At 48.1% G+C, this 57,671-nt stretch carries 55 protein-coding genes and 1 riboswitch (1 of these 56 running past the window's edge); of the genes, 20 read left to right on the top strand and 35 right to left on the bottom strand.

All coding sequences use genetic code 11. The features are described from left to right. A protein-coding gene (locus R3289_RS18355) for a serine/threonine protein kinase (RefSeq protein ID WP_318927237.1) crosses the window boundary here: on the top strand, positions 1–25 show its 3' end. 962 nt of this gene lie to the left of the window's left edge; the window shows 25 of its 987 coding nt (coding positions 963–987); the start codon falls outside the window, past its left edge; its stop codon occupies positions 23–25. An 85-nt stretch (positions 26–110) separates the two neighbouring features. Next, the gene (locus R3289_RS18350; protein WP_318927235.1) at positions 111–713 is read left to right on the top strand and encodes a thiol:disulfide interchange protein DsbA/DsbL; all 603 of its coding nucleotides are present in this window, start codon (positions 111–113) and stop codon (positions 711–713) included. Positions 714–759: 46 nt separating this feature from the next. Here R3289_RS18350 and R3289_RS18345 read toward each other — a convergent pair whose 3' ends face one another. Next, complete coding sequence (locus R3289_RS18345; protein WP_318927233.1) at positions 760–2,292, bottom strand: YifB family Mg chelatase-like AAA ATPase; 1,533 nt, start codon at positions 2,290–2,292, stop codon at positions 760–762. A 414-nt stretch (positions 2,293–2,706) separates the two neighbouring features. Between R3289_RS18345 and ilvG the strand changes: the two genes are divergently transcribed. Genes ilvG through ilvA form a run of 5 tightly spaced genes read left to right on the top strand, consistent with a single transcriptional unit; the run spans position 2,707 to position 8,982 of the window. Beyond that, positions 2,707–4,353 (top strand): acetolactate synthase 2 catalytic subunit, encoded by a 1,647-nt coding sequence (gene ilvG, locus R3289_RS18340; RefSeq protein ID WP_318927231.1) that lies wholly within the window; start codon positions 2,707–2,709, stop codon positions 4,351–4,353. After that, positions 4,353–4,601 carry an acetolactate synthase 2 small subunit gene (ilvM, locus tag R3289_RS18335; protein WP_318927229.1) on the top strand — a complete coding sequence of 83 codons (249 nt, stop codon included), beginning with the start codon at positions 4,353–4,355 and terminating at the stop codon, positions 4,599–4,601. The genes ilvG and ilvM overlap by 1 nt, the downstream gene beginning before the upstream one ends. 21 nt (positions 4,602–4,622) lie before the next feature. Beyond that, entirely contained in the window at positions 4,623–5,570 is a 948-nt protein-coding gene (locus tag R3289_RS18330; RefSeq protein WP_318927228.1) for a branched-chain amino acid transaminase, read from the top strand. Positions 5,571–5,581: 11 nt separating this feature from the next. Continuing rightward, positions 5,582–7,423 (top strand): dihydroxy-acid dehydratase, encoded by a 1,842-nt coding sequence (gene ilvD / locus R3289_RS18325; protein WP_318927227.1) that lies wholly within the window; start codon positions 5,582–5,584, stop codon positions 7,421–7,423. 5 nt (positions 7,424–7,428) lie between these two features. Further along, positions 7,429–8,982, top strand: a complete 1,554-nt coding sequence (gene ilvA / locus R3289_RS18320) for a threonine ammonia-lyase, biosynthetic (RefSeq protein WP_318927225.1) — start codon at positions 7,429–7,431, stop codon at positions 8,980–8,982. Positions 8,983–9,031: 49 nt separating this feature from the next. Here the strand turns inward: ilvA and R3289_RS18315 are convergent, their stop codons facing one another. The 27 genes from R3289_RS18315 to R3289_RS18185 form a co-directional block, all read right to left on the bottom strand. Continuing rightward, positions 9,032–9,397 carry a helix-turn-helix transcriptional regulator gene (locus R3289_RS18315; RefSeq protein WP_318927223.1) on the bottom strand — a complete coding sequence of 122 codons (366 nt, stop codon included), beginning with the start codon at positions 9,395–9,397 and terminating at the stop codon, positions 9,032–9,034. Positions 9,398–9,646: 249 nt separating this feature from the next. Next, on the bottom strand, positions 9,647–10,024 hold the full coding sequence (locus tag R3289_RS18310; RefSeq protein ID WP_318927221.1) for a helix-turn-helix transcriptional regulator: 378 nt from the start codon (positions 10,022–10,024) through the stop codon (positions 9,647–9,649). A 289-nt stretch (positions 10,025–10,313) separates the two neighbouring features. Beyond that, positions 10,314–12,149: a glutamine--fructose-6-phosphate transaminase (isomerizing) gene (glmS, locus tag R3289_RS18305; RefSeq protein WP_318927220.1), complete on the bottom strand. Its 1,836-nt coding sequence runs from the start codon at positions 12,147–12,149 to the stop codon at positions 10,314–10,316. Positions 12,150–12,167: 18 nt separating this feature from the next. After that, positions 12,168–12,938, bottom strand: a complete 771-nt coding sequence (locus tag R3289_RS18300; protein ID WP_318927218.1) for a DeoR/GlpR family DNA-binding transcription regulator — start codon at positions 12,936–12,938, stop codon at positions 12,168–12,170. 210 nt (positions 12,939–13,148) lie between these two features. Continuing rightward, the gene (gene glmU / locus R3289_RS18295) at positions 13,149–14,510 is read right to left on the bottom strand and encodes a bifunctional UDP-N-acetylglucosamine diphosphorylase/glucosamine-1-phosphate N-acetyltransferase GlmU (RefSeq protein WP_318927216.1); all 1,362 of its coding nucleotides are present in this window, start codon (positions 14,508–14,510) and stop codon (positions 13,149–13,151) included. Between the two features lie 192 nt (positions 14,511–14,702). After that, the gene (locus R3289_RS18290) at positions 14,703–15,125 is read right to left on the bottom strand and encodes a F0F1 ATP synthase subunit epsilon (RefSeq protein ID WP_318927214.1); all 423 of its coding nucleotides are present in this window, start codon (positions 15,123–15,125) and stop codon (positions 14,703–14,705) included. 17 nt (positions 15,126–15,142) lie between these two features. After that, complete coding sequence (gene atpD / locus R3289_RS18285) at positions 15,143–16,549, bottom strand: F0F1 ATP synthase subunit beta (RefSeq protein ID WP_318927211.1); 1,407 nt, start codon at positions 16,547–16,549, stop codon at positions 15,143–15,145. Between the two features lie 32 nt (positions 16,550–16,581). Continuing rightward, a complete protein-coding gene (gene atpG / locus R3289_RS18280) occupies positions 16,582–17,448 on the bottom strand; it encodes a F0F1 ATP synthase subunit gamma (RefSeq protein ID WP_318927209.1) in 867 nt (288 codons plus the stop codon). 44 nt (positions 17,449–17,492) lie between these two features. Continuing rightward, positions 17,493–19,034, bottom strand: coding sequence for a F0F1 ATP synthase subunit alpha (gene atpA, locus R3289_RS18275; RefSeq protein ID WP_318927206.1), 1,542 nt, complete (start codon positions 19,032–19,034; stop codon positions 17,493–17,495). Between the two features lie 16 nt (positions 19,035–19,050). Next, on the bottom strand, positions 19,051–19,584 hold the full coding sequence (gene atpH, locus R3289_RS18270) for a F0F1 ATP synthase subunit delta (RefSeq protein ID WP_318927204.1): 534 nt from the start codon (positions 19,582–19,584) through the stop codon (positions 19,051–19,053). A 16-nt stretch (positions 19,585–19,600) separates the two neighbouring features. Next, positions 19,601–20,071 carry a F0F1 ATP synthase subunit B gene (gene atpF / locus R3289_RS18265; protein ID WP_318927202.1) on the bottom strand — a complete coding sequence of 157 codons (471 nt, stop codon included), beginning with the start codon at positions 20,069–20,071 and terminating at the stop codon, positions 19,601–19,603. A gap of 68 nt (positions 20,072–20,139) precedes the next feature. Then, positions 20,140–20,397, bottom strand: a complete 258-nt coding sequence (gene atpE, locus R3289_RS18260; RefSeq protein ID WP_107285083.1) for a F0F1 ATP synthase subunit C — start codon at positions 20,395–20,397, stop codon at positions 20,140–20,142. 70 nt (positions 20,398–20,467) lie between these two features. Then, on the bottom strand, positions 20,468–21,256 hold the full coding sequence (gene atpB / locus R3289_RS18255) for a F0F1 ATP synthase subunit A (protein ID WP_318927198.1): 789 nt from the start codon (positions 21,254–21,256) through the stop codon (positions 20,468–20,470). A gap of 8 nt (positions 21,257–21,264) precedes the next feature. Next, positions 21,265–21,654 carry a F0F1 ATP synthase subunit I gene (locus tag R3289_RS18250; RefSeq protein WP_318927197.1) on the bottom strand — a complete coding sequence of 130 codons (390 nt, stop codon included), beginning with the start codon at positions 21,652–21,654 and terminating at the stop codon, positions 21,265–21,267. Positions 21,655–21,832: 178 nt separating this feature from the next. Next, a complete protein-coding gene (locus R3289_RS18245) occupies positions 21,833–22,720 on the bottom strand; it encodes a ParB/RepB/Spo0J family partition protein (protein ID WP_318927269.1) in 888 nt (295 codons plus the stop codon). A gap of 15 nt (positions 22,721–22,735) precedes the next feature. Further along, positions 22,736–23,530, bottom strand: a complete 795-nt coding sequence (locus R3289_RS18240; RefSeq protein WP_318927196.1) for a ParA family protein — start codon at positions 23,528–23,530, stop codon at positions 22,736–22,738. 16 nt (positions 23,531–23,546) lie between these two features. Then, positions 23,547–24,167, bottom strand: a complete 621-nt coding sequence (gene rsmG, locus R3289_RS18235) for a 16S rRNA (guanine(527)-N(7))-methyltransferase RsmG (protein WP_318927195.1) — start codon at positions 24,165–24,167, stop codon at positions 23,547–23,549. A 9-nt stretch (positions 24,168–24,176) separates the two neighbouring features. Next, positions 24,177–26,066 carry a tRNA uridine-5-carboxymethylaminomethyl(34) synthesis enzyme MnmG gene (gene mnmG / locus R3289_RS18230; protein WP_318927194.1) on the bottom strand — a complete coding sequence of 630 codons (1,890 nt, stop codon included), beginning with the start codon at positions 26,064–26,066 and terminating at the stop codon, positions 24,177–24,179. A gap of 427 nt (positions 26,067–26,493) precedes the next feature. Beyond that, the gene (gene mioC, locus R3289_RS18225; protein ID WP_318927193.1) at positions 26,494–26,940 is read right to left on the bottom strand and encodes an FMN-binding protein MioC; all 447 of its coding nucleotides are present in this window, start codon (positions 26,938–26,940) and stop codon (positions 26,494–26,496) included. A 155-nt stretch (positions 26,941–27,095) separates the two neighbouring features. Continuing rightward, positions 27,096–28,463: a tRNA uridine-5-carboxymethylaminomethyl(34) synthesis GTPase MnmE gene (gene mnmE / locus R3289_RS18220; RefSeq protein WP_318927191.1), complete on the bottom strand. Its 1,368-nt coding sequence runs from the start codon at positions 28,461–28,463 to the stop codon at positions 27,096–27,098. Between the two features lie 233 nt (positions 28,464–28,696). Then, entirely contained in the window at positions 28,697–30,313 is a 1,617-nt protein-coding gene (gene yidC, locus R3289_RS18215) for a membrane protein insertase YidC (RefSeq protein ID WP_318927189.1), read from the bottom strand. 2 nt (positions 30,314–30,315) lie between these two features. Beyond that, on the bottom strand, positions 30,316–30,573 hold the full coding sequence (gene yidD / locus R3289_RS18210) for a membrane protein insertion efficiency factor YidD (protein WP_318927187.1): 258 nt from the start codon (positions 30,571–30,573) through the stop codon (positions 30,316–30,318). Further along, on the bottom strand, positions 30,540–30,896 hold the full coding sequence (gene rnpA / locus R3289_RS18205) for a ribonuclease P protein component (protein WP_318927186.1): 357 nt from the start codon (positions 30,894–30,896) through the stop codon (positions 30,540–30,542). The genes yidD and rnpA overlap by 34 nt, the downstream gene beginning before the upstream one ends. A gap of 12 nt (positions 30,897–30,908) precedes the next feature. Continuing rightward, on the bottom strand, positions 30,909–31,043 hold the full coding sequence (rpmH, locus tag R3289_RS18200; protein WP_045037224.1) for a 50S ribosomal protein L34: 135 nt from the start codon (positions 31,041–31,043) through the stop codon (positions 30,909–30,911). A 150-nt stretch (positions 31,044–31,193) separates the two neighbouring features. Further along, positions 31,194–31,964, bottom strand: coding sequence for an amino acid ABC transporter ATP-binding protein (locus R3289_RS18195; protein WP_318927184.1), 771 nt, complete (start codon positions 31,962–31,964; stop codon positions 31,194–31,196). Continuing rightward, complete coding sequence (locus tag R3289_RS18190; protein WP_318927182.1) at positions 31,961–32,632, bottom strand: amino acid ABC transporter permease; 672 nt, start codon at positions 32,630–32,632, stop codon at positions 31,961–31,963. The genes R3289_RS18195 and R3289_RS18190 overlap by 4 nt, the downstream gene beginning before the upstream one ends. 119 nt (positions 32,633–32,751) lie before the next feature. After that, positions 32,752–33,507 carry an amino acid ABC transporter substrate-binding protein gene (locus R3289_RS18185; protein ID WP_318927181.1) on the bottom strand — a complete coding sequence of 252 codons (756 nt, stop codon included), beginning with the start codon at positions 33,505–33,507 and terminating at the stop codon, positions 32,752–32,754. 460 nt (positions 33,508–33,967) lie between these two features. Between R3289_RS18185 and dnaA the strand changes: the two genes are divergently transcribed. The 5 genes from dnaA to ibpA all read left to right on the top strand — a co-directional run bounded on the left by dnaA (position 33,968) and on the right by ibpA (position 40,679). Beyond that, a complete protein-coding gene (gene dnaA / locus R3289_RS18180) occupies positions 33,968–35,368 on the top strand; it encodes a chromosomal replication initiator protein DnaA (RefSeq protein ID WP_318927180.1) in 1,401 nt (466 codons plus the stop codon). A gap of 1 nt (position 35,369) precedes the next feature. Further along, a complete protein-coding gene (dnaN, locus tag R3289_RS18175) occupies positions 35,370–36,470 on the top strand; it encodes a DNA polymerase III subunit beta (protein WP_318927179.1) in 1,101 nt (366 codons plus the stop codon). A gap of 3 nt (positions 36,471–36,473) precedes the next feature. Next, positions 36,474–37,553, top strand: a complete 1,080-nt coding sequence (gene recF / locus R3289_RS18170; RefSeq protein ID WP_318927177.1) for a DNA replication/repair protein RecF — start codon at positions 36,474–36,476, stop codon at positions 37,551–37,553. A 19-nt stretch (positions 37,554–37,572) separates the two neighbouring features. Beyond that, positions 37,573–39,990 carry a DNA topoisomerase (ATP-hydrolyzing) subunit B gene (gene gyrB, locus R3289_RS18165; RefSeq protein ID WP_318927175.1) on the top strand — a complete coding sequence of 806 codons (2,418 nt, stop codon included), beginning with the start codon at positions 37,573–37,575 and terminating at the stop codon, positions 39,988–39,990. A 248-nt stretch (positions 39,991–40,238) separates the two neighbouring features. Next, positions 40,239–40,679 carry a small heat shock chaperone IbpA gene (gene ibpA / locus R3289_RS18160; protein ID WP_318927173.1) on the top strand — a complete coding sequence of 147 codons (441 nt, stop codon included), beginning with the start codon at positions 40,239–40,241 and terminating at the stop codon, positions 40,677–40,679. 258 nt (positions 40,680–40,937) lie between these two features. Here ibpA and R3289_RS18155 read toward each other — a convergent pair whose 3' ends face one another. From R3289_RS18155 to glyQ, 3 genes are all read right to left on the bottom strand, one after another. Beyond that, positions 40,938–42,188, bottom strand: coding sequence for a valine--pyruvate transaminase (locus R3289_RS18155; protein WP_318927172.1), 1,251 nt, complete (start codon positions 42,186–42,188; stop codon positions 40,938–40,940). Between the two features lie 334 nt (positions 42,189–42,522). Next, entirely contained in the window at positions 42,523–44,595 is a 2,073-nt protein-coding gene (glyS, locus tag R3289_RS18150) for a glycine--tRNA ligase subunit beta (RefSeq protein WP_318927170.1), read from the bottom strand. Positions 44,596–44,604: 9 nt separating this feature from the next. After that, the gene (gene glyQ, locus R3289_RS18145) at positions 44,605–45,516 is read right to left on the bottom strand and encodes a glycine--tRNA ligase subunit alpha (protein ID WP_107285061.1); all 912 of its coding nucleotides are present in this window, start codon (positions 45,514–45,516) and stop codon (positions 44,605–44,607) included. Between the two features lie 297 nt (positions 45,517–45,813). Here glyQ and R3289_RS18140 point away from each other — a divergent pair, with 297 nt between their 5' ends. The 3 genes from R3289_RS18140 (at position 45,814) to R3289_RS18130 (ending at position 47,795) form a co-directional block, all read left to right on the top strand. Next, positions 45,814–46,506 (top strand): OmpA family protein, encoded by a 693-nt coding sequence (locus R3289_RS18140; RefSeq protein WP_318927168.1) that lies wholly within the window; start codon positions 45,814–45,816, stop codon positions 46,504–46,506. 99 nt (positions 46,507–46,605) lie between these two features. Beyond that, a riboswitch (yybP-ykoY riboswitch) is annotated at positions 46,606–46,713 on the top strand. Between the two features lie 93 nt (positions 46,714–46,806). Continuing rightward, a complete protein-coding gene (locus tag R3289_RS18135; protein ID WP_318927166.1) occupies positions 46,807–47,364 on the top strand; it encodes a TMEM165/GDT1 family protein in 558 nt (185 codons plus the stop codon). A 179-nt stretch (positions 47,365–47,543) separates the two neighbouring features. After that, positions 47,544–47,795, top strand: coding sequence for a hypothetical protein (locus R3289_RS18130; protein ID WP_318927165.1), 252 nt, complete (start codon positions 47,544–47,546; stop codon positions 47,793–47,795). Between the two features lie 71 nt (positions 47,796–47,866). Here the strand turns inward: R3289_RS18130 and tusA are convergent, their stop codons facing one another. Next, positions 47,867–48,118, bottom strand: a complete 252-nt coding sequence (gene tusA / locus R3289_RS18125) for a sulfurtransferase TusA (RefSeq protein ID WP_318927163.1) — start codon at positions 48,116–48,118, stop codon at positions 47,867–47,869. A gap of 140 nt (positions 48,119–48,258) precedes the next feature. On the opposite strand from tusA, the gene R3289_RS18120 reads away from it, so the two are divergent. After that, a complete protein-coding gene (locus R3289_RS18120) occupies positions 48,259–48,441 on the top strand; it encodes a hypothetical protein (protein ID WP_318927161.1) in 183 nt (60 codons plus the stop codon). A gap of 149 nt (positions 48,442–48,590) precedes the next feature. Beyond that, positions 48,591–49,532, top strand: coding sequence for a LysR family transcriptional regulator (locus R3289_RS18115; RefSeq protein WP_318927267.1), 942 nt, complete (start codon positions 48,591–48,593; stop codon positions 49,530–49,532). Positions 49,533–49,633: 101 nt separating this feature from the next. On the opposite strand, the gene R3289_RS18110 is transcribed toward R3289_RS18115, so the two are convergent. The 3 genes from R3289_RS18110 to fadB form a co-directional block, all read right to left on the bottom strand. Continuing rightward, on the bottom strand, positions 49,634–50,614 hold the full coding sequence (locus R3289_RS18110; protein ID WP_318927159.1) for an MDR family oxidoreductase: 981 nt from the start codon (positions 50,612–50,614) through the stop codon (positions 49,634–49,636). 179 nt (positions 50,615–50,793) lie between these two features. Beyond that, positions 50,794–51,960: an acetyl-CoA C-acyltransferase FadA gene (fadA, locus tag R3289_RS18105; RefSeq protein ID WP_318927157.1), complete on the bottom strand. Its 1,167-nt coding sequence runs from the start codon at positions 51,958–51,960 to the stop codon at positions 50,794–50,796. 16 nt (positions 51,961–51,976) lie between these two features. Beyond that, positions 51,977–54,151 (bottom strand): fatty acid oxidation complex subunit alpha FadB, encoded by a 2,175-nt coding sequence (gene fadB / locus R3289_RS18100; RefSeq protein ID WP_318927155.1) that lies wholly within the window; start codon positions 54,149–54,151, stop codon positions 51,977–51,979. A 529-nt stretch (positions 54,152–54,680) separates the two neighbouring features. Here fadB and R3289_RS18095 point away from each other — a divergent pair. Genes R3289_RS18095 through hemG form a run of 3 tightly spaced genes read left to right on the top strand, consistent with a single transcriptional unit; the run spans position 54,681 to position 57,339 of the window. Further along, positions 54,681–55,304: a YigZ family protein gene (locus tag R3289_RS18095; protein WP_318927266.1), complete on the top strand. Its 624-nt coding sequence runs from the start codon at positions 54,681–54,683 to the stop codon at positions 55,302–55,304. A gap of 43 nt (positions 55,305–55,347) precedes the next feature. Next, positions 55,348–56,805, top strand: a complete 1,458-nt coding sequence (locus R3289_RS18090) for a TrkH family potassium uptake protein (protein WP_318927153.1) — start codon at positions 55,348–55,350, stop codon at positions 56,803–56,805. Between the two features lie 9 nt (positions 56,806–56,814). Further along, positions 56,815–57,339 (top strand): menaquinone-dependent protoporphyrinogen IX dehydrogenase, encoded by a 525-nt coding sequence (hemG, locus tag R3289_RS18085; RefSeq protein ID WP_318927151.1) that lies wholly within the window; start codon positions 56,815–56,817, stop codon positions 57,337–57,339. Positions 57,340–57,671: the final 332 nt, after the last annotated feature.

The raw sequence follows: 57,671 nt of genomic DNA, 5'->3' as shown, positions 1-57,671 counted from the left end.
ACTACAGCTGATGCCGCAGTGGTAAGATCCTCACAATAAACAGTTCCACCCATAACAAAAGAAATAGCCCGGTGCTATTTCTGTTAATACCTCAGGGAGTACACCTAAACATGATGAAGAAACTACTCGCTCTAGCCAGCGTAGCCTTATTGTCTTTTTCCGTTCACGCGGCCAAGTTTACGGAAGGCGATCATTACAAAGTGCTTGAACTGCCCCAATCAAGCAGCCCGATAGTGACAGAGTTCTTCTCTTTCTACTGCCCGCACTGTCATAGCTTTGAACCCATGATTCAGGCACTGAAAAAAACGTTGCCAGACAACGCTAAACTACAAAAAAACCATGTGTCGTTCATGGGCGGTCCAATGGGTAATTCCATGAGTAAAGCCTATTCGACGGCCGTGGTTATGGGGGTGGAGGACAAAATGACCCCAGTACTGTTTAACCGTATTCACACCATGAAAAAGCCCCCTCGCAACGATCAGGAACTTCGTCAAATCTTTATCGATGAAGGCATGAGTGCCGAGGATTTTGATGGTGCCTACAACAGCTTTGCCGTTAACTCTATGGTAAACCGCTCCAATAAAGCCTTCACGGACAGCGGCTTAACTGGTGTCCCTGCGGTGATTGTTAACAACAAGTACCTGGTACAAGCCGGTAAGATTAAATCGACTGAAGAGTATTTTGAACTGGTTAACTTCCTGTTGAAAAAGTAAGTTTCCGTCTTTGTTCAGAAAGGGCCAGAGGCCCTTTTTTTATCGGCTATATCACCTGTGCCGTCAGCCTTTTTAATAACCGATCCATCGAGCGGTAACCAAGCGCTTCCGCTAAATGCCCCCGCTCAATGTGTTCTTTACCCCCCAGATCGGCAATAGTCCTGGCCACCTTGATGATCCGGTGATAGGCACGAACCGACAACCCCAGCTGGTGCAACGCCGCTTCCAAAAATTGGGCATCCGCTTTCGCTAATTCGCAATGCTTATCCAGCTCTCGGATCGATAACAGGGCATTGACTTTCCCACCACGCGCCAACATCACTTGCCGGGCCTGAAGAACCCGCCGCTTTATCACCTCGCTGGGCTCACCACGATCACCGCCTTCGGCCAATGTGCCACGGGGCAGGGCGGGAATTTCAATCGACATATCAAACCTGTCAAGAAGCGGACCGGAAAGGCGGCCTAGATACCGCAATATGGCCTGCGGATTGGTCCGGGTTTGATTACCTTCGTAATAACCTGTCGGACTGGGATTAAGGGCGCCTATTAGTTGAAAGCGGGCCGGAAAACACGTTTTGCTGGTGGCACGCGAAATCACGATCTCCCCCGATTCTAAGGGTTCTCTCAACGAATCAAGGGCTTTTCGATCAAATTCCGGCATCTCATCAAGAAACAAAATACCGTTATGGGCCAGCGAGATCTCACCCGGTTTCGGGACAGATCCGCCACCCACGAGTGCAGCCATTGAACTAGAGTGATGCGGGGTACGAAAAGGGCGTTTTAACCAATTCCCTTCGTGCAGGGCTTGTTGCGTTAGCGAAGCAACCGCCGCGGTTTCCAGCGCCTCCTCGTGATCCATGTCAGGCAACAAATCACACAGCCGTGATGCCAGCATGGTTTTCCCCGTGCCGGGCGGCCCCAGAAACAGCAAATTATGGCTACCGGCAGCAGCAATTTCCAATGCCCGCTTACCTTGTTGCTGACCAATAATATCTTGCATATCACGGGTGAAATCCGGCCTTTCCAGTTCAATTTCAGCTTCACTCCGATAGTGCAACCGCAACTGTTGCTGACCACACAAATGGGCGCAAACCGTTAATAAACCTGCAGCCGACTTATGCTGTTCTTTACCCACCAGGGCAACCTGATCACCATTATCATCAGGCACGACCAAACAGCGCCGGGCTTTCATCGCCGCTAAAGCGGCAGGCAGCGCACCTTTAACCATTCGCAATTCACCAGACAACGCCAATTCACCTAAAAACTCATGATCTTTCAGCTTATTTGCTGGAATTTGACCTGATGCGGCAAGGATACCCAAGGCAATAGGCAGATCAAACCGTCCCCCTTCTTTGGGTAAATCTGCGGGTGCCAAATTCACGGTGATCCGCCGGGACGGGAATTCAAAATTGGTATTAACAATCGCACTTCTGACTCTATCACGGGCTTCTTTGACCGTTGTCTCTGGCAAGCCGACTAAATTAAAAGCTGGCATTCCGTTACTCAGATGCACTTCAACCGTGACGGCTGGCGCATCAACACCAACACAAGCTCTGCTATGAACAATGGCAAGCGGCATTTTTAATCATCCTGATGATATGGCAGACAAATAAGTTAATAAACGTCATCAACTCCGTTTCACAAATAGCCTATTTATGCAGATCATTTGCAAAGAAATCTTAAGTTTTTCCTTGTCATGCGAGCCATGTCTGTGTTACCAATTAAGAAGAGCAACAAATAAACAATAAAAACTGGACAGACAGTAGATGCCATTTAACGCCAAAGCCATTGCACTCATTATTAACGTCATCGTGGTGATTATTTTACCGCGAGAGGGGCTGGCAGGCGTAAGGTAACACCAAACACAACAAACGCAGAAAGCCCCCGCACCAAACCGGTTCGGGGGCTTTTTTTTAAACACTGGACGTAAATAGGCTGAAAGAACTAGCGATACGTCTTTCAGCAACTCGCAAGCAGGGAAAGGGGAGCAGCGATGACAGGGGCAGAGTTAGTTGTTACAGCGCTGCAACAACAGGGGATAGCCACGATATTTGGTTATCCAGGCGGCGCGATCATGCCAATCTATGACGCGCTATATGATGGTGGTGTCGAACACATTCTTTGCCGCCATGAACAAGGGGCAGCAATGGCTGCAATTGGTATGGCTCGAGCCACTCAGGATGTCGCGGTCTGCATGGCAACATCAGGCCCCGGGGCGACCAATCTCGTCACCGGTTTAGCCGATGCGTTTCTTGATTCGGTTCCGCTGGTCGCGATAACCGGACAGGTAGCCAGTTCGCATATCGGTACCGATGCCTTCCAGGAAATGGATGTGATAGGCATGTCATTATCCTGTACCAAACACAGCTATCTCGTCACGGATATCAACGACCTTGCCCCAACGTTAGCGGAGGCATTCATCGTTGCCAAAGCTGGCCGACCGGGTCCGGTTATTGTTGATATCGCCAAAGATGTGCAGCTTGCCCAAGCCCCCGTCGAAGTACTGCCACTTATTGAGCCTCCCGCCATGCCCGTGGCAACAACAGAGTCGATCGCTGCAGCACAGCGTCTTTTGTCTGAAAGTCAGCGCCCGGTGCTTTATGTCGGCGGAGGGGTGCAACTGGCCAAAGCAACCGAGACTGTCCGTTCGTTTCTACGCCTTAACCCAATGCCTTCCGTGAGTACGCTTAAAGGGTTGGGTACCGTGGAACGCCATGACCCGCACTACTTGGGGATGCTCGGTATGCACGGTACCAAGGCTGCTAACTTAGTGGTGCAAGAATCGGACTTATTGATTGTTGTCGGTGCCCGTTTTGATGATCGGGTGACGGGTAAACTGGATACCTTTGCCCCGCATGCCAAAGTGATTCACTTAGATATTGATGCCGCAGAGTTCAGCAAGCTGCGTCATGCCCATGCCCCCCTGCGTGGCGATGTTAATGTGATTTTGCCACAGTTAGAGCTATCACAAGACATCACGCCCTGGGTCCGGCACAGTGAAAGGGTACGGTCTGATTTCAAATGGCGCTATAACCACCCGGGCGATCTTATTTATGCGCCACTGTTGCTGAAGCAACTCTCAGACATGATGCCTGACAGCGCGATGATCTCAACCGACGTCGGCCAGCACCAAATGTGGGCAGCGCAACATACCCAGCCGCGCCAGCCGCAAAACTACATTACTTCTGCCGGCTTGGGTACGATGGGCTTTGGTTTGCCCGCGGCGATGGGGGCCAAAGTCGCCAGGCCAGATGATGAATCGATCCTGATCTCGGGAGATGGCTCATTCATGATGAATGTGCAAGAGCTGGGTACGCTAAAGCGTAAGCAAATTCCAGTGAAGATGGTGCTGATCAATAACCAGCGCCTGGGCATGGTAAGACAGTGGCAATCGCTGTTCTTTGATGGCCGCCACAGCGAAACGATCTTAGATGACAACCCTGATTTTGTCGTACTGGCGAGTGCTTTTGGTATTCCGGGAAAAACCATCACCAAGAAAGAAGACGTTGAACCGGCTTTAAAAGAGATGCTAGCCAGTAAAACGGCATACTTACTTCACGTACTGATCTCTGAAGAAGAAAATGTGTGGCCGTTAGTTCCGCCCGGCGCTGCCAACCAAGATATGCTGGAGAATACCTAATGGAAAGATATTTACTCGACATCAAAGCGGATGATAAACCAGTATTACTAGAACGCGTATTACGCGTTATCCGTCACCGCGGCTTTATTATAAAAAAAGTGGTGGCGACCCAAAATCATGAAAGCAAAATTGCGAGTGTCGAAATTATCGTCGACAGCGATCGCCCCATCAGTACGCTTATCAATCAGATAGAAAAGCTTTGGGATATTCGCACCGTCGATACAACAATATTGGAAAACCGAGATTAGTGTATAAGGAAGGAACACAACATGGCAAAAACAGCAGATTATATTTGGTTTAATGGTGAAATGGTTCCCTGGGCAGAGGCGAACGTTCACGTCCTAACCCATGCTATGCACTACGGCACGTCGGTTTTTGAAGGCATTCGATGCTACAACACGCCAAAAGGCCCGATTGTTTTCCGCCATAAGGAACACATGGATCGCCTCAAAAACTCGGCAAAAATTTACCGCTTTCCGATCCCATACTCCTCTGAAGAGCTAATGGAAATATGCCGCGAGACGATTCGCGCCAACAAACTAGAATCGGCTTACATTCGTCCACTGGGCTATGTCGGCAATGTTGGGCTAGGGGTCTGCCCGCCGGTTGATACCGAAATGGATCTGATTGTTGCAGCTTTCCCATGGGGGTCGTACCTTGGCGAAGAGGCTCTTGAAAATGGTGTCGATGCGATGATTTCCAGCTGGAACCGCGCCGCGCCAAATACCATTCCTACCGCTGCCAAAGCGGGGGGGAACTATCTGTCATCGCTGCTGGTTGGCAGTGAAGCGCGCCGCCACGGTTATGCCGAAGGGATCGCCCTCAGCGTTGACGGTTACCTTTCTGAAGGTGCCGGTGAAAATATTTTTGTGGTACGTAATGGGGTCCTCTCTACCCCCCCGGCCACCAGCGCTATCCTACCGGGCATCACCCGAGACTCAATCATGGTGCTGGCGAAAGAAATGGGCTACACGGTACGGGAAGAAAATATTGCCCGCGAAGCGCTATACCTTGCCGATGAAGTTTTCATGACCGGCACGGCAGCTGAGATCGTTCCAGTTCGCAGTGTAGACCAAATCACCGTGGGTGAAGGCCAGCGCGGTCCAATCACCAAAGACATCCAAGCGGCTTACTTCGGTCTGTTTAACGGCACCACAGAAGATAAGTGGGGCTGGTTAGATTACGTATATTCCGACCATGCACCATCTGCTAAATAAAGGACTTAACAATGCCTCAATATCGAAGTGCAACGACAACTCATGGACGAAATATGGCAGGTGCGCGCGCTTTATGGCGAGCAACCGGGGTTAAAGATGAAGATTTCGGTAAACCCATTATCGCCGTAGTGAACTCATTTACCCAGTTTGTACCCGGCCACGTCCACCTCAAAGACATGGGACAGTTGGTCGCAAGGGAAATCGAGAAAGCCGGCGGTATCGCCAAGGAATTTAATACCATTGCCGTTGATGACGGTATCGCCATGGGTCACGGCGGCATGTTGTATTCACTGCCATCACGCGAACTGATCGCCGATTCTGTCGAGTATATGGTCAATGCCCACTGCGCCGATGCCATGGTGTGCATCTCGAACTGTGACAAGATCACCCCGGGGATGCTGATGGCAGCACTGCGGATCAACATCCCGGTGATTTTTGTCTCGGGTGGCCCGATGGAAGCAGGGAAAACCAAATTATCCGATCAGATCCTCAAGCTGGATCTGGTTGATGCGATGATCCAAGGTGCCGATCCAAACGTCTCTGATGAGCAGAGCGAGCAAATAGAACGGTCTGCTTGCCCGACCTGCGGATCGTGTTCCGGTATGTTCACCGCCAACTCGATGAACTGCCTGACCGAAGCGCTCGGTTTAAGCCAGCCGGGTAACGGTTCAATGCTGGCTACCCATGCCGATCGTGAACAGCTGTTTCTTAATGCCGGCAAACGCATTGTTCAACTGACTAAGCGCTACTACGAGCAGGATGATGAAACCGCACTGCCACGCCATATCGCCAGCAAAAAAGCCTTTGAAAATGCCATGGCGCTGGATATTGCGATGGGCGGCTCAACCAATACCGTATTGCACCTGCTGGCCTCGGCACAAGAAGGCGAGATTGATTTCACCATGGAAGATATCGATCGGATGTCTCGCCGTGTTCCCCACCTGTGTAAAGTCGCACCGTCTACTCAGCAATATCATATGGAAGATGTCCACCGTGCGGGTGGCGTATACGGTATTTTAGGCGAACTCAACCGCGCCGGTTTATTCCATAGCGATTGTCATAACGTGCTGGGACAAACTTTTGCGGAATCTTTAGCGCAGTTTGATATTGCCGTAACGGACTCCCAGGAAGTCAAAGATTTCTTCCGCGCGGGCCCTGCGGGTATTCGTACCACCAAAGCCTTCTCGCAGGATTGTCGCTGGGACAGTGTCGACGATGACCGTGAAAATGGCTGTATTCGCAATAAAGCCCACGCCTTTAGCCAGGATGGCGGCCTTGCGGTGCTATCGGGCAACATGGCCCCGGATGGCTGTATTGTGAAAACCGCCGGGGTTGATGAAAGCTGCTTAACCTTCAGCGGCCCGGCCGTCGTATTTGAAAGCCAGGATTCTGCCGTGGAAGGCATTCTAGGCGGCAAAGTGAAAGCCGGTGATGTGGTTGTTATTCGCTATGAAGGCCCGAAAGGCGGCCCGGGCATGCAGGAAATGCTCTATCCGACCACTTATCTTAAGTCGATGGGTCTGGGCAAAGAGTGCGCCCTGATCACCGATGGCCGCTTCTCTGGCGGTACCAGCGGCCTCTCTATTGGGCATGTTTCACCGGAAGCTGCCAGCGGTGGCACTATTGGTTTGATCCGCAATGGTGATATCGTCGATATTGATATTCCCAATCGCAGTATTGAACTACGCGTCGATGAGGCGGAATTGGCACAACGCCGCGAAGCAACCAATCAAATCGGCTGGAAGCCCGCCGATCGCCAGCGTGACGTGTCGTATGCGCTGCGTGCGTACGCGCTTCTTGCCACCAGCGCCGACAAAGGCGCTATCCGCGATAAATCTAAACTCGAAGGGTAATGATGATGAGCGAAGTAAAACAGGCCGGAAGTACAGAGCTATTAAGCGGAGCCGATTACCTTCGCGATATTCTTCGGGCACCGGTCTACGAGGTGGCGCAAGTCACCCCGCTGCAAAGCATGAGTCGACTATCAGCCAGAATCGGTAATGACGTGCAACTGAAACGAGAAGACCGCCAGCCGGTCCACTCGTTCAAGCTACGTGGTGCCTATAACATGATGTCACAGCTAACTCAGGGTCAGCGACAAGCAGGCGTCATTGCCGCTTCTGCCGGTAACCATGCCCAGGGGTTGGCACTGTCAGGCCATAAGCTAAATGTACAGGCAACCATTGTCATGCCGCTTACTACACCGGATATCAAGGTCGAAGCGGTCAAAAGCTTTGGCGGCAAAGTAATACTGCATGGCAATAACTTTGACGAAGCAAAAAGCCACGCAGAAAACCTGGCTCGACAGCATGGGTATACCTTCATCCCGCCATTCGATCACCCATCGATCATTGCGGGTCAGGGCACCATCGGTATGGAGCTGGTTCAGCAAAATGGTCATCTCGACTATGTTTTTGTTCCGGTTGGCGGCGGTGGCCTTGCCGCAGGGGTATCGGTACTGCTCAAACAGCTGATGCCAGAGATCAAAGTCATTGGCGTCGAAGCAGAAGATTCGGCCTGTTTAAAGGCGGCACTGGATGCCGGAGAGCCTGTCACGCTAGATCAGGTGGGCATGTTTGCCGACGGTGTTGCGGTTAAGCGTATCGGCGAGGAAACGTTCCGTTTATGCCAACAGTACCTTGATGATGTCATTACCGTCAGCAGCGATGAAATATGCTCGGCAGTGAAAGATATCTTTGAAGATACCCGTGCTATCGCAGAGCCGTCAGGGGCGCTGTCTCTGGCAGGTTTAAAAAAATATACCGAAGTCCATGGTGTACAGAATAAGCAGCTGGCTGCCATTTTGTCTGGTGCCAATCTTAATTTCCATGGCTTACGTTATGTTTCGGAACGTTGCGAGTTAGGTGAGAAACGAGAAGGCTTGCTGGCCGTCACCATCCCTGAGCGCCAGGGCGCCTTTCTCGACTTCTGCCATATCTTAGGCGGCCGGGCGGTAACGGAGTTTAACTATCGTTATAACGATGACACGCTGGCGAATGTCTTTGTCGGGATCCGTTTAATGCGGGGGCAAGAAGAGCTTGATGGCATCATTCAGGATCTGCGTAAAGGCGGCTATCCCGTGGTCGACCTATCTGACGATGAAATGGCCAAGGTGCATGTTCGCTATATGATTGGCGGCCGCCCGTCAAAGCCATTACAGGAAAGGCTGTACAGTTTTGAATTCCCTGAATATCCCGGTGCGCTACTGAAATTTCTGACGACCTTGGGATCGCACTGGAATATCAGTCTGTTCAATTATCGTAATCACGGTGCCGATTACGGTCGGGTGCTGTGTGGCTTTGAGCTGGGAGAGCAAGATTTACTGTCTTTTACCAGCCATTTACGTGAGCTTGGCTACCAGTGGAAAGATGAAACCGGGAATCCGGCTTACCAGTTTTTCCTCGCCCAATAAACAATAATAGCCACGTCTTAACAACAAAAGCAGCCATCCGGCTGCTTTTTCACTTCCGCTTGAGATCAGCGACGTAATCCACCCAGCAAGAGACAAAGTTAATATTATGCTCTATCAGACGGGCTCTCATTGAACGGGGAACCTGAGCAAACAGAGCAAGTAATTGCTGGATATATTCTTGCTCATTTTGGGATACCGGCCCTTCACCATCATAAATAAACCAGGATAATGGCCGTCTGGTGATCTCGGCAACCCTGAGCAGGGTTGACACTCTCGGCTCGGTTTTACCTGACTCCAGATCCAAATACGTCTGCCGCGCAATACCTAATTGCTCAGCCATGCCAACTTGAGTGATTTTGTTCCACTCTCTGGCTTCCCGAATTTTCTCAGCGATCCGTGATTTTGAGTATTCCATCCACACACCATCTATTTAATATCACTACCTACAACACAATTAACGCCATTAAAATAGAATGGTTGTTACATAACTTGTCGGTATTAAAGATGAATTATGCCGCCGATAAACATAACATCACGTCACGAAAACTGAAAATGTGAAGCGAAACCTCCGATGTCAGGCCAACTGGGCAAACAAAAACAACCGTGCCCACCTTGGCATACACGCCATGTGCGCCACCGTGAATAGCGGTAGCAAAAAAGGAGATTATTTCTCTTTCAACGTTAATGCTTTGGTGTACTCCACAATAAAGCCAGCCAGGTTAATGCTTTGCTGTAAAATGACATTTCTCGCCGAGTGGGGTAAACAGCTAAAGGATTTTAACAAGCGATCTATCTCATCTTTATATTCGCTTTCTAAAATATCAATGCCTTCATCACCATAAACAAACCAGGTAAGAGGACGTTCGGTAATTTCCGCGATCTCAGATAACAGTCTGACTTTAGGCTCTGTCTTTCCGGTTTCCAAATCAAGATAAGTCTGACGGGCAACACGTAACTGCTGTGCCATGTGCACCTGAGTCAGCCCCTTCCATTCACGTGCTTCTTTAATACGTGCAGCAATTTGGGCTTTTGAATCTGTCATAAATAACCTCCAATACAGATCAAATGAAGACTACCTGGCTTTTGTAACCAGGTACGCACAACATCAGCCAACTCTGAATTAGAATTAATTCAATCAATAACTTAAATGTTATTTTTATTTTTTTAATTGCAAGATAATAAAAGCCATCAGTCTTTTTCTTATTTGCAACAAATTCGTCATTGATGTACTAAAGAATAGACGTTCACTTTTTTTGTTACAGGCTAAAACAAAAAAAAGCGCCACTATTGGCGCCTTTTCTCATTTTTAAGACATTTAACGGCGGATAAATTTATTCAACCGTTACGGCTTTGGCCAGATTTCGCGGTTGATCCACATCGGTCCCTTTGATCAAGGCAACATGATAAGACAGTAACTGCATCGGTACGGTATAGAAGATAGGCGCAATAATATCGTCTACTCGTGGCATCGTGATGATCTTCATTCCTTCACATGCTTCAAAGCCCGCTTCGCTATCGGCAAAGACATACAGCAACCCACCGCGGGCACGGACTTCTTCGATGTTAGACTTCAGCTTCTCTAACAGATCATTGGTTGGTGCCACCACGATAACCGGCATATCGGCATCAATCAGCGCCAATGGACCATGTTTCAGTTCACCCGCCGCATAAGCTTCAGCATGAATATAAGAGATCTCTTTCAGCTTCAGTGACGCTTCCATGGCTATTGGATAAAATTCACCACGACCCAGGAACAGGGCATGGTGCTTGTCGGCAAAGTCTTCAGCTAACTGTTCAATTGGCTTATCAAACGCCAGTGCTTTTTCAATTTGTGTCGGTAGCTGATGTAGAGAATTGACTATTTCTTTCTCTTTTGCGGTATCAATCAGCCCTTTTTCTTTGCCCAGCGCAGTGACAAACATTAGCAGGGTAACCAGCTGGGTCGTAAATGCTTTGGTCGATGCAACACCGATCTCTGTACCGGCACGGGTCATGAAAGCCAGATCTGATTCACGTACCAGAGAAGAGCCCGCAACATTACAGATCGTCATCGCTGACATGTAGCCTTTCTCTTTCGCCAGGCGCAGGGCAGCCAGTGTATCTGCTGTTTCACCTGACTGGGACAAGGTGATCAACAGGCTGTTAGGGCGGGTGACAAACTTACGGTAACGGAACTCCGAGGCAATTTCGACATCACAGCTCACTCCGGCCATCGCTTCAAACCAGTAACGGGCCACCATCCCGGCATTGTAAGAAGTGCCACAGGCAACAATCTGTACATGCTCAACATTTTCCAGAATATCTCTCGCACCATTACCGATGCTGTCAACAATCACCGAGTCGCTATTGATGCGACCTTCCATGGTATTGATCAGTGCGCTAGGCTGCTCGTAAATCTCTTTTTGCATGTAGTGACGGTACTGTCCTTTATCCGCCGCATCTTGCTGCAGGTTGGATTCGTGGATTTCACGTTCAACCGGTTGGCCATCAACATCAAAGATATTGACTTCACGGCGGGTAATTTCAGCCACATCGCCTTCTTCAAGGAACATGAAGCGACGGGTCACATTCAGTAAGGCTAGTTGATCTGAAGCCAGGAAGTTTTCGCCAATACCGAGACCGATCACCAGCGGGCTACCTGAACGCGCCACAACCACACGCTCAGGATCACGGCGATCCATCACCACGGTACCGTAGGCACCTTCCAGCTGCGCTGCTGTTTTCTGTACCGCTTTGAGCAGGGTAGATGCGGTACGCAGTTCCCATTCCACCAAGTGAGCAATCACTTCGGTATCGGTCTGCGAAACAAACGTATAACCACGTTCGGTCAGCAATCCACGCAGCTCTTCATGGTTTTCAATGATGCCGTTGTGTACCAGGGCAATATTATCACCAGACATATGGGGGTGGGCATTAACTTCAGACGGCTCACCGTGGGTCGCCCAACGGGTATGGGCAATACCTGTACCGCCACTCAGCGGCGAACTATCAACAGCGCTGGCCAGTTCCTGGACTTTACCTAAACGACGTACGCGTTTCAGGTTATTTTCACTATCGACAATCGCCACACCTGCTGAGTCGTAACCCCTGTATTCAAGACGACGCAGGCCTTCAACTAAAATTTCTGCCACATCACGCTGGGCAACAGCACCGACAATCCCGCACATCGTATTAACTCCTAATTCTTATTCAACCGATGCGCAGATAACCTGCACACCTTGCTGTTCTATTTGTTCTTTTGCTTCAGCGCTTAAGCCGTCATCTGTGACCAAGGTACTGATGTTATTCCACGGCAACTCCATATTGGGGATCTTGCGGCCTACTTTGTCTGATTCCACCATCACCACCACTTCACGGGATACTTCCGCCATCACCCGGCTTAAACCAATCAATTCATTAAAGGTGGTGGTCCCACGACTGATATCGATACCGTCAGCGCCAATAAACAGCTGATCAAAGTCATACGACCGCAGAACAGATTCCGCAACCTGACCCTGAAACGATTCAGAATGCGGATCCCAGGTACCGCCGGTCATTAATAGGGTGGGTTCGTTTTCCAACTCATTCAGCGCGCTCGCCACATTCAGCGAGTTAGTCATCACCACCAATCCCTGCTTGGCATTGAGTAAACTGATCAGGCTGGCTGTCGTGCTGCCGCTGTCGATAATGATCCGGTTATGATCACGAATGCGCGCCGCCGCCGCCTGCGCAATGGCTAACTTACAAACTGAAATATTATCTTCGGCATCTGTTGCCACGATTTCGGATGGCATCGCAATCGCACCACCATAACGGCGAAGCAGTAAACCATTTTTTTCTAACGCGGCGAGATCTTTCCGGATGGTAACTTCAGAGGTTTTAAAGCAAGTTGCAAGTTGGTCAACGCTCACTTCGCCCTGTTCATTGACCATCCCCACAATTGTATGACGACGTTGCTGAGTATTACGCTTAGACATTATGTTTTGATTCGCTACCAACAAGTTTCGAAGTGAAACTTAATAATAGCAAATCAAAACAAATAAGATCAACAACGATTACTCTATAAACGGATGAAATATTTGAAGAGAGGAATAAATAAGAGAGCCAAAGAAACGAGAAAAGCATATCACAGATGAAAAAAAGGCAGGGAAGCCCTGCCTTTACGCAATAGATCTAATCCGCAGCAACTACTTTTGTTTTACCGGGCGTTTCCAGCCTTTGATAGTACGCGCCGGAGCACGAGTGATCACTAACTCACCTTCGCCGATATCACGGTTAATCGTCGCACCGGCACCTATCGTGGCGCCCTTGGCAATTTTAACCGGCGCGATCAGCTGAGTATCTGACCCGATAAATACGTCATCTGCAATTTCAGTCTTAAACTTATTGGCACCATCATAATTACAGGTGATCGTACCCGCACCGATATTTACCCGCTCGCCGATTTCGGCATCACCAAGATAAGTGAGGTGGTTCGCTTTAGAACCGCGACCTAAGCGGGTTTTCTTCATTTCGACAAAATTACCAACATGCGAATCACCTACCAGCTCGGCTCCCGGACGCAGGCGGGTGAACGGACCCACGGTACAGTCTTCGCCTATTGTTGCGCCTTCAATCACACTGTAAGGGCGAATAAGGGTGTTATCGTCGATCTCACAGTCTTTCAGCACAGAGCCCGCGCCAATGATAACGTTGTTACCCAGCGATACGCTGCCCTCGATGATTACGTTGACATCAATTTCCACATCCGTGCCACACTGCAGCTTACCACGCAGGTCAAAACGCGCCGGATCGCGCAGCATCACCCCTTGCTCCAACAGACGCTCGGCCTGCATCGCCTGGAATGCACGCTCAAGTCTCGCAAGTTGGATACGGTTATTGACCCCTTCCACTTCAATCGGATTAACCGGGTGTACCGCTTCAACCGCACGGCCTTCGTTATGAGCAATGGCGATAATATCTGTCAGGTAATATTCACCCTGAGCGTTTTCATTTTTCAGCTGACCTAACCAGCGTTTCAAATCGCCACCGTTGGCGACCATCACTCCGGTATTGATTTCTTTGATCTGCTTTTGCTCATCGCTCGCATCTTTCTGCTCAACAATCGCGACAACCGGGCCATTACGACGCACAATACGGCCGTATCCCATCGGATCATCAAGCACCACGGTCAGTAAAGCAATACCGCCATCAGGCTGTGCATCAAGTAAGTTGGTCAGGGTATCTGTACTGATCAACGGCACATCACCGTACAGAATTAAGACTTTCTCACTGTCAGCCAACGCGGGCGATACCTGGTTAACCGCATGGCCAGTGCCTAGCTGCTCTGCCTGCAAGACCCAGTTTACCGGCTCGTCAGCCAGCACCTGCTGCATGTGATCGCCACCATGGCCATAAACCAAATGGATGTTGTTCGCGCCCAGGTCACCACAGGTATCAATAACATGCTTAGCCATTGGTCTACCGGCCAGGGTATGCAATACCTTCGGTAAGTTGGAGTACATACGGGTGCCTTTTCCCGCGGCCAGAATCACAGCACTGAAGCTCATGACTAATATCCTTCTTGATGCATAATCGAAAATTTATCTGCCCGCATTGTATCTGCTCATCCCGCCGGGTTTAAGGGCAATCTATTAATTTTTGCCAAGTATTAACTCATATTTGATATAGATTTGTTACAACAGGGCCTTCAAAGATAAAAAAAGCGACCCTAAGGTCGCTTTTTTGCGTCATGCGTATGATTAACGTGATTTTTTCGTCAGCTCAATAACACGTAGCTGAGCGATCGCTTTCGCTAGATCACTGGCCGCTTGAGCAAAGTTGATATCGTCATGCTGATTCTTGATATGCTCCTCAGCCTGACGTTTCGCTTCTGCTGCCTTCGCTGTATCCAAATCTTCACCACGAATTGCGGTATCAGCCAGTACAGTGACTGTACTTGGCTGAACTTCAAGCATACCGCCAGAAAGATAGATAACCTCTTCCCCGCCGTGTTGCTTGGTGATTCGGACCATACCCGGTGTAATAGCGGTCAGCAGCGGTGCGTGTCCTGCGAAAATACCCAGTTCACCTTCGCTCCCGGTCACCTGAATACTTTCGGCTCGGCCAGAGAACAGTTTCTTCTCTGCACTTACTACGTCCAGATGAAAGGTTATCGCTGCCATGTCGCCTCCTACTTAGCTTAAAGCTTCTTCGCGTTTTCCAACACGTCTTCGATCGCGCCGCAGTACATAAATGCCTGCTCCGGGATGTCGTCGTATTCACCAGCAAGGATACCATTGAAGCTACGTAGCGTATCTTTCAGTGATACATAGATGCCCGGAGACCCCGTAAACACTTCTGCAACGTGGTAAGGCTGAGTAAGGAAACGCTCAATCTTACGCGCACGGGATACGGCTTGCTTATCTTCTTCAGACAGCTCGTCCATACCCAGGATTGCAATGATGTCTTTCAGCTCTTTATAACGTTGCAGAAGGCTCTGAACGCCACGAGCGGTGTCATAGTGATCCTGACCAACAACCAATGGATCCAGCATACGTGATGTGGAGTCCAGAGGGTCGATCGCCGGGTACAGACCCAGTGAAGCGATTTGACGAGAAAGTACAACTGTCGCATCCAAGTGCGCAAACGTCGTTGCCGGTGATGGATCCGTCAAGTCATCGGCTGGTACGTATACCGCCTGAACAGAGGTAATAGAACCGCTCTTCGTTGACGTGATACGTTCCTGAAGTACACCCATCTCTTCAGCCAGTGTTGGCTGGTAACCTACCGCTGATGGCATACGGCCCAATAGCGCCGAAACCTCAGTACCCGCAAGGGTATAACGGTAAATGTTATCGATGAACAGCAGTACGTCACGACCTTCGTCACGGAAACGCTCAGCCATTGTCAGGCCAGTCAGGGCAACACGCAGACGGTTTCCTGGTGGCTCATTCATCTGGCCGTAAACCATTGCTACTTTCGATTCTTCAGGTTTTTCGATGTTAACAACACCGGCTTCCTGCATTTCGAAGTAGAAATCGTTACCTTCACGAGTACGTTCACCAACACCGGCGAATACCGACAGACCAGAGTGCTGAAGGGCGATGTTGTTGATAAGTTCCATCATGTTGACGGTTTTACCCACACCCGCACCACCGAACAGACCGATTTTACCACCCTTAGCGAATGGACAAATCAGGTCAATAACTTTTACGCCGGTTTCTAGCAGCTCAGTTACACTCGACTGTTCTTCATAGCTTGGTGCTGCACGGTGAATCGCATAACGCTCTTCTTCACCGATCTCACCACACTCATCAATTGGCTGACCCAGAACGTTCATGATACGTCCTAGTGTTGCAGTACCAACTGGAACTTCAATTGGGCGGCCTGTATTTTCAACAGACAAACCACGACGCAAGCCATCAGAGGTACCCATAGCGATACCACGAACAACACCGCCACCTAGTTGCTGCTGAACTTCCAGTACTAATGTACCGTTCTCTTTCGCATCAACATGTAGGGCATCGTATACTTTTGGCACAGAGTCCTGCGGAAACTCTACGTCGACTACCGCACCGATGATCTGTACGATCTTACCTGTAGCCATCGTTAATCCTCTAAACTTATTAATTCTTCGCCTTAAACAGCAGACGCACCAGAAACGATTTCTGACAATTCTTGGGTAATCGCAGCCTGACGGGCTTTGTTATACACCAGCTGTAGATCGTTTATTAAATCTCCAGCATTATCTGTTGCCGCTTTCATCGCAACCATTCGAGCCGCTTGCTCACTGGCAAGGTTCTCGACCACACCCTGATAAACCTGGGATTCTGCATAGCGAACCAGCAAGGTCTCAAGCAGGGGCTTAGGCTCGGGCTCGTAAATATAGTCCCAAGAGTGGTTACGCTGCATTTCTTCGTCTTGTGATTTAGGCAAAGGTAGTAATTGATCAATCACTGGTTCCTGAACCATGGTATTTACAAACTTGTTGTAAACCAGGTAAAGGCGATCCAACAGGCCTTCATCATATTTCTTCAGCATCACGCCGACGGTACCGATTAGCTCATTAACGGTTGGGCTATCACCCAAGCCTGAAGTCTGAGCGACCACGTTACCGCCGTAGGTGTTAAAGAATGCAGTTGCTTTAGCGCCGATGAGCGCCATATCAACTTCTGCACCTTGTTCTGACCAACCTTGAATGTCTGTCATAGCCCGTTTAAACAAGTTAATGTTCAAACCGCCACACAAACCACGGTCAGAAGAAACAATGATGTAACCTACACGCTTGGCTTCACGCACCTCAAGATAAGGATGCTTATACTCGAGGTTACCAAGGGCGATATGACCGATCACCTTACGCATAGTTTGTGCATATGGACGAGATGATTCCATCGCATCTTGCGTTTTACGCATTTTCGATGCGGCAACCATTTCCATCGCTTTTGTGATCTTCTGCGTGTTTTGCACACTGCCGATCTTGTTACGAATCTCTTTTGCGCTGGCCATCGTTACTCTCCGTTAGTAGGTGATCGCAAGCGATCACCAACCAATTACCAAGTCTGGGTCGCTTTAAAATCGTCAACCAGTTTTACAAACTGAGCTTCAATTTCATCGTTCCACGCACCCGTTTCATCAATCTGAGATACTAGCTCAGCAAATTGACCTTTGGCATATGAAAGCAACGATGCTTCGAAATCAGCAAGCTTCGATAGCTCAACGTCAATCAAATAGCCTCGTTCAGCAGCAAAAATCACCACGGCCTGCTCAAACACAGACATTGGTGCATACTGCTTCTGCTTCATCAGTTCTGTCACTTTCTGGCCATGATCAAGCTGTTTCTTGGTCGCTTCATCAAGGTCAGATGAGAACTGTGCGAAAGCCGCTAGTTCACGGTACTGTGCAAGCGCGGTACGAATACCACCAGACAGTTTCTTGATGATCTTAGTTTGAGCAGCACCACCAACACGCGATACAGAAATACCAGGGTCAACAGCAGGACGAATACCGGCGTTGAATAGCTCTGTCTGCAGGAAGATCTGACCATCGGTGATGGAGATTACGTTAGTCGGTACGAATGCCGATACGTCACCAGCCTGCGTTTCGATAATTGGAAGCGCTGTCAGGGAGCCGGTCTTACCTTTCACTGCACCATTCGTGAATTTTTCTACGTAGTTCTCGCTTACACGAGAAGCACGCTCAAGAAGGCGAGAGTGCAAGTAGAAAACATCACCAGGGAATGCTTCACGACCAGGTGGACGCTTAAGCAGTAGCGAGATCTGGCGGTAAGCCACAGCTTGCTTAGACAGGTCATCGTAAATGATCAGCGCATCTTCACCGCGGTCGCGGAAATATTCACCCATTGCACAGCCAGAGTATGGCGCAAGGTATTGCAGTGCCGCCGCTTCAGACGCGGATGCCACAACAACAATGGTGTTTTCCAGTGCACCGTGTTCTTCCAGCTTACGAACAACGTTGGCAATCGTTGACGCTTTCTGACCGATAGCGACATAAACAGAATAAATACCAGAACTTTTCTGGTTGATGATTGCATCGATAGCCATCGCTGTTTTACCAGTCTGGCGATCACCGATGATCAGCTCACGCTGGCCACGGCCGATTGGAATCATCGCATCAACCGATTTGTAGCCAGTTTGCACAGGCTGATCGACTGATTTACGCTCGATAACGCCCGGCGCAATCACTTCAACCGGAGAGAAGCTCTCGGTTTCGATTGGACCTTTACCATCAATAGGCTCACCTAGCGTGTTCACAACACGGCCAAGTAACGCAGGGCCTACTGGTACCTCAAGAATACGGCCAGTACCCGTAACTTTCATGCCTTCCTGAAGGTTGGCATATGGCCCCATTACAACCGCACCAACCGAGTCACGCTCAAGGTTAAGTGCCAGTGCAAAACAGCCACCAGGTAGTTCAATCATTTCACCTTGCATTACGTCAGCAAGGCCATGGATACGAATAATACCGTCGCTTACAGAAACGATAGTACCTTCATTGCGTGCTTCACTTACAACGTTGAATTTTTCAATACGTTGTTTGATCAGTGCGCTAATTTCCGTGGAATTAAGTTGCATGCTCCAATTCCCCAAATCAAGACTGCAAAGTATCGCTCAGACGGGTTAATTTACCGCGTACTGAGTTATCGATTACCAGGTCTCCAGCTCTAATTACAACCCCAGCAATCAGGGTCTCGTCTACACTGCAATTCAGCTTAACTTTACGTTCAAGACGCAATTCTAGCTTCTCTCTGATCGCGGCAAGTTGACTATCATCTAAAGTCACCGCAGAAATCACGCTGGCTTCGATAGTTTTTTCATGTTCGTTTTTCAGGAACAAGAACTCGTCACTGACATCAGGGAGCGCTGCAAGGCGTCCATTTTCAGCCATCACTTTCAATAAGTTCAGACCGAACTCGTTGAGTTGCTCGCCACACACAGAAACAAATATTTCAGTGAGCTTGTCAGCAGAAAAACCACTGTGCAAAACCTCTTGCATAGTTTCATTTTTTGCTACTTCACTTGCAAAGGTCAGCATTTCCGCCCACTGGGCTAGCTCACCATTCTCAACCGCAAAATCAAATGCTGCTTTAGCATAGGGGCGTGCGATGGTAGTCATATCCGACATGTGCTTGCCCCTTTAATTACAGTTCTGCAGTGACTTTGTTAAGAAGATCTGCATGAGCGTCTTTATCAATCGTACGCTCAAGGATTTTCTCAGCACCAATCACAGCTAGAGTTGCAACTTGTTTTCTTAACTCATCACGAGCACGATTGCGCTCTGATTCAATTTCCGCAAGACCTTGCGCAAGAATTTTCTCACGTTCAGCCTGAGCTTCCGCTTTTGCTTCATCAACGATCTGAGCTTTACGCTTGTTGGCTTGCTCAATGAGCTCGCTCGCAGCGTGTTTTGCTTCTTTCAATTGATCAGAAGCATTAGCTTGAGCCAGGTTCAGGTCTTTGGCAGCGCGATCTGCAGCTGCCAAACCGTCGGCAATTTTAGCCTGACGTTCTTCAATCGCTTCCATCAATGGTGGCCATACATATTTCATGCAGAACATCACGAATAAGAAAAAAGCGATCGCCTGACCCAGCAAAGTTGCATTCATATTCACAACGCATCTCCTTAAAAAGGGTTGCTATGGGTCCATTTGCTATTGTTTATTAAAGCTGCCAGGGGGGATTAACCCGCTAGTTGACCAACAAATGGGTTTGCAAATGTGAATAGTAGTGCGATTACGATACCGATCATTGGAACCGCATCAAGCAGACCAGCAATGATGAACATCTTAACTTGTAGCATTGGTGCCATTTCAGGCTGGCGAGCCGCAGATTCAAGGAATTTACCGCCAAGAAGTGCGAAGCCGATCGCTGTACCAAGGGAAGCAAGACCTACAATGATGCCCACGGCAATTGCAGAAAAGCTTAGTAAAGTTTCCATCACTATCTCCAGTTTATAGTTGTCGGCTAAAGTGCCAGTAAAAATTGAAAAAATATTTTACGAATAATCGTTAATGATTGTCTTCATGTGCCTGAGACAGGTACACAATAGTCAACATCATAAACACAAATGCTTGAATCGTAATGATCAGAATGTGGAAAATTGCCCACGGTACTGAACCTAGCCATTGTGCCCACCACGGCATGAGTGCCGCGATTAGAATAAACACCACCTCACCGGCGAACATATTACCGAACAGACGCATACCCAGTGAAATAGGCTTCGCAAGTAGCGATACCACTTCAAGAAGCAGGTTAAACGGGATCATGATCGGGTGATTGAACGGGTGCAAAGCCAGTTCTTTAGCAAAACCACCAAGGCCTTTCACTTTGATGCTGTAATAGATCATCAAAGCAAATACACCCAGTGCCATTGCCATGGTGATGTTAACATCAGCTGTCGGTACTACCTTAAGATAAGGAATACCCAGACCATGTTCTGCGGCATACGGAATAAAATCAATGGGCACTAAGTCCATGATGTTCATCAGCAAAATCCAACAGAAAATAGTCAGTGCCAACGGAGCTATCAGCGGGTTGCGGCCATGAAAGGTTTCTTTAACGCTGTTATCAACGAATTCAACCATAATTTCCGCAAAGCACTGTAACTTACTTGGAACCCCTGATGTCGCCTTTTTCGCTACGGAATGGAATACCCATAAAAAGGCAAGACCAGTCACTACAGAGAAAAACAAGCTATCGATATGTACCGTCCAGAAGCCACCATCACCCACTGTCAAATTTGTCAGGTGGTGAGTAATGTAGCTTGACGGCGTTAGCGCTTCACCTGGCGCACTCATAACTCATCCTATTTGTTGTTGTTAATGAATAAAACCGGCCCAAAGATATTAATACCGAGAGCCAGCAAATAGGTCAGTTTGAGGGGAACAAGTTCCACCTCTATATACAGGTAAACAATGACAAACAGGATGACTGTTATGAGGATTTTAAGCACCTCTCCACCATAAAATGATGCCATCACCAGTCGCGCCTTGCGGGCACCACTAAAGAGAAAAGCACACATGGCAAAGACGGCATTGGCTATCACAAAGATGCCGCCACCGATTAATGCCGAGATTCCCCAGTCAACACTGACAGCAAACACTGCCATTAATGCCGTTGTTAACACGGCGCCAGATTGAAGTAACAGCAACCGCTTTGCCAATTGGCGTCCCGGTCTTACTAGCGCCGATACCATGTATTCGTTCCTCGAGTCCATTCCACCACACGATTGTTGTGCTGGGAAAACTGCGAAAATTATACGGCTCATTAGATTGAATGCAATCTAATCGCCGCAAATAAATGTGTAAGATTTTACAACACTATAACCTGATCACGTGATTGTAAATTTTGCAACAAAATCCACACGTTTAAGGTCACAATTCCTGGCCGAAAATTGCAAGGATTTGCTGTAACTTGTGCGACTGGTCAAAGTTGATAATAATCTTTCCTTTGCCATTTTTCTGTTGATTAATCGCCACCTGGGTGCCTAACTGCTCACTCAGGGTATTTTCTAGCGCCTCGACCTTAGGATCGACCATTACGCCTTTTGGTTCAGCGGCAGGAGCCAGCATTTTTTTTACCAACTTTTCGGTATCACGAACAGTCAGCAACTTATTAACAACCGTTTGGGCCGTTTCTACCTGAAGGGTGGCGTCCAATGCGAGCAAAGCACGAGCGTGTCCCATTTCCAGCTGATGTTTTTCCACCATTCGCTTAACCGCAGCTTCAAGCTGGTTCAGGCGGAGTAAATTCGACACAGTCGTACGGGATTTACCGACCGCTTCCGCGACTTGCTGGTGCGTTAGCGAAAATTCATTTTGCAGCCGCTCCAAAGCTTGTGCTTCCTCAATCGCATTGAGATCTTCACGCTGAATATTCTCAATTAATGCAATCGCCACCGCAGCACGATCGTCAACAACCTTAATAATACAAGGGACTTTCTGAAGGCCAGCTTGACGAGAAGCGCGCCAGCGGCGCTCGCCGGCAATGATTTCATATTGTTGCTGCGCGACTTCGCGCACCACGATCGGCTGAATCACACCTTGCGCGCGGATCGAATCACTTAATTCCGAAAGCGCTTGATCAGACATATCTTTTCGAGGCTGATACTGACCAGGCTGAAGCAGGTGGATTGGCAAATCCTTAAGCGTGCCATCTGCCGACAGGGATTGTGCTTTTTCGGCATTTTGTTGTTTAGCCTGTGCAACCGAACTGGTTGCCAGCAGCGCATCAAGGCCCTTACCCAGGCCCCGCTTACTTATATTCATGTTCAACCCTTATGCATTCACGGTGTCGGCGTTACGTTCCATCTCTTCACGGCGGATCATTTCACCGGCCAGAGCAAGGTAAGCCTTAGCGCCACTCGAATATTTATCGTAATACATGGCAGGACGGCCATGGCTTGGCGCCTCGGCCAAACGGACATTGCGAGGGATCACGGTGCGATATACTTTTTCACCAAAGTGCTTTTTAAGCTGCTGAGAGACTTCATTCGCCAGTCGGTTACGAGGATCAAACATCGTACGGAGCAGACCTTCAATTTTGAGATCGGCATTCACCACCGCGGTCAGCTTACTGATGGTATCCATCAATGCCGTTAAGCCTTCCAGAGCAAAATATTCACACTGCATAGGGACAAGCACAGAATTTGCTGCTGTCATGGCGTTAATTGTAAGTAGGTTTAATGCCGGAGGACAATCGATAAAGATGAAATCATAGTTATCACGAACCAGCTCTAACGCATTGCGTAAGCGTACCTCGCGGGCAAACACCTCCATCAGCTTAATTTCAGCAGCAGTAACGTCACCATTGGCGGCAATAAGATGGTAGCCGCCAGTGGTGTCTGTGATCACAACGTCGTTAAACGGGGTTTCTTCGACCAGAAGTTCATATGCCGTAGCATCCACCTGATATTTATCGACACCACTGGCCATGGTGGCGTTACCTTGCGGATCTAAGTCTATGACTAAGACTTTTCTCTGCGTCGCCGCCAACGATGCGGCTAAATTGACGCAAGTGGTGGTTTTACCCACGCCTCCTTTCTGATTGGCTACAGCTATGACTTTTCCCACGAAAAAACCTCATCAATTAATCCTTTGCCGTCAAGGTTACTAAATGACGCTCCCCTTCTAACTCAGGGACTTGCAAAGATTGGACTTCAGTCACAGAACACCATTCCGGTAATTCTGCCACTTCCTGTTGACTGAACTGACCCTTTAAGGCCAGAAAATGTCCATCTGCCGCAGGCAGATGGCGGCACCATGACACCATATCGTTCATTGATGCAAATGCCCGGCTGATCACCCCATCAAACTTCAGCTCCGGCTGAAAATCCTCAACCCGGCTTTGTACGGGGGTAACATTGGCAATTTTCAGCTCATGGATCACCTGGCGAATAAATCGGATACGCTTACCTAAGCTATCAAGCAGGGTAAACGTTTTATCCGGACACATAATGGCCAGCGGTATCCCTGGCAACCCCGGACCGGTGCCGACATCAATGAAATTATCGCCCTTAAGGTAAGCACTCACGACGATACTATCCATGATATGTTTCACTAGCATATCGCGAGGATCACGAACGGACGTCAGATTATACGCCTTATTCCATTTATGAAGCAGTTCAACATAACCTACAAGTTGCTGAATTTGTTGTTCTGTGACTTGCAGTTCAGTTTGCGCGATTAGTTGTTCCAAACGTTGTTTCACTGGTGACTCCTATTCGCCTTTTTTCAGCATGCCTTGTTTTTTCAGATAAACCAGCAGTATTGAAATGGCTGCCGGAGTAATACCAGAGATACGGGAAGCCATCCCGATGGTTTCTGGTTTCGCATCATTGAGTTTTGAAATCACTTCATTTGACAGGCCTTTCACCACGCCGTAATCCAGAGCAAAGGGGAGTTTCGTTTTCTCGTGGCGCAGGGATTTCTCAACTTCATCTTTCTGGCGATCGATGTAACCCTGATATTTCACCTGAATTTCAACTTGTTCACTGGCCTGACGGTCTTCATGAGCCGGAGCAAATGTTTCGATGGTGACCAATTGCTCATAAGTCACTTCCGGCCGACGCAGGAGATCCTCACCACTGGCTTCACGCACGATCGGGGTTTTAAGGATCTTATTCAGCGATTCGGCTTGATCGGATGTCGGGTTGATCCAAATTTCTTTCAGGCGCTGACGCTCCTGCTCCATATTTTCCATTTTCTGGTTGAAACGGGCCCAGCGCGCATCATCAACCAGACCAAATTCACGGCCCACTTCGGTGAGGCGTATATCGGCATTATCTTCACGGAGCAACAACCGGTATTCGGCACGGGAAGTAAACATCCGGTACGGTTCTTTGGTTCCCATGGTCGACAGATCATCAATCAATACGCCCATATATGCCTGATCGCGTCGAGGACTCCAGCCCTCTTTTTCTTGGACCTGCAGCGCAGCGTTCATCCCCGCCAGTAAACCTTGAGCCGCCGCTTCTTCATAGCCGGTAGTACCGTTGATCTGACCAGCAAAGAACAAGCCTTGAATAAATTTGGTTTCAAACGTCTGTTTCAGATCGCGCGGATCAAAGAAATCATATTCAATTGCATAACCCGGACGCACGATATGGGCATTTTCAAAACCTTGCATCGAGCGGACAATCTGCATTTGGACATCGAACGGTAAGCTGGTGGAAATACCATTCGGATACAGTTCATGCGTTGTCAGGCCTTCTGGCTCGATGAAAATCTGATGGCTGTTTTTATCTGCAAAGCGCATCACCTTGTCTTCTATCGACGGACAGTAACGCGGACCGATCCCCTCAATCACGCCGGAATACATCGGACTGCGGTCGAGGTTATTACGGATCACTTCATGGGTTTTTTCATTGGTGTGGGTGATAAAACACGGGATCTGACGTGGATGATCCGAGGATTTACCCATGAATGAGAATGTCGGGGTTGGATTATCCCCATGCTGAGTCTGCAGCTGACTGAAATCGACCGTACGGGCGTCAATACGCGGTGGTGTACCGGTCTTCAGCCGATCAATCCGGAACGGTAATTCGCGCAGACGGTTTGCCAGTGCGATCGACGGTGGATCTCCAGCACGACCACCGTTGTAATTCTCCAGCCCGATGTGGATCTTGCCACCCAGGAAGGTACCGACCGTCAGCACGACTGCTTTAGCACGAAATTTCAGTCCCATTTCCGTTACGACGCCAACGACACGATCATGTTCAACGATCAAGTCGATAACCGCTTGCTGAAACAGCATTAAATTGGGCTGATTTTCTAACACATCACGAACGGCAGCTTTGTACAGCGCCCGATCTGCCTGGGCACGGGTGGCACGAACAGCAGGGCCTTTTGATGAGTTCAGGGTTCTGAACTGGATCCCGCCTTTGTCGATTGCTTTAGCCATCAAACCGCCGAGGGCGTCGACTTCTTTAACCAGGTGTCCTTTCCCGATCCCACCAATCGCAGGGTTACACGACATTTGACCCAACGTATCGATGTTATGTGTCAAAAGTAAGGTTTTTTGTCCCATCCGTGCGGCGGCTAATGCGGCTTCAGTACCGGCATGACCACCACCGACTACGATGACATCAAAGTTTTCCTGGTAAAACATGAAACTACCTCAGGTATTCAAACAGCCAGTGAATTATCTACGAGCAAAGGCCGATCATTCTATCCTTTTTCTGATCAAGAGAGAATCTTTAGTGACGATCATTTGATCAACCAGAAGAGGGTCTTTAAATATATATAAGATCTTTTAGAGAGATCTTCTGTTAGATCTATTATTAGGATCGCACGATCGTGTGGATAAGCCATAAATGATCCTTATGATCATGGTGTTAATGAGGATCATTTGTTGTGGAGCAGCTTGGATCATCGTGAGGATTAGCTGGGATCAAAAAAGCCACTTATCAACAGTCGCTTGGCGCTTAATAACTTGTTCAATGGATAACTACCCTTTGATCACCGTTTAGATCTATAGTTATCCACAGAGAAAAGTTTAAATTTGGCCTTAAAATGGGGTAATTAAGGGATTAAAGTTATCCACAAATGTGGTTTTTCCAGCTTAATAACCAATTTTCAGCCGGGTCTTCCGGTACCGCATGCTGTGAAACATCGATATCTAAACGCTCTCCTAGCCGGGTTGCACCGAGTGATTGAAGCTGTTTGTCGATGGTTTTACCTGCCGCGCAGAACGTATCGTAGCTGCTGTCACCTAAGCCAATAATCCCGTACTGCAGCGATGATAAATCGGGTTTTTGCTCGCTTAGTTGCTTGATAAAAGGCTGGATATTATCAGGCAAATCGCCGGCACCATGGGTTGAGCAGACAATGAGCCAGATAGTGTCAGTGGTTAGAGCCGCTAAATCGGCCCTATAGATGACTTCTGTGGCGTGGCCATCCTGCTCCAGCAGTTCTGCCAAGTGATCGGCAACGTATTCGGCACCGCCTAAAGTGCTGCCTGTGATTAAGGTAATGTTGCTCATACTGTCCTCTGTATCAGAAATAATGACCTTGATTGTACTGCTTCATGACGGAGATAAAAGTAACTAAATATAGGGGGCACAGAGAATAAAAAGGAGGATGGGAATAATCCACAGGACAAGAAATGCCCTGTGGGTGCGATCGCATTCGGATCGTTTTATTTGCCGATACAGAACGAAGTAAAGATCCTGCCAAGAAGATCATCCGATGAAAATTCACCGGTGATCTCACTTAAGTGTTGCTGAGCCAGGCGAAGTTCTTCGGCCAGGATCTCACCGGCCATAAAGCCTTCCAGCTGGTTTTTACCTATCTCAAGGTGCTGAGCGGCCTGTTCCAGCGCTTCAAGGTGACGGCGACGGGCCATAAAGCCACCTTCAGTGGTGCCTGCGAAGCCCATGCACTCTTTCAAGTGTTCGCGCAACTCATCGATCCCCTCTCCGGTAAGGGCTGACAGGCGAACCAGGGTGGGATTATTGACATGGCAAATTCCAGCGTTTTCACCGGTAAGTTCCACTTTATTGCGGATCACGGTTAGTCCCATGCTGTCTGGCAGGCGTTCAATAAAGTCAGGCCAGATTTCTTTAGGATCGGTTGCATCAGTGGTGGTACCGTCAACCATAAACAGGACCCGGTCCGCTTGCTGGATCTCTTCCCAGGCCCGTTCAATCCCGATCCGTTCCACTTCATCCGACGCTTCACGCAGACCCGCGGTATCAATGATGTGGAGTGGCATACCATCGATATGAATATGTTCGCGCAGCACGTCGCGGGTGGTGCCGGCGATATCGGTCACAATGGCGGATTCTTTGCCTGACAGCGCATTCAGCAGGCTGGATTTACCGGCATTCGGGCGGCCGGCGATGACGACTTTCATTCCTTCTCGAATGATTGACCCCTGATTAGCTTCGCGGCGTACGGCTTCCAGAGTGGCCATAATGCCATTCAAGTCATTACTGACCTTACCGTCTGATAAGAAGTCTATTTCTTCTTCGGGAAAATCAATCGCGGCTTCAACGAAAATACGCAGGTGGATCAGTGCTTCCACCAGCTCGTTGACTCTGCTCGAGAACGCGCCCTGAAGCGATTTAAAGGCGCTTTTGGCCGCCTCCTCTGAACTGGCATCAATCAGATCGGCAATCGCCTCTGCTTGAGCGAGGTCAAGCTTATCGTTCATGAATGCCCGCTCAGAGAATTCTCCCGGCCGAGCCGGACGAATACCGTCCAGCTTGAGGATACGACGGATCATCATATCCATCAGTACCGGTCCACCATGTCCTTGCAGTTCCAGAACATCTTCACCGGTAAAGGAGTTTGGCCCTTGAAAGAATAAAGCAATGCCCTGATCCAGTGCGCTGCCGTCTTCATTTTTAAAAGGGAGGTATTCTGCATAACGGGTTTTGAGTTCACGGCCGGCCACCGCGAGTGCGACGTCTCTCGCTTTCGGGCCCGAGACGCGAATAATGCCTACACCACCACGGCCTGGCGGTGTGGCTTGAGCAACAATGGTATCAGTCTGTTCGATCATAACTTTGGCTTAGCTTTAAAAATTCGCTGCAATTGTATACCCAAACCAGCCCAATATGCAGAGTTCAGCGAGATTTTAGTCAAGGCTGCCATCGGAGTGAATAGGGGGGCGTGAGATAATGTCTATAGAGCGTAGAAGGAAAAGCGGTGCAATAGCAATTTTTGACTATCACGGGCATTAAAAAGGCGGCCAGAAGGCCGCCTTTGGGTCACAGAGTGGAGTCACAGGGCTAACTATGACTTACTGTGCAGACCTTTCTTTTCCAGTGAACGATAAATCAGCGTTTGCTGGATCAGGGTAACCACGTTCGATACCAGCCAGTAAAGAACCAGACCTGACGGGAAGAACAGGAAGAAGAACGTAAACATGACAGGCATGAACGTCATGATCTTCTGTTGCATTGGATCGGTGACTGTCGACGGGCTCATCTTCTGGATCATGAACATCGACGCACCCATCAGGATCGGCAAGATATAGTACGGGTCTTGTGCTGATAGATCATGGATCCAACCGAAGAACGGTGAATGACGCAGTTCAACCGATTCCATTAGTGACCAGTACAAGGCGATGAAAATAGGCATCTGCAGAACAATCGGCAGACAGCCACCCAGAGGGTTGACTTTCTCTTTCTTGTACAGCTCCATCATCTCCTGGCTCATACGCTGGCGGTCGTCGCCTAAACGCTCACGCATTGCTGCCAGCTTAGGCTGAAGCATGCGCATTTTTGCCATTGAGGTGTACTGTGCTTTGGTCAGCGGGTACATCGCACCACGAACGATAAACGTAAGGGTCATGATCGCGATACCCCAGTTACCGACAATACCCTGAATGAAGGACAACAGTTTATGGAGCGGGCTTGCGATAAACCATAACCAGCCATAATCCACGGTCAGGTTAAGATTAGCCGCCGTTGCTTCCATTTCTTTTTGCAGTTTCGGACCAACCCAGAGTGTGGATTTCAGGGTTTGCTCACTACCGGCAGCAATCGTCGTTGTTGGCAGACGGACACCGATATAGCCCTGGCCATTGCTGGTGCGGGTGAACAGGTTCGATGCTTCTTCTGAACGTGGGATCCACGCCGATACAAAGTAGTGTTGCAGCATGGCTGCCCAGCCATTCGCCGTTGTCATGTTCAGGTTTTTATCCTGCATGTCATCGAAGCTGTATTTTTTGTAGTTGGTATCGTCTGTTGAATAGGCGCCACCGCGGTAGGTCGGCATGGTCAGGCTGCCACCGTCATCCATCAGGTTTTGCTTCAGCTGAGCGTACATCTGGACACTTGCTGTGGCATCTGACTGGTTATTGATGGTGTATTCAACGTCGACAGCGTAGTTGTTACGCGTTAGCACGAATGTCTTGGTGTAGGTAATGCCATTTTTAACATAGGTCATTGGTACACGAAGTTCGTCCTGGCCATCAGCCAGATTGAATTCTTTTGCCTCGACCGCCAGCTGAGCACGACCCGCTGTGGTATCAATACCATTGGCCCCGATCAGGCCTGATTGGGCAATATAGCTGTGACCCGGCTCGTTTTGCAGCAGTACGAAAGGCTGGTCGGAATCAAGTTCGTCAGCGTAAGCCAGTAGTTTTGCTTCGATGACATCACCACCAAGCGTATCGACAGTAAGAGCCAGTACATCTGTATTGATAGTGATTAGGTCGTTGGAGCTGTTTTGCTCCGGAATTGGCTGGCCATCACCTGAGTGTGAAGGGACATCACCACTATTGTTAACTTGTTGCTCTACACCCTGGCCTTGTGGCTGCGGGCTATTGTCCATATTCCACTGCTGGAACAGCAGGAATGAGACAAACAGTAGGGCAATTAACAGAATATTGCGTTGGGAATCCATCGTTAATGATCTCTGTCGTTATGCTTGGTTGGCGGAACGGGGTCGTAACCACCGTTGTTTAAAGGATGACATCTTAATAGACGTTTCGCCGCGAACCAACCACCTTTTATCGCTCCATGCGCTTTTATTGCTTCAATTGCGTACTGAGAACATGTAGGGGTAAATCGACAGCGTGGTCCAATGAGTGGACTTATTGTCAGTTGGTAAAGGCGGACCAGTCGTATGACTAGCCACGCGAAGGGCGAGACAGGCGATGCCATAATTTATCTAACAACTTAAATAGCTCTTCGTTGCTCAGCTCACTGGCACTTTTCTTGGCTATCACCACAAAATCTTTGGCTGGCAGATCATGTTGCCTAAGACGGAAACTTTCGCGCACGATGCGTTTGAATTGGTTTCTGCCGACAGCAGTTTTGATCTGTTTCTTGGGAACAGCCAGACCGAGACGAGGGTGATTGAGATCGTTTGGACGAGCAAGAATAGTTAAATGAGGAGAGCCAGCACGGTGAGCTTGCTGGAAGACGTTTTTATAATGTTCGGGAGTTAACAAACGTAACTCCCGAGAGAAGGCTAGCTTATTCAAAATAATCAGAGATTACTTAGAAAGACGCTTACGGCCTTTTGCACGACGTGCATTGATTGTTGCGCGACCGTTCTTAGTTGCCATGCGTGCACGGAAGCCGTGGTTACGCTTGCGCTTTAGAACTGAAGGTTGAAAAGTGCGTTTCATGGTTTTACCTTAAATTAACTGATCAGTTTTTAAGTTTGTTACTTAGTGTCGGATGTAAAACACCCTCTACCTCAAACAAAGAGGCGGAATTGTAATCACTGACCGTTAAAGAGTCAATAATTATGCCCATATCGTGACATGGGCGGTGAATTATACTTTTTGTGAGCCAGAGCGCAAGGATCCTTCGCTGATCCCGACTTGATTCAGGAATTTTTTTAATCGAGGATCGTGTGGCTGGGTGAAGATCTGCTCCGGTTTACCCTGCTCGACAAACTCGCCATCGGCCATAAAGATCACCCGATCGGCGACTTCGCGGGCAAATTGCATCTCATGAGTGACCACCAGCATGGTCTGATGACGGGTTGCGAGCTTCTGCATCAGAGTCAATACTTCTCCGACCCATTCCGGGTCTAAAGCCGATGTCGGTTCATCAAATAACAACAGTTCGGCTTCTAAGGCCATAGCCCGGCCAATACCGATCCGCTGCTGTTGACCGCCCGAGAGGGCCGACGGGTAGGCATCGCCTCTGTCGCCTAAGCCGATGTCGTCGAGAATTTGCTGGGATCGCGCATAAGCCTCCTCTTTTTTCCAGCCTTTAACCGTGATTAGCCCTTCTGCGATATTTTGCCTGGCGGTTAAATGGGCAAACAGCGCGTAATTCTGGAATACAAAGCCGGTTTTACGGCGCAGTGCTAAAATGTCCGCTTTTGTTGCCTGCGGGCTATTGACGGCGACATCATCGATCTTGATGTGACCTAATTCGGCGGTTTCAAGGAAATTAATACAGCGAAGCAAAGTGGACTTTCCGGTGCCTGACGGGCCGATCACCACTACAATCTCACCTTTATTAATCTCTAAATTCAGATTGGAAAAAATGGTGGTTTCACCAAAGCGTTTGGTGAGGTTGCTTATTTTGATCATCGCACATATGCCTTGTTGAGTTTGGCTTCTGCCCAGTACTGTACCCGAGTCAATATCACGACCATTACCCAGTAAATCAGGGCAACAGCCAGGAAAGCCTCAAAGAATTTAAAGCTGGAAGAGGCTTCCATTTGTGCCCTGGCCATAATTTCGGTTACGCCCAGGGTGAAAGCCAGCGAGGTCGATTTAATCATGTCGATGAAATAGTTCATCAGTGACGGTAAGGCGATCCGGGTTGCCTGAGGCAAAATTATCCGTCGCATCGTCTGCATTTCCGTCATGCCTATCGATAGGCTGGCTTCCATTTGACTGCGATCGACACCAGTAATGGCTGCGCGAATACTTTCTGCTTTATATGCGGCAAAATGGAGGCTCAGGCCGATCACCGCAGCACTGAAGGCATCAAGGCCAACAAAGACCGGAAAGACCTGTGGCAGGCCGTAATACAGCAAAAAAAGCTGAACCAGCAAGGGGGTTCCGCGAAAGAAACTGATGTAAAGCTGACTGAGCTGATCGAGTACCGGGACTTTATAAACCCGGATCAGAGCCAGGCCGACGGCGATTACCAGTGCAAAGACTAATCCCCATGCCGCCATGGCGAGCGTGGTACCTAGATATTTCAGTAAGATCGGCACCAGGGATAGCATATAGTTAAAATCGAAACCCATAATGGATGCTTATTCCGTTTGTTATCGTTGCAGAGACACAAAAACTCACCAAGTGGTGAGTCTTTGTCAATATTGGTAAATGCTTACTAACGTGTGAGCATTTACTTAGAGTATATCCGTTACTTGGTGATATCCGCATCAAACCATTTGATTGATATCTCTGTCAACGTTCCGTCTTCCCGCATTGCGGTCAGAGCGTTGTTCACTTCGTTACGGAGTGTTTCACCTTTTTCACCTTTGACAAAAGGCCAGGCGTTTTCGATCGTCTCAAACGGCGTACCGGCAAGTTGAAGTGGTAGGTTTGCTTTTTTGATCAATTCGACTGAAGAGAGGCGATCCATGACAAAGGCATCGGTACGTCCCAGCGCAACATCATGCTCAATACCCGTGTCGTAGGTTTTGATGTTGATTGTTCCGTCTTTATCCAGCTCACGCAGCAACTGTTCATAGTTTGAACCTAAGTTCACGCCGACCGTTTTGCCTGCCAGATCGGCAATGCTGCTGATGTCGGTATTATCTTTGCGTACCACCAGCTGGGCACCGTCAATAACATAAGGCTGTGCAAATAAGTATTTAGCCTGACGCTCAGGGGTGATTGTAATTTGGTTTGAAATAGTATCGATACGACCGGTTTCTAGTAGTCCAAACAAACCAGAGAAGCTGGCTGTTACAAATTCAACGTTATAGTCGTTACGTTTGCTGATTTCATTCCACAGATCGACTTCAAAACCTTGCAGCTTATCTTTTTCTACAAAGGTGAAAGGAAAATAGCGCCCGGACATCCCGACTTTCACGTCTGTCGCTGCCATGGCCGTTTGGCTGGCTGCTATCGTTAATGCTATAACGGTGAATGTTATTTTTATCCAGCTTTTCATTCGGTCTACTCCGTGGCTGACTGTGATGATTCTCTATTAGCGTAATCGTACTTGGTTATATATGTTTTTTTTAAATAACTTGGAGTTATTTGACATAACTAATAGTTTTATCAGTGTTCGCCTTCCTGCTCCTTCATGCCATTTTTTCTCCGTTTTGGTTGTTTAATATAGATCACATCTATCAGTTCATTAACGGTACCATTGTGAATGAAGCCGTTATGGATAGGGGGGCGGTCGTTTCGAATAATTTTCTGGCTACAAAGGAGGGATCCGAGCGATTGTTAACAGAATTGTGGGTAAGGGCGGGTAAAATTGTGCTGATCTCGGGGTTGCTTGTGCGATCATTGTGAATAAGTCTGATCTTATTCACTGGATCTACGATCTCTTTGCTGGTGATCCTGAGCCAGCGGGTATAAAATTAGCCCTCTTTTGTCTTTTGTTATTCAGTGTGGAGTCGAATTTGTCATCTTCGCTTTGGTTGCAGTGCCTTCAACGCCTTCAGGAAGAACTCCCTGCAACAGAATTCAGCATGTGGATTCGACCCCTACAGGCAGAGTTGCACGATAATTCGTTGACTCTGTTTGCGCCTAACCGTTTTGTGCTTGACTGGGTACGGGATAAGTACCTCAATAATATCAACCGTCTGCTCAATGAGTTTTGTGGCAATGATATGCCGATTTTGCGGTTTGAGGTAGGCAGTCGTCGGGTTGTCGCGCCACCGCCTCAGCCTGTTGCTGCCCCTGTTGCAGTATCACCAGCACCGACAGTGTATGATGAGCCGCCTTCTCGTTCATGGGAGCCAGCCCCTTCACCGGTACAGCCGGAATCGAAGTCGGGTTACCGTTCGAATGTTAATCCAAAACATAATTTTAATAATTTTGTCGAGGGTAAATCGAATCAGCTGGGTCTGGCTGCTTGTCGACAGGTTTCCGGTAACCCGGGCGCAGCCTATAACCCTTTATTCCTCTATGGCGGCACCGGTTTGGGCAAAACGCATTTACTGCATGCCGTTGGTAATGCGATTGCCGATCGCAAGCCGAATGCTCGCGTGGTTTATATGCACTCTGAACGCTTTGTGCAAGATATGGTTAAAGCGCTGCAAAACAATGCCATTGAAGAATTTAAGCGTTATTACCGCAGTGTTGATGCGTTGCTCATTGATGACATCCAGTTCTTTGCCAATAAAGAGCGTTCGCAAGAAGAGTTTTTCCATACCTTTAATGCGCTGCTTGAAGGCAATCAGCAGATCATTCTGACGTCTGACCGCTACCCGCGCGAGATCAACGGGGTCGAAGATCGCTTGAAATCACGTTTCGGTTGGGGGCTAACCGTCGCGATTGAACCGCCGGAGCTTGAAACCCGAGTCGCGATTCTGATGAAGAAGGCGGAAGATCATAATATCCGCCTGCCTGATGAAGTGGCATTCTTTATTGCCAAGCGTCTGCGCTCTAATGTCCGCGAGCTTGAAGGGGCATTAAATCGCGTTATCGCCAATGCGAACTTTACCGGTCGGGCTATTACGATCGATTTCGTGCGAGAGGCATTGCGTGATTTGTTAGCACTGCAGGAAAAACTGGTAACGATTGATAATATTCAGAAGACCGTTGCCGAATACTATAAAATAAAGATGGCTGATATGCTGTCGAAGCGTCGTTCCCGTTCTGTGGCGCGCCCGCGTCAGATGGCGATGGCCCTGGCAAAAGAACTAACCAACCACAGTCTTCCGGAAATCGGTGATGCTTTTGGTGGTCGAGACCATACCACGGTCTTACATGCCTGTCGTAAAATCGTACAGTTGCGTGAAGAAAGCCACGATATAAAAGAAGATTATTCAAACCTAATAAGAACATTGTCGTCTTGATATGAAATTTACCGTTGAACGCGAACATCTATTAAAACCCCTGCAGCAGGTGTCTGGTGCACTGGGCGGTCGGCCTTCTCTGCCGATCCTGGGAAATATTTTGCTTCAGGTCGAATCCGGTTGCCTGTCGATGACGGGAACCGATCTGGAAGTGGAGCTGATTGCGAAGCTGGCTCTTGAAGCTGACTTCGAGCCGGGGGCGGTGACAGTCCCGTCGCGTAAATTTCTTGATATCTGTCGTGGCCTGCCTGACGGCGCCAACATTGCGGTGTCGTTGGAAGGAGATCGCGTCCTTATCCGCTCTGGTCGTAGCCGTTATTCGCTATCGACGTTACCGGCGGCAGATTTTCCAAATATTGACGATTGGCAAAGCGAGGTCGAATTTACCTTGCCTCAAGGCCGTATGCGTCAGCTGATTGACAGCACGCAGTTTTCAATGGCGCATCAGGATGTACGTTACTACCTGAACGGTATGCTATTTGAAACGGAAGGGACCCGCTTACGCTCAGTGGCTACCGATGGCCACCGTATGGCGGTCTGTGCCATCGATTTGGCGCAAGAGCTGAGCTCTAAGCAAATTATCGTACCGCGCAAAGGGGTGCTGGAGCTGGTTCGCTTATTAGATAATGCCGACGCGATGGTTGATATTCAGGTTGGCAACTCGAACATTCGTGCTACCGTGAATAATTTTGTCTTCACTTCTAAACTGGTCGATGGTCGTTTTCCTGATTATCGCCGGGTATTGCCGCAGAACAGTAATAAATTTGTTGAAGCAAGCTGCGATGAACTGCGTAAAGCCTTTTCCCGTGCGGCTATTTTGTCGAATGAGAAATTCCGCGGTGTGCGGGTTAATATCTCTAACGGTGAAATGCGTATTACCGCCAATAATCCCGAACAGGAAGAAGCGGAAGAGTTTGTTGATGTAAATTATCAGGGGGATGATTTGGAGATTGGCTTTAATGTCAGTTATGTACTTGATGTGCTTAATACGTTGAAGTGTGAGCAGGTTCGTCTCTCGTTAACGGATGCGAATGCCAGTGCCCTGGTTGAAGACTGTGCTCACGATGAAGCCATGTATGTTGTAATGCCAATCAGATTATAAGGCATGTCACTTACCCGTTTAGTCGTCAAAGATTTTCGAAATATTGAAGCGTGTGACTTAACCTTGTCGGCGAGCTTTAATTTTCTGGTTGGGGCGAATGGCAGCGGAAAAACCAGTGTATTGGAAGCGATTCATTACCTGGGCCACGGGCGTTCGTTTCGCAGCCACCTCACAAGCCGTGTGATCCGTCATGAACAACATGAATTGTTTATCCATGGCCGGGTTCAGAGCGATAATGATTTAGAGCTTCCACTTGGCATTAATAAAAAGCGAGACGGTACCACGGAAGTGAAAGTTGCCGGTGAAAGCGGTCAGAAACTGGCACAACTCGCACAGGTTTTACCACTGCAACTGATCACCCCTGAAGGGTTTGAATTGCTGATCGGCGGACCGAAATATCGCCGTGCATTTATTGACTGGGGGGTTTTTCATATTGAGCCTCAGTTTTATAATGCCTGGAGCCGGATAAAACGGTTGACTAAGCAGCGCAATGCGCTGCTAAAAACGGCCCGTAGTTATCGTGAAATCAGTTACTGGGATCAGGAACTGGCAACGCTGGCCGAAGAGATAAGCATATGGCGTTACCGCTATTTAGACGCGGTAAAACAAAAAGCGGCTGAAATATGCCAGGGCTTTTTGCCCGAATATGATATCCAGCTGACTTATTATCGTGGCTGGGAAAAAGAAACACCCTATGCTGAGCTGTTAAAGCGTAATTTTGAACGTGATTGTCAGCTCGGCTATACCGCAAGCGGTCCTCATAAAGCTGATTTGCGGATGAAGGTTGCTGGTACGCCTGTGGAAGATGTGCTGTCCCGAGGGCAGCTGAAACTTATGGTGTGCGCGCTGCGTCTGGCGCAGGGTGGCCATCTAACAGAAGCGACCGGCAAACAGTGTATGTACCTTATTGATGATTTTGCTTCCGAGCTGGATAGCCATCGGCGTGCGCTGTTAGCGCAAAGGTTAAAAGAAACCAACGCCCAGGTTTTCATCAGTGCGATCAGTGATGAACAAATCGCGGAAATGCATGATGAAAATGGCAAGATGTTTCATGTGGAACACGGTAAAATAACCGCAGGATAATTAAAGCGAGAGTAACTCAATGTCCAACAATTACGATTCATCAAGCATCAAGGTGCTTAAAGGCCTTGATGCTGTACGTAAGCGCCCAGGGATGTATATTGGCGATACAGATGACGGTACTGGCTTGCACCACATGGTGTTTGAGGTCGTCGATAACTCTATCGATGAAGCTCTTGCTGGTCACTGTGAAGACATTATTATCACGATTCATGAAGATAATTCTGTTTCTGTGAGCGATGATGGCCGTGGTATTCCTACCGACATTCATGAAGAAGAAGGTGTATCTGCCGTTGAAGTTATCATGACGGTATTGCACGCCGGCGGTAAGTTTGATGATAACTCATACAAAGTCTCGGGTGGTCTTCACGGGGTCGGGGTCTCGGTTGTTAATGCCCTGTCTGAAAAAGTCGATCTGACAGTTCATCGTAACGGTTTCACATACCATCAAATTTATCATCACGGTGTGCCTGATGCGCCTCTTGCTGTTATTGGTGAAACGGAAAAGACAGGTACACGAATTCGTTTCTGGCCAAGCGAAGAGACGTTTACCAACGTCGTCTTTCAGTATGAGATTTTAGCCAAGCGTCTACGCGAATTATCGTTCCTGAACTCTGGCGTATCCATCAAATTGATTGATGAGCGTGAGGAAGGTAAACAAGACCATTTCATGTATGAAGGTGGTATCAGAGCGTTCGTTGAACACCTGAACCGCAACAAGACGCCGATTCATCCAAAAGTATTCCACTTCGATTTCCAACGTGAAGACGGGATTTCGGTTGAAGTGGCAATGCAGTGGAACGATGGCTTCCAGGAAAACATTTACTGTTTTACCAACAATATTCCACAGCGTGACGGTGGTAGTCACTTAGCCGGTTTTCGTGGCGCACTGACGCGAACTTTGAATACCTTTATGGATAAAGAAGGTTATTCGAAGAAGGCGAAAACCGCAACTTCGGGAGATGATGCGCGAGAAGGTCTGACCGCGGTTGTATCGGTAAAAGTACCGGATCCAAAATTCTCAAGCCAGACTAAAGATAAGCTGGTTTCGAGCGAAGTGAAACCAGCGGTTGAATCTGCCATGGGTGAGAAACTCAGCGAGTTCTTACTTGAAAATCCGGCAGATGCCAAAATCGTTTGTTCAAAAATTATCGATGCATCACGTGCACGTGAAGCTGCGCGTAAAGCGCGTGAAATGACCCGCCGTAAAGGCGCGCTAGATCTCGCTGGCCTACCAGGCAAACTTGCCGATTGCCAGGAAAAAGATCCGGCTCTTTCTGAACTATACATAGTGGAAGGGGACTCTGCTGGCGGTTCAGCCAAGCAGGGGCGAAATCGTAAAAACCAGGCTATTTTGCCGCTGAAAGGTAAAATCCTTAACGTAGAGAAAGCACGTTTCGACAAGATGCTTTCATCGCAAGAAGTCGCAACCTTAATCACCGCCATGGGCTGTGGTATTGGCCGTGACGAATATAATCCGGACAAGCTCCGTTACCACAGCATCATTATTATGACCGATGCCGATGTCGATGGTTCGCACATCCGTACGCTACTGTTGACCTTCTTCTATCGTCAGATGCCGGAGTTGATCGAACGTGGTCATATCTTTATTGCCCAGCCACCGCTTTTCAAAGTGAAGAAGGGTAAGCAAGAGCAGTACATCAAAGATGATGATGATATGAACCAGTATCAGGTTTCTCTTGCTTTGGATAATGCTTCTCTGTATACCACCGAAAGCGCTCCCGCTCTTGCTGGACTTGCCTTGGAAGAATTAGTCAAACAATACAATGCAGGAATGAAGCTGGTTGAGCGTATGAGCCGCCGCTATCCAATTATGATGCTGAATGAGTTTGTTTATCAACCGCGTCTTGCTGTCGATATGTTGGCAGATGAAGCGGCGGTTGAAGCATGGTCGAAGCCGTTAGTGGCGGCATTGAATGACAAGCAATCGGGTGAAAGCCAGTTTAGCTTCGCCATTATTCGCGATGAAGAGAATAATGTCTTCTTACCGAAAGTGATTGTTCGTACCCATGGGGTGGAATATGACTATGCGTTGAGCTATGACTTATTGAACTCGAAAGAGTACGGTAGACTTGCGGATCTTTCTGAAGCGCTGCATGGGCTGCTTGAAGAAAGTGCTTATGTTCAACGCGGTGAGCGTAAACAACCGATCACGAGCTTCAAAGAAGGCTTGGATTGGTTGATTAAAGAATCGCGCCGTGGTCTGTCACTTCAGCGCTATAAAGGTCTGGGTGAGATGAACCCTGAGCAGCTTTGGGAAACGACAATGGATCCGGAATCTCGCCGCATGCTGCAAGTTACGATTCATGATGCCGTGGCTGCTGATGAACTGTTCACGACTTTGATGGGCGATCACGTTGAACCTCGCCGTAACTTTATTGAACAGAATGCACTGAAAGTGGCGAATCTAGACGTATAGATTATTACTTTGAGTTGGGTTGTGATTAAAACGCCGCTGTTTAGCGGCGTTTTTATTGGGATGAATACCTGCAACAGAAATAAATTTTTTGTATTTACGCTTGGAAAAGATGAAGACCATCCCTATATCTAGTTATGAAGAGCAAGACGCCTGATTCAGGGTCAAGCGACAGGTTTGTCCAATAGCGGAAAACCACTTCATTACATAACCGTATTGTTTTTTATTGCTTCATTAGAAGGATAGCTATTATGCGCAACCTAGATTTCACTCCTCTTTACCGTTCTGCAATTGGTTTTGATCGTCTGTTCAATCAAATGGAACAAAATGTCAGTAATGCGAATACCGGTTACCCACCATATAACATTGAGCAGCAAGATGAGAATCACTACCGTATTACGATGGCAGTTGCCGGGTTTGCTGATGAACAGTTAGATATTACCCAGCAGCAAAATAAGCTGATTGTGCGTGGTGTTCGCGAAACTGAGAGCAAAGAAGAGCGCCATTATCTCTACCAAGGTATTGCTGAACGCGATTTTGAGCGTAAATTTCAATTAGCGGATTACGTAAAAGTAATCGGTGCTCAGATGGTGAATGGTTTACTTCACATTGATCTCGAACGAGAAATTCCTGAAGAGCAGAAGCCAAGAAAAATTGCTATTAATGGCGGAAACCTGATCGAAGGCGAATAGCCGTTCAGTGTGAGTTATTTCGTTGTAGAGTCGTGGAAGGTCAGCTTATGCAGGCCTTTCTGATCGTTACCGTACTGATGACTATTCTGTCTTACTTTATCGGCTAGTTTGATGCTGAGTATGACAAGCGGGGAGCAAGATCAGTTGTTTCACGTGGAACGCTGACTGCCAGTATTAGCCTTCAGACCGGTTAAAATACAATCAGGCAGTGGTCATTATCGTGAACAGGCGGTGTTGTCATACCGCCTGCCACAAAAATTAAGCTTCAGCGTAGGCTTTCGCGACTTCTTCAGCAATGATCGCAATGCCTTTTTTCATGTCATCATCATTCTGGACATAGTTCATCCTCAGGCATTCATGGCCATGTTGCCAATCAGCGTCTAATCCAATAAAGAAATACTCTCCCGGAACAATTAGCACGCCGCGGGCTTTAAGCCGGCGATAGAGATCCATTGTCGTGATGGGCAATTCCTTAAACCATAACCATAGAAACATGGCTCCTTCCGGCTTATGAATACGAAAGCGCTCATCAATAATGGCGGTTTGTAATAACTCGACCGCATGCTGTGATTTACGTTGGTAAAAAGGTTTGATTACCTGTGCGCTGAGTGCCAATAAGTCTTGCTTTTCAATCATCTTATTGATGATTGCAGGACCAACCCCACCCGGGGCCAGGCTGAGCACGCCGTTCATGTTTGTAATCGCTGTGGTGATCTCTTCACTCGCAATGACAATGCCGCAGCGAACACCGGGTAAACCGAGCTTAGATAAACTCATACAAAGAATGGTGTTGTCATTCCAGAAAGGGGTGACATCGGCAAAGATAATATCTGGGAACGGTATGCCATAAGCATTATCAATGATCAGCGGAATATTATGCAGCCGGGCCAGTTCATCCAAATGATGGATCTCTTCGTCGGTAAGTACATTACCGGTCGGGTTGGTTGGCCGAGAAGCACAAATCGCCCCGATGCTGTTATCAATGATGAGTTCGTTAAAATTGATGTGGTACTTGAACAGGCCATTGCTGAGTAAGGCGATCTCCGGGCGGTAAGAGATAAACATGTCATCACTCAGGCCAGAGTCGCCATAGCCAATATACTCCGGGGCTAGAGGCAATAAGATCTTCTTCCGGCTGCCGTCTGGAAAATCACCGGCAAGCAGATTGAATAAGTTAAAGAAAGCACTTTGGCTGCCATTCGTCAGCGCAATATTTTTTGCGGTGATATCCCAATCATATGTTTCTCTGAGCAAATCGGCGAGGGCATTCAGAAAAGTATTTTTCCCTTGTGGCCCATCGTAATTAGTCATTGCCGCGGTAAGCTCACCGGTGTCGAGCATTTCTTTGGCAATACCATTAAAATATTCCACCATGGCAGGTATCTGGGCAGGATTGCCACCACCAAGCATGATAGCGTCAGGATTTCTTAAGCCGTCATTGAGATCATCCATTAGCTGGGTAATGCCTGAATAACGAGCGAACTTGTCTCCGAATGTAGAAAACTCCATGTGTACTTCCGACCTCAGTATCTTGTTCTTATCATAAACTTGTTAAATAGCTGTATAGATTGCCTTCAGTTGTCAACATACATGATTGTACTGCAGAGGGAAAGGATAAGAACCCAGCATGATTTTTGCTGGTTGTTTCACGTGAAACAGTAAAAGAGTCTAGGTGAGAAGGCGACATTTTGAGTGTAGTCGATTGCAACTCTAGTCTGAGATGACGAGGTGGTGGTGTTTCACGTGGAACCATATAAGTATAGTGAGCAGTGGCATGTGTGCGAAAATGTAACCGAAAAAAAACCCCACACCGGAGTATGGGGTTCGGGTTTGTCATCAGTGTTTATTTCTGCAGGAGTGAAATGTCAGCGACTTTCAGGAACTCATTGCGAAGCTGGTTTAGCATTGTCAGACGGTTAACTTTGAGTTTCTCGTCATCTGCCATAACCATGACATTATCGAAGAAGGCATCTACCGATTCCCGTAGGGTTGCCAGCTCCGAGAGTGCATGCTGATAATCACCTTCGGCAAAGATTGGTGCGAGGGTTGCGATGACTGCTTCCACTTTTTCAGCTAGTGCCTTTTCGGCATCTTCGATAAGCAGTGTGCTATCGATAGATGCAGGTAATTCACCATCGAATTTTGCCAAGATGTTACCGACACGCTTATTCGCAGCCGCTAATGATTCTGCTGCATCCAAAGAACGGAAGTGAGTCACCGCTTTTACACGCTGATCAAAATCAGCAGGTTGAGTTGGTCGACGAGCCAGTACGGACTGAATTACATCAACGCTATGGCCTTCGTCTTGATACCACGCGCGGAAGCGGCCCAGCATGAAGTCGATAACATCAGCTTCAACGTTGTGGTTTGTTAGCTTGTCTCCGAATAGGGCTTTGGCTTTAGTGATCAGGTCAACTAAATCCAGTTTGTAGCCTTTCTCAACAATGATCCGAAGCGCCCCCAGCGCTGCTCGACGCAGTGCAAATGGGTCGTTTGCACCTTTAGGGTGCAGGCCGATACCGAAGATCCCTACTAGCGTGTCAATCTTATCCGCGAGTGCGACCGTAGCGGCCACGTCTGATTTCGGTAGGTCATCCCCCGCGAAACGAGGCATGTACTGCTCGTTCAGCGCCACCGCAACGTCTTCGTGCTCACCATCAAGGCGAGCATAGTGCATGCCCATGACACCTTGAGTATCTGTAAACTCAAATACCATTGAAGTCATCAGGTCGCATTTAGATAACAGGCCGGCACGCTCGGCGTGCTCTGCATTTGCACCGATCAGATGAGCGATAAATCCTGACATAGCCGTGATACGGTCAGTTTTATCACGCAGGGTACCCAGTTGCTTCTGGAACAGAACGGTTTCCAACTCAGGAAGCCGTTCAACCAGCGCACGCTTGCGATCTGTCTTGAAGAAGAACTCAGCATCAGCAAGGCGAGGGCGAACGACTTTCTCGTTACCTTCGATGATTTGACGAGGATCTTTCGACACGATGTTAGAGACGAAAATAAACTTAGGTATAAGGTTGCCTTCAGCATCGTATACCGGGAAGTATTTCTGATCCCCTTTCATGGTGTAAACCAACGCTTCTGAAGGCACGTTTAAGAAGTCTTCTTCAAATGAAGCTGTTAAGACAACAGGCCATTCAACCAGAGAGGTGACTTCTTCAACCAACTCATCTTCCAGATCGGCAATACCACCGACTTCAAGAGCTGCTTTCTTCGCACCTTCGAGGATGATTGCTTTACGCCTATCGTAATCAGCGATGACTTTGCCGCGCTCTTCAAGAAGCGCCGGATATTGATCTGCATTATCAATAGTGAACTCAGGCTCACCCATAAAGCGGTGACCACGAATAGTACGCGCTGAATCAACACCAAGAATGTTCCCGGCGATCAGTTCGCCACCTAACAACATCGTTAGGGTTTTAACCGGGCGGATAAATTGTGTTTCTTTGTCACCCCAACGCATTGGTTTAGGGATCGGGAGTTTAGCAAGTGCCGCGGCAGCGAGGTCTGAAAGCAGCTCTTGTGTCGGCTTACCTTTGACTTCCTGCTTGTACAGTAGCCATTCACCTTTGTCTGTTTTCAGACGCTCAGCCTGGTCGACGGAAATACCATTACCGCGAGCCCAGCCCTGAGCTGCTTTAGTCGGATTGCCTTCTGCATCAAAGGCTGCAGCAATAGCCGGACCTCGTTTTTCAACGACCTTGTCCGCCTGGCCGGCTGCCAGTGCGGTGACTTTTAGCGCTAAACGGCGAGGGGCGGCAAACCATTTCACGCCTTGATGGGCAAGATCAGCGGCTTTCAGTTCAGCCTCAAAGTTTGCTGCAAATGCTTCGGCAAGGGTACGCAGGGCTTTGGGAGGCAGTTCTTCAGTACCTAATTCGATAAGGAAATTATTTTCAGTCATGCTACGTCCTTACTTCTCTTTTTTACACATAGGGAAGCCAAGGGCTTCGCGAGATGCGTAGTAAGCTTCAGCAACTTGTTTTGTCAGGTTGCGGATACGCAGGATGTAACGCTGACGCTCGGTAACCGAGATCGCTTTACGTGCATCAAGAAGGTTGAACGCGTGACCTGCTTTTAGAATACGCTCGTAGGCTGGAAGTGAAAGTGGGTTTTCAAGTTCCAATAGTTCCTTGCACTCTTTTTCGCACTGGTCGAAGAAAGAGAACAGGAAGTCCACGTCTGCATGCTCAAAGTTATATGTGGATTGCTCGACTTCATTCTGGTGAAAGATATCGCCATAGGTGACCTTACCTAATGGGCCATCGGTCCATACCAGATCGTAGACTGAGTCAACGTTCTGAATGTACATCGCCAGACGTTCAATACCGTAAGTGATCTCACCGGTTACAGGTTTACACTCAAGACCACCAACCTGCTGGAAGTAAGTAAACTGTGTTACCTCCATGCCGTTAAGCCAAACTTCCCAGCCAAGACCCCAGGCACCCAAGGTCGGGTTTTCCCAGTTGTCTTCTACAAAACGAATGTCGTGCACTTGAGTGTCAATACCTAATACTTCGAGTGAGCCTAGGTAGAGTTCCTGAATGTTGTCCGGAGATGGTTTCAACATTACCTGGAACTGGTAGTAGTGCTGCAGGCGGTTAGGGTTTTCACCGTAACGACCGTCGGTTGGGCGGCGAGATGGTTGAACATACGCTGCTGCAATAGGTTCCGGCCCCAGAGCTCGCAGACATGTCATCGGGTGAGAGGTACCTGCACCAACTTCCATGTCCAGAGGTTGTACAATGGTACAACCTTGCTGGCCCCAGTAATCCTGCAGCGCGAGGATCATGCCCTGAAAGGTTTTAATATCGTATTTCTGCATTGTCAGCTTCGCGAGGTTAGTGGATTAAAAGTAATTTGAATAACAATCCAGTATACATTGCATGGCTTTTTCCGAGTAGGGGCAGTGCACGTTTTTTATCCATCTTTAGCGGTTTTGCGTAATTATTTTGGCGTATTAACGGACTTTACCATCAGGACGGTGAACAATTGACATTGTTCTGATGCGTCGAATTGTTCCATTCTTTAGAATACTGGTTTCTGAACGGAGCTATATGCCGTACAGTATTAATGTTCGTAACAATCACATCGATTGTAAATCGAGAACAGGGACAAGAGAATGACTATGAATTTTTCTGTGGCATCTAATAAATGGGTGCGATCTGCTATTTTTGCAGTGGCAACATCTGTTGTTGCAACGGGTTGTACCACTGTTAACCCTTACACCCGTGAAGATCAAACAGCCAAATCAACCAGTGGCGCATTAATCGGTGCTGTTGCCGGGGCGGCGATTGGTGTAGCGTCTTCCAGTAAGAGCGATCGCGGTAAAGGTGCATTGATTGGAGCAGCCTCCGGTGCGGCATTAGGCGGTGGTATTGGTTATTACATGGATGTCCAGGAGACCAAATTACGTCAGCAGTTAGAATCTACGGGCATCAGTGTTACCCGTGACGGCGATAACATCGTACTGAACATGCCAAATGAGATTACCTTTGGAGTTGATAAGTCAGACTTAAGCTCTCGTGCAATGAATGCGTTGCATAATGTGGCATTGGTGGCAAAAGAATACGATAAGACCATGCTCAATGTGTATGGGTTTACGGATAGTACCGGTTCTGAATCTTACAACTTGCGCCTGTCTCAAGTACGAGCAGGTGAAGTGAGCAATTACCTGATCCTCAATGGCGTAACGGCAAATAGGGTTGCATCAAAAGGGATGGGTGAAGCACGTCCTATCGCCTCTAACAATACGACGCAGGGACGTGCAGAAAACCGTCGCGTTGAAATTGTATTAAGCCCGACGGCTGGCTAATTTACTCTTTATGTTGCCGGCCCATAATGTTGGCTGGCAATATCTCCTTACAACGGTTGGCTTCTCAGTCTTGACCATTAATTCCTAACTCGTTATTATCCTGCCTCCTTTGGGGAGTAGCCTCTCGATCTATCGAGATAATCGTCAACATACTTGAAGCAAAATCTTCATGGCGATTATGACTCACATTCATCCTACTGGTGAGTTTGGCGAGACCATTGGTAAATCTGCATGAACCGGGGTGGGGCGTGTGTGTTTACCTGTGGTTCTAATAAATATCCTCGCCCCAAAGAGCATGTCGTGAGTGTGTTAGCTGTATCTATTACTAGTGTTGCATTAGCTGAAATTGGTGATAAAACCCAACTGTTATCTCTGCTGTTAGCTAGTCGCTATCGTAAACCTGTACCGATTATCTTAGCCATTTTTCTCGCTACGATTGCGAACCATGCGTTGGCTGCCTGGTTGGGCGTTGTGGTGGCGGATTACCTGATTCCAGAGGTGTTAAAATGGGTACTTGTGGTCAGTTTTGTCGTGATGGCCGGTTGGGTCCTGATCCCCGATAAGCTAGATGACGATGAAAGCATATCGAATCGGGGTCCATTTGTGGCGAGTTTTATTGCGTTTTTTATTGCCGAGATAGGGGATAAAACCCAGGTTGCCACAACAATGTTAGGGGCCAAATATAGTGATGCGCTACTGCTTGTTGTTCTCGGGACGACAATCGGGATGTTGCTGGCAAATGTTCCCGTCGTCTTGATTGGCAAGTTGTCTGCAGAACGTATGCCTCTGGGGTTGATCCGTAAGGTAACGGCGACACTGTTTGCTGGTCTTGCCGTTACTGCGGTATTTGGCCTGTAACCATACTTTCCCATGATGGGTTATGATATTGGAATAAAGCGAGGTGTTTCACATGAAACAATCGTCGATTATCTCGTTATTATGAAGAGCAACGGAACTGTGATGTTTGCCATAGTGCACCTAATATCGCCATGATATTGTGGTGGTGATCGTTACGGTATTCAATCCTAGGAGGGGATATGACCCGATTTCTCGCTATTTCACCGCAAAGCCAATGCTGGTTATTTAATATTGCCTTAGCACTTAACATATTGGGTATGATGTTGACTGATATGTGGTTGCCGATGGTGGTCGGAGCGATTATAACAACCTATTTATCCGTCGATGCCTGGGTGCGATTACGTTACGTTATTCCGATGAAAAAAGAAATTCGCGAGTTACGCCACGAGTTAGAACAGGCGCGTAAAGAGGTTCGTGATAGTTGCGGGTAGAGAAGGGATACCGAGCGGTTATTGCATGGGAAAAGTTAGATAGCAAAAGGGCAGCTCGGTGAGCTGCCCTTTTAATTTCCCGTCCCTTTACGGATCAGAAAACGATAAGGGATATTATCTGTGTCTGCCGCTATCAGGGTGTGATCCATAAAGCGACAAAAACTAGGGATATCCCGGGTGGTTGAGGGATCATCAGCCAGTACCAGCAAGGTGTCGCCTTCTGCCATTTTTCTTACGGTCTTGCGTACCATCATCACGGGCTCTGGACAACGCAACCCTTGCGCTTCCAGGTTATGAGTCGGGTTTTTAAAAATTGCTGTCATAACATATACATTCTGTTTTAGAGCCTCTGATCATACTTATGGATAAGAATTAATCAATAAGGGTTGGCAAATCAATGCGAACTGTGTAACGTATTTAACAGGTCATTAACGTTCATCTTCTGAAGGATTAGGAGGTTATTATGTTGACTCAAGTTGATCGCCTGACAATTTATAGTGTGCTGTGCTTTATCACTTTTTGTTCTCTTGTTTTACGCAGCCCAAATAATCTGAGTGTTTTTGCACTTGGAGGGTTGATTGCTGCCGCGCTGGGACTCTGGTTTGAATTAATAAATTCACCGGATCTCGAAGAGGAAGAAAATTAACTTTTCGACCACTCAATACCTTACATCGACTACACTCTCCCCAATTTCTTGGGCTTACCCGCTTTTTAGCGGGATTTTTTTATCGGCAGCTTCATAATGACTGGGTTTCTCATCATTATGTGGCTATTACTAAGCGAGTGAAGTTTGATATGGAGCTGGAAGAAGTCTACCGCCGTGATTTAAATTTACTGGTGGCGTTAAAAGTCTTGCTTGAAGAGTGCAGTGTCAGTCGGGCTGCAGTCAGACTCAGTCTCAGCCAGTCAGCGATGAGTCGGGTATTGGGGCGGTTACGGGATTTACTGGGTGACCCGCTTTTTACCCGACAAGGGCAGCATCTTATCCCTACCCAAAGGGCGCTGGAGCTCAATGAATCACTGAATGATCCGCTGGAAGCATTACGTATTCTTCTTACCCCCAGCGATTTCCGCCCGGAATTGTGCGATCAGCGTTTTGTTATTGCCACTACCGATTACGCTATGCAAACAATCCTGCCCTTTGCTCTGCCTCGAGTTTATGAGGAAGCGCCTAATATATCGTTGAAATTCGAACCGTTGCAGCATGAACATTTACTGAGCCAGTTAACCACTGATGGCTGTGATATGGCCATTTGCCGTCCTACCGGCCCTGTTGATCCCTTGTGCCGTGACAGTCTTGGTCTGGTGAGTGTATTTTGCCTGTTGTCAAAAAATCATCCGATGGCAGATCAGAATCTGACCCTGGATGATTATCTAACGTTCCCCCATGCGATGATTGCGATCAGTGACGGGGTTAAATCTCTGATTGATGAATCCCTGCGAGGATATCGCCAACGCAAGCTGGTACTGTGGGCTTATCATTTGGAAGCGGCCTTGGCTATTGTGGATAAAATGCCGCTCATTATTACGGTGCCGGCGGATTTGGCCTATTTAGTCGCGGAAAAACATAACTTAGTGATTAAGTCGTTGCCGTTTGAATTCAAGCCGTTTGACTATTCGCTAATTTGGCACCCCCGCTGTGAACATTCAGCCTCACAGATTTGGTTGCGTAACCTGATTAAAGAGGAATGTGGACGTCTGATTGATAAGCGGATCCATGATATGGGGCTGGCCTAAACTCACTGGATCACAAGTCGTTATTGGTGGGCGTTGGGATATTGGCACGGGGTGGGAACAAAAAGGCCAGCAATAGCTGGCCAAGGTCGTTATTGTCTTTTTTATAGCTTGATCACGACACGGCCAGTGATCTGGCCATTGGTAATGGCTTCGGCACATTCTGCAACTTGTTCTAATGCAATTTCTCGGCACGCTTGCTGGTAGTAACTGGCTGGTAGTAGCTCTGTTAAGCGTTGCCATGCCTGCAGACGTTTTTCGAACGGGCACGAGACCGAATCGATACCCTGTAGTCTTACATTTCGAAGAATGAAAGGCATGACTGTGGTGGGTAAATCAAACCCACCCGCCAGACCGCAAGCGGCAACGGCGCCGTTGTAGTCCATCTGCGCCAGCGTTTTTGCCAGTACTTTACTCCCGACGGTATCAACAGCTCCGGCCCAAAGTTGTTTCTCCAAGGGGCGTGCCGGTTCTTCAAATTCACTGCGTTCGATGATACGGGCTGCACCCAGCGCCTTGAGCAACGGGCCGTTTTCAGTCGAACGGCCAGTGACGGCTGCAACCTGATAGCCGAGTTGAGCCAGAATAGTGACGGCAACCGATCCCACACCACCACTTGCGCCAGTAACCAGTACTTCACCGGCATCGGGTGTAACACCCGCATCGACTAATGCCTGCACACAAAGCATGGCGGTTAGGCCTGCGGTCCCAATCATCATGGCTTGCTTGCCATCTAAATTCGCGGGTAAGGGTACCAGCCAGTCGGCTTTCAGACGCGCTTTCTCTGCCATCCCGCCCCAGTGACCTTCGCCAACACCCCAGCCAGTCAATACAACCTGATCGCCTGCCTGATAGCGGTCATCACTTGATTCCACAACGCGACCGGTTAAGTCGATACCTGGCACCATCGGGAACTGGCGCACAATGCGGCCTTTACCTGTGATGGCTAAGCCATCTTTGTAGTTAAGAGAAGAGTAATCCACACTGACTAATACCTCACCGTCAGGCAGCAGAGATTCGTCAATTTGACGGATCTCTGCAATGGTTTTTTTTTCTTCCTGATCAAGAACGAGTGCCTTAAACATAGATGTACTCCGGGTATAAAGGAAAGGGCTGCGAATATGGGTAGAGTGTAGTCGTGATAAGGTTATGAATAAAATGAAACTTTATCATTTAATCTATGCACCAGGCACATGTGTAGTGCGAGTGAACGGGGGGCTCATAAAACAAGCCCGCAAAATGCGGGCTAAGTCTTTGTTATCGGCTATTCAATACGTTCGAAGATAGTGGCGATCCCCTGACCTAGGCCAATACACATGGTCGCAAGGCCAAACTGAACATCGTGATGCTCCATCTGGTTGATTAAGGTTGTTGAAATACGAGAGCCCGAGCAACCGAGCGGGTGACCCAGTGCAATCGCGCCGCCATTCAGGTTCACTTTCTCATCGACTTTATCAAGCAAGCCTAGATCTTTGGCGCACGGTAAAGACTGGGCTGCAAAGGCTTCATTTAATTCCACCATACCAATATCGTCCATGGTCAGACCGGCTCGTCTCAGTGCTTTGTGGGTGGCGGGTACCGGACCATACCCCATAATCGAAGGGTCACAACCTGCAATAGCCATTGATTTCACGCGGGCACGAATAGTGAGACCAAGCTCCTTAGCACGGCTTTCATTCATTACTAGCATGGCTGAAGCGCCATCTGACAACGCAGATGACGAGCCGGCTGTTACTGTGCCGTTCACCGGATCAAATACCGGGCGCAGAGCAGATAAACCTTCTAGTGTGGTTTCCGGCCGGATGACTTCATCGTAGTCATACAGTTTTAGCACTCCGTTTTCGTCGTGACCCTCAATGGGAAGGATTTCATTGTTAAACCGTCCTTCAATCGTTGCTGCGTGGGCGCGCTGGTGAGAACGTGCGGCGAATTGGTCTTGCATTTCACGACTGATCCCATGCATGCGGCCGAGCATTTCAGCTGTTAAGCCCATCATGCCAGCAGCTTTTGCGACAGACTTTGACATGCCCGGATGGAAATCGACACCGTGGCTCATAGGAACATGGCCCATGTGCTCAACACCGCCAATGATGCAAGTCTCTGCATCGCCAACCATAATGGCACGCGTTGCATCATGCAGAGCCTGCATGGAAGAGCCACACAGGCGGTTTACCGTGGTAGCACCCACAGTATGTGGAATGCCGGCTAAAAGCGATGCATTGCGTGCTACGTTAAAGCCTTGTTCTAGCGTCTGCTGTACACAGCCCCAGTAGATATCTTCAATGGAATTCGGATCTAGTTGGGGGTTACGGCTGATTAATCCTTTCATCAGGTGCGCAGACAGATCTTCAGCACGAACATTTCGAAAAGCACCAGCTTTAGAGCGCCCCATCGGGGTGCGGATGCAATCAACAATTACTACGTTATTCATTTTTTATCCCTCATCCTTAAGCGTTTGCTTGTGCTGTATGTTGCGTTGAATAGTAGCTTTCGCCTTTGGCCGCTTTATCACGCAGGCCTGCCGGTACTTCATAAACGGCACCGAGATGAGCAAACTTATCTGCCATGGCGATATATTCAGCCAGACCCAGAGTATCAATGTAACGGAATACACCGCCGCGGAAAGGAGGGAAGCCGATACCATATACCAGCGCCATATCGGCTTCGGCCGGGGATGCAATAATACCTTCTTCCAGACAACGAACGACTTCGTTAATCATGGGGATCATCATGCGGGCAATAATATCGTCACTGGTGAACGCTGTTGCTGAGCCTGAAACAGGTGCGAGCAGGTCTGCCACGGCTGGATCAATGCTCTTCTTCGGCTTGCCTCGGCGATCGACAGAGTAAGCGAAGAAACCTTTACCATTCTTCTGTCCAAAGCGTTGTGCTTCGAACATCACATCAACAGCATCTCTGTACTCTTTGCTCATGCGGGTCGGGAAACCTTCCGCCATAACCGCCTGGGCATGATGAGCGGTATCAATACCAACCACATCTAGCAGGTAAGCAGGGCCCATTGGCCAGCCAAATTGTTTCTCCATAATTTTGTCGACAACCGTGAAGTCAGCACCGTCACGCAGCAGCAGACTAAAGCCGGCAAAGTAAGGAAACAGTACTCGGTTGACGAAGAACCCCGGGCAGTCATTTACGACGATAGGAGATTTACCCATCCTTGCCGCATAGGCGACAACACGCGAGATGGTTTGGTCTGATGTGCGTTCACCTCGAATGATTTCCACTAGTGGCATCCGATGAACGGGGTTGAAGAAGTGCATCCCGCAGAAGTTTTCAGGACGCTTGAGAGACTTCGCCAGTAAGTTTATTGGAATCGTCGAGGTATTAGAGGTGATCACCGCATTGTCTGATACCTTACCTTCGACTTCCGCTAAGACTGCGGCTTTAACTTTCGGGTTCTCGACGACGGCTTCAACCACGATATCCGCATCTTCTGCGTCTGCATAGTGCAGGCTTGGAGTAATTCCTGACAGTACTTTGGCCATCTTGATACCATCAATCCGGCCCCGTTCCAGTTGTTTGTTCAGCAATTTTGCGGCTTCGTTCATACCCAGCTCAAGAGAAGAAACGGCAATATCTTTCATCAGTACCGGTACGCCTTTAAGCGCAGATTGATAGGCGATACCGCCTCCCATAATCCCTGCACCAATAACGACCCCTTTGGATGTCGGCTGGCCTTCTTTGGCGGCTTTCTTCGCTTTGCTTTTGATGTATTGATCATTGAGGAAAATCCCAACCAGAGCCTGGGCGACCTCCGTTTTCGCGAGTTTTACGAAGTGCTTGTTTTCAACAGCCAATGCTTCGTCACGATGCATTCTGGCTGCTTCTTCAATGGTAATAACGGCCGCCATCGGAGCCGGATAGTGCGGACCTGCAACTTGTGCCACCATACCTTTGGCGATGGTAAAGCACATTGTTGCTTCCATTTTGTTGAGCGTCAGCGGTGCCTTCTTCTGCTCTCGACGGGCTTGCCAGTCCAGTTTTCCGGCGATGGCGTCTTTCATCATTGTCACTGCTGCTTCTTTTAGCACCTGTGGCGCGACAACGGCATCGACTAGACCAAGCTTCAGGGCATCTTGAGCTTTTTTATCTTTACCGGCGGTAATGATTTCCATCGCAGGATCTGCCCCGATCAGGCGTGGCAGACGAACTGTGCCGCCGAAGCCAGGCATGATGCCGAGTCGAGTTTCTGGCAAACCAATACGCGCCGTGGTATCAGCCAGGCGGAAATCCGTGGCAAGAACACATTCACAACCGCCGCCAAGTGCGTGGCCGTTTATGGCTGAAAGCGTCGGTACGGGTAGATCTTCTAATTTATTAAAGATGTCATTGGCTCGGGTCAGCCATTGGGACAGCTCATCTGCAGGTTTGGCAAACAAGCCAAGAAACTCTGTGATATCAGCTCCTACAACAAATGCATCTTTATCTGAGGTAAGAAGCAGGCCTTTAAGGTCTGTTTGTTGATAAAGGGCATTTAAGGCTTCGTTAAAGCATTCCAGGGTTTTTAGATCAAATTTATTAATCGAGCCTGGAGCGTTGAGGTTAAGTTCCGCAATACCATCTTCCAGATAGCTGACGGATAGGGTTTCACCTTTGTAAATCATGTTCTATCTCCGCGATTTCCGGTTCTGTGCCAGATTGGTTTTACTGGTTTGACCTGTAACCAGGTTAGAGATAAGTCTGAACCCGTTATGCAACTATTTCAACACTTATTTAAAACAATTGTTTAACTTTTATTGTTAATAATAATAGGTGGGATATGTTGGTTTATTTTTGCTATTGAAAGTAAAGACTTTTTTATTGTCACGTTTAATGGCAGCGCGAGCCGGTTGTTGGGGTATTGTTAACTTTCTTGTCTGTTCTGACGCGGGAGTTATCAGGCACGAGTTGTTCGTTGACCGCATTTGTTTTGCGACAGTGAATGTAAATAAAGTCGACAGGTCGGAAATATCGATTTCAGCTCAAAGAAAAGAAAGGGCTGTCGTGTGGGGGAGCGAGCCGGTTAATGGTTGTATCTGGCTGATTATTTCTCTTTATGTGTTTCTTATTACAGCTATATTGAATTTGTTGTGCTTATGTTGTGGTATCCTGCGCGATTATTTTCATCTGGATTTTATTGGTAGTCACCCAATGATGGAGTCTGACCCTTATTTAGTGCCAGCGGCTGAGGCATGCTTTGAAGAAGAGATAAAGAAAAGTCGCTTTATCACTTATTTGGCGCACACTCCAACAGTCGATGCTGCGAAAGCTTTTGTTAGACATATCAAAGCTAAGCACAGCGATGCTCGCCATCATTGCTGGGCTTTTGTCGCTGGACGTCCGACGGATTCGATGAAATGGGGGTTCAGTGATGATGGTGAGCCATCAGGAACCGCGGGTAAACCCATTCTCGGCCAGTTAACGGGGGCCGGCATTGGTGAGATCACGGCAGTGGTTACCCGTTACTCCGGCGGGATAAAGTTAGGAACGGGTGGGCTTGTCAAGGCTTACGGTGGTGGCGTCCAGCAAGCCTTAACTGTGCTGCAAACCAAAGAAAAGGTAATAACTTCGGAACTCAGCTTGAGCTGTGAGTATAATCAGGTTTCACTGGTCGAGTCGCTGCTGGCAGAATATGCAGGGATTCAGCTCTGTGCTAATTATGGCAATCAGGTCGATATGACCCTCGAGCTTGATAGCCGTTTGGTGAAAGAATTTTCAGCCAAACTCACTAATCGCAGTGGTGGTCGAATCATACCAACCACCGGTTCCGATAATTAATCGCACTCTATAATCGTTTTTAAGGATGAGAGCCGACTAGGCTATGCAGTTTCGATCTATCATCAGAATCGTGGGGCTATTGCTCGCGTTATTTAGTGTCACCATGCTTGCACCGGCTTTGATCGCCTTGATCTACCGGGATGGTGCCGGTTTTCCATTTGTCGTCACGTTCTTCCTACTGTTTGCTGGTGGGGCTTTGTTGTGGTTTCCCAACCGGCGCCATCGTCATGAACTGAAAGCGCGGGATGGTTTCTTAATCGTTGTTTTATTCTGGACTGTAATAGGTAGTGCTGGTGCTGTCCCTTTTATCTTGGCTAAAACCCCCGATTTGTCCCTCACCGATTCTTTTTTTGAATCCTTCTCGGCTCTAACGACGACAGGGGCTACGGTTATTGTAGGCCTGGATCATTTACCTAAGGCCGTTCTGTTTTATCGTCAGCTACTGCAATGGTTCGGCGGGATGGGGATCATTGTATTAGCGGTTGCTATTTTGCCGGTGCTGGGGATCGGTGGGATGCAGTTATATCGGGCAGAAATTCCGGGACCGGTCAAAGACAGTAAAATGACACCGCGTATCGCGGAAACAGCAAAAGCTCTTTGGTATATCTATTTAGCGCTGACTGTCAGTTGTGCCGGTGCATTTTGGATGGCAGGTATGACAGTGTTTGATGCTATCTCCCATAGTTTTTCAACAGTTGCCATTGGTGGCTTCTCAACTCACGATGCCAGCATGGGTTACTTTAATAGTCCCACTATTAATCTTATTACTGTGGTCTTCTTACTGATATCCGGCTGTAACTTTTCACTGCACTTTGCCGCATTTGCTAATGGTGGGATCCATCTTCGCACCTACTGGCGAGATCCTGAATTCAAAGCCTTCCTGGCTGCCCAATTGATACTGTTCCTAATATGCTTTGGTATGTTATTACAGCACCATTCATACAATTCTTATTATGATGCGTTTGATCAGGCGTTATTCCAGACTGTTTCGATATCGACGACCGCGGGTTTTACGACCACTGGATTCTCCGATTGGCCGTTGTTCTTGCCTGTACTTTTATTGTTTTCATCTTTTGTTGGTGGCTGTGCAGGTTCAACCGGTGGCGGTATGAAAGTGATTCGGATGCTGCTGCTGTTATTGCAAGGGGTTCGAGAACTTAAGCGTCTGGTGCATCCGCGTGCGGTGTATACCATCAAGCTCGGCAGTAAAGCCTTACCGCAGCGGGTGGTGGATGCGGTTTGGGGGTTCTTCTCTGCTTATGCCCTCGTATTTGTTATCTGTATGCTGGCTTTAATTGCGACAGGGCTGGACGAACTTACTGCGTTCTCAGCTGTTGCCGCGACTTTAAATAACCTCGGGCCAGGCTTGGGGGAAGTGGCCGTGCATTTTGGTGAGATAAACGAGTCAGCGAAGTGGGTACTCATTATCTCAATGCTATTTGGCCGATTAGAAGTGTTTACTTTACTTGTTTTGTTTACGCCGACGTTTTGGCGAAATTAAGGAGAGGTTGTGGAAAAGGTTTTACTGCTTCACTCAAGTACTGAAGGGCAAACGATTAAAATTCTTCATTATATAGAAGAGGAATTACGTGATAGCTGTGAGTGTGAATTGCAGGACCTTCACTCATTGTCTGCTGTTGATTTTTCTCAATATGATCGTGTGCTGATTGGTGCCTCTATTCGTTATGGTCATTTGAACAAAAAACTGTATCAGTTTATTGCTCAAAATCAGCAGCAATTAGAGCAGTGTAAAGTCGGTTTCTTCTGTGTGAACCTGACCGCTCGTAAAGAAGGGAAGAATACGCCTGAAACGAGTGTATATATGCAGAAGTTTTTACAGAAGTCATTATGGCAACCCAAACTACTGGCTGTGTTTGCTGGCGCACTACGTTATCCACGTTATAACTGGTTCGATCGTACAATGATTAAATTCATCATGAAGATGACGGGGGGAGAAACAGATACAACAAAAGAGGTGGAATATACAGACTGGGATAAAGTTTCACACTTTGCAGCCCAGTTTAAGCGGTTTTAAGTCTATAATATGACGACTTAGTCTATTTTTTGTCCGAACTGTTGGTTTTGACAAGTTTATTTTAAAACACCTCTTGCCAATGTGATCGAACCCTCTATAATGCGACCTCACTGACACGGAGCACGGCGCTTAGCCAGCAACCTAGTCAGTATGTTCTTTAATAATTTGACCATGCAATCTGTGTGGGCACTCGTGAAAAAGTTAAGTCGAAAGATTTATCAATGAACTGAGTGACCGAACAGTATGATTCCTGCAGAGGAATGATATTGGCACAGTCAATTTATGCTTCAACTTCGGTTGAAACAAGAAAATCAGTAAAAATCATTGAGCCG

Source organism: Photobacterium sp. (assembly GCF_033720175.1).
In the GTDB taxonomy this organism is placed as follows: domain Bacteria; phylum Pseudomonadota; class Gammaproteobacteria; order Enterobacterales; family Vibrionaceae; genus Photobacterium.
Note: the sequence above shows the minus strand (reverse complement) of the source record. Positions and strands in the feature narration are given on the sequence as shown.

Coding starts and splice junctions, on each gene's coding strand:
- atpG (WP_318927209.1), bottom strand. CDS start 17,448: ATGGCCAGCGCAAAAGAGATTCGTAACAAGATCGGCAGTGTGCAAAAC.
- R3289_RS18115 (WP_318927267.1), top strand. CDS start 48,591: ATGGAGCTGGAAGAAGTCTACCGCCGTGATTTAAATTTACTGGTGGCG.
- ilvG (WP_318927231.1), top strand. CDS start 2,707: ATGACAGGGGCAGAGTTAGTTGTTACAGCGCTGCAACAACAGGGGATA.
- R3289_RS18195 (WP_318927184.1), bottom strand. CDS start 31,964: ATGATCAAAATAAGCAACCTCACCAAACGCTTTGGTGAAACCACCATT.
- tusA (WP_318927163.1), bottom strand. CDS start 48,118: ATGACAGCAATTTTTAAAAACCCGACTCATAACCTGGAAGCGCAAGGG.
- ilvA (WP_318927225.1), top strand. CDS start 7,429: ATGAGCGAAGTAAAACAGGCCGGAAGTACAGAGCTATTAAGCGGAGCC.
- R3289_RS18185 (WP_318927181.1), bottom strand. CDS start 33,507: ATGAAAAGCTGGATAAAAATAACATTCACCGTTATAGCATTAACGATA.
- atpB (WP_318927198.1), bottom strand. CDS start 21,256: ATGAGTGCGCCAGGTGAAGCGCTAACGCCGTCAAGCTACATTACTCAC.
- R3289_RS18315 (WP_318927223.1), bottom strand. CDS start 9,397: ATGGAATACTCAAAATCACGGATCGCTGAGAAAATTCGGGAAGCCAGA.
- yidD (WP_318927187.1), bottom strand. CDS start 30,573: ATGGCATCGCCTGTCTCGCCCTTCGCGTGGCTAGTCATACGACTGGTC.
- rpmH (WP_045037224.1), bottom strand. CDS start 31,043: ATGAAACGCACTTTTCAACCTTCAGTTCTAAAGCGCAAGCGTAACCAC.
- mnmE (WP_318927191.1), bottom strand. CDS start 28,463: ATGATCGAACAGACTGATACCATTGTTGCTCAAGCCACACCGCCAGGC.
- dnaN (WP_318927179.1), top strand. CDS start 35,370: ATGAAATTTACCGTTGAACGCGAACATCTATTAAAACCCCTGCAGCAG.
- R3289_RS18310 (WP_318927221.1), bottom strand. CDS start 10,024: ATGACAGATTCAAAAGCCCAAATTGCTGCACGTATTAAAGAAGCACGT.
- recF (WP_318927177.1), top strand. CDS start 36,474: ATGTCACTTACCCGTTTAGTCGTCAAAGATTTTCGAAATATTGAAGCG.
- glmU (WP_318927216.1), bottom strand. CDS start 14,510: ATGAGCTTCAGTGCTGTGATTCTGGCCGCGGGAAAAGGCACCCGTATG.
- R3289_RS18140 (WP_318927168.1), top strand. CDS start 45,814: ATGACTATGAATTTTTCTGTGGCATCTAATAAATGGGTGCGATCTGCT.
- R3289_RS18190 (WP_318927182.1), bottom strand. CDS start 32,632: ATGGGTTTCGATTTTAACTATATGCTATCCCTGGTGCCGATCTTACTG.
- gyrB (WP_318927175.1), top strand. CDS start 37,573: ATGTCCAACAATTACGATTCATCAAGCATCAAGGTGCTTAAAGGCCTT.
- fadB (WP_318927155.1), bottom strand. CDS start 54,151: ATGATTTACAAAGGTGAAACCCTATCCGTCAGCTATCTGGAAGATGGT.
- R3289_RS18345 (WP_318927233.1), bottom strand. CDS start 2,292: ATGCCGCTTGCCATTGTTCATAGCAGAGCTTGTGTTGGTGTTGATGCG.
- R3289_RS18250 (WP_318927197.1), bottom strand. CDS start 21,654: ATGGTATCGGCGCTAGTAAGACCGGGACGCCAATTGGCAAAGCGGTTG.
- fadA (WP_318927157.1), bottom strand. CDS start 51,960: ATGAATAACGTAGTAATTGTTGATTGCATCCGCACCCCGATGGGGCGC.
- R3289_RS18350 (WP_318927235.1), top strand. CDS start 111: ATGATGAAGAAACTACTCGCTCTAGCCAGCGTAGCCTTATTGTCTTTT.
- atpE (WP_107285083.1), bottom strand. CDS start 20,397: ATGGAAACTTTACTAAGCTTTTCTGCAATTGCCGTGGGCATCATTGTA.
- R3289_RS18130 (WP_318927165.1), top strand. CDS start 47,544: ATGACCCGATTTCTCGCTATTTCACCGCAAAGCCAATGCTGGTTATTT.
- yidC (WP_318927189.1), bottom strand. CDS start 30,313: ATGGATTCCCAACGCAATATTCTGTTAATTGCCCTACTGTTTGTCTCA.
- glyS (WP_318927170.1), bottom strand. CDS start 44,595: ATGACTGAAAATAATTTCCTTATCGAATTAGGTACTGAAGAACTGCCT.
- mnmG (WP_318927194.1), bottom strand. CDS start 26,066: ATGTTTTACCAGGAAAACTTTGATGTCATCGTAGTCGGTGGTGGTCAT.
- R3289_RS18110 (WP_318927159.1), bottom strand. CDS start 50,614: ATGTTTAAGGCACTCGTTCTTGATCAGGAAGAAAAAAAAACCATTGCA.
- R3289_RS18090 (WP_318927153.1), top strand. CDS start 55,348: ATGCAGTTTCGATCTATCATCAGAATCGTGGGGCTATTGCTCGCGTTA.
- atpD (WP_318927211.1), bottom strand. CDS start 16,549: ATGGCTACAGGTAAGATCGTACAGATCATCGGTGCGGTAGTCGACGTA.
- glmS (WP_318927220.1), bottom strand. CDS start 12,149: ATGTGCGGGATTGTCGGTGCTGTTGCCCAGCGTGATGTGGCAGAAATT.
- R3289_RS18330 (WP_318927228.1), top strand. CDS start 4,623: ATGGCAAAAACAGCAGATTATATTTGGTTTAATGGTGAAATGGTTCCC.
- ilvM (WP_318927229.1), top strand. CDS start 4,353: ATGGAAAGATATTTACTCGACATCAAAGCGGATGATAAACCAGTATTA.
- R3289_RS18290 (WP_318927214.1), bottom strand. CDS start 15,125: ATGGCAGCGATAACCTTTCATCTGGACGTAGTAAGTGCAGAGAAGAAA.
- R3289_RS18120 (WP_318927161.1), top strand. CDS start 48,259: ATGTTGACTCAAGTTGATCGCCTGACAATTTATAGTGTGCTGTGCTTT.
- R3289_RS18095 (WP_318927266.1), top strand. CDS start 54,681: ATGGAGTCTGACCCTTATTTAGTGCCAGCGGCTGAGGCATGCTTTGAA.
- R3289_RS18155 (WP_318927172.1), bottom strand. CDS start 42,188: ATGGAGTTTTCTACATTCGGAGACAAGTTCGCTCGTTATTCAGGCATT.
- mioC (WP_318927193.1), bottom strand. CDS start 26,940: ATGAGCAACATTACCTTAATCACAGGCAGCACTTTAGGCGGTGCCGAA.
- R3289_RS18300 (WP_318927218.1), bottom strand. CDS start 12,938: ATGTCTAAGCGTAATACTCAGCAACGTCGTCATACAATTGTGGGGATG.
- glyQ (WP_107285061.1), bottom strand. CDS start 45,516: ATGCAGAAATACGATATTAAAACCTTTCAGGGCATGATCCTCGCGCTG.
- atpH (WP_318927204.1), bottom strand. CDS start 19,584: ATGTCGGATATGACTACCATCGCACGCCCCTATGCTAAAGCAGCATTT.
- atpA (WP_318927206.1), bottom strand. CDS start 19,034: ATGCAACTTAATTCCACGGAAATTAGCGCACTGATCAAACAACGTATT.
- ilvD (WP_318927227.1), top strand. CDS start 5,582: ATGCCTCAATATCGAAGTGCAACGACAACTCATGGACGAAATATGGCA.
- ibpA (WP_318927173.1), top strand. CDS start 40,239: ATGCGCAACCTAGATTTCACTCCTCTTTACCGTTCTGCAATTGGTTTT.